Consider the following 57,671-nt stretch of genomic DNA (forward strand, 5'->3'; position numbering starts at 1 on the left):
ACGCCGCTGTCGAGTCACGGCAAGCGCTCCCCGCCATCCGTTCTTACCTCGAATCCACCGGCCGTTACACCTTCCACGCCGGAACGGAAGCCCGCGAGATCACGACGACCACCTCCGGCGCACACATCCGCGACGACCACGGTCGCAGCTTCGACGCCGATCTCGTGATCGTCTGCCCCGGAGCAACACTCGGCGGATTGGCTCGCGATCTCGCCGGCGATCTCCCGTTGCGCCGTGTGCGCCTGCAGATGATGCAGAGCGCCCCACTCGGCGAAAAGCTCACCACCGCAATCGCTGACGGTGACAGCTTCCGCTACTACCCGGGTTTCGCCGGATCTGCCCTCGATCACCTCCGTACAGTACAGCCGCAGGAACCGACTGCCGAGGAGCACCGCATGCAACTCCTGTGCGTGCAGCGCTTGCACGGCGGTCTGACCATCGGCGACACCCACGAATACGAGGAGCCCTTCGACTTCGACGTCGACGAGGCGCCCTATCGCCATCTGTCCGGAGTCGTGGAAACACTTCTGGGACGCGATCTTCCGCCAATCGTCAAGCGTTGGGCGGGCGTCTACAGCCAGTGCATCGACCCCTCACAACTTGTTCACCGCGCACAAGCCGCCGACAACGTCTGGGTGGTTGCCGGCCCCGGTGGCCGCGGTATGACGCTCGGCCCGGCACTGGCGGAACAAACCGCCGACCAGCTCGGTCTCTGAATCTCTCCGACAAGAAAGACTTCTCATGTCTCCGATCACCCTCGCCGTTCTCGACATGGCCGGCACCACCGTCGCCGACGACGGACTGGTTCTTCGCGCCTTCGCTGCCGCCGCTGAAGCCGGCGGACTGCCCGCCGAAGGCCCGGAAGCCGACGCCGCTCGCCAGTACGTCCTCGACACGATGGGCCAGTCGAAGATCGTCGTGTTCCGGGCGATTTTCGGTGACGAAGACCGCGCCCAGGCCGCGAACGCCGCCTTCGAAACCACGTACGACTCCCTCATCGACCAGGGCCTGGCCGAGCCGATCCCCCGCGCCGAGAAAGCCATCACCACTTTGCGCGAGGCCGGCATCAAAGTTGCCTTGACCACCGGGTTCAGCCGATCGACGCAGGACAAACTCCTCGTCGCGCTCGGCTGGGAAACCCTCGCCGATCTCACCCTCTCCCCCGCCGAAGCCGGTCGCGGTCGACCGTACCCGGACCTGATTCTGACTGCCCTGCTCAAACTTTCGATCGACGACGTCCACCAGATCGCCGTACTCGGCGACACGTCCAACGACGTGCTCAGCGGCATTCGTTCCGGCGCATCCATCGTCGCCGGAACTCTGACCGGCGCACACGACGAGCAACAGCTTCGCGACGCCGGAGCCACCCACATCGTCCCGTCCGTGACGGAGTTCGCCGAACTCCTCACCCACTCCTGATCTCACCTCCGAAAAAGGAATCGTCATGCGTCTACGCCCGAGCATCGCTGCGGCCGCTCTCGCCGTGTCCGTCCTTTCGTTCACCACTGCCTGCGGTGGCACCGGCACTGCTGCCGGATCAGACACCGAGACCGTCACCGTATACAGCGCCGACGGCCTGTCCGGTTGGTACAAGGGAAGATTCGACGCCTTCACCGCGCAGACCGGTATCGCCGTCAACCTCGTGGAAGCCGGATCCGGCGAGGTCGTCTCCCGCGTCGAAAAGGAGCAGTCCAACCCACAGGCAGACGTGATCATCACGCTGCCCCCGTTCATCCAGAAGGCCGACGCCCAAGGTCTGCTCGAGCCCAGCGGAATCGACACCTCCGCCGTTCCTACCGACGAGAAGGACGACGCCGGCAAGTACGTACCCGTCGTCGAGAATTACCTCTCGTTCATCGCCAATCCGACTGCATCACCCGCCCCACAATCTTGGGACGATCTGCTCACTGACCAGTTCAAGGGCAAGTTGCAGTACTCCACGCCCGGCCAGGCCGGCGACGGTACCGCGGTGCTCTTGCTGCTCCAGCACCTGATGGGTAAGGAAGGAGCACTCGACTACCTCGGAAAGCTCCAGGCCAACAACGTCGGACCCTCGTCTTCCACCGGAAAGCTCCAGCCCAAGGTCAGTAACGGAGAGCTGCTGGTCGCCAACGGTGACGTCCAGATGAACCTCGCCTCCATCGCCGACGACGGATCGAAGTTCGACATCTTCTTCCCCACTGGAGCCGACGGCACTCGCACCACCATTGCACTGCCCTACGTGATGGGCCTCGCCAAGAGCGCACCGAGCAGCGAACAAGCCAAGAAGTTGATGGAGTTCCTGCTCTCCGCAGAATCCCAGAAGACCGTCGCCACCGATGCACTCGGCGTATCGGTCCGCGAGGACGTCCGAAGCGCTGCCGGTGAATCCACCGACAAGAACACGCCTTCCGGAGTTCTGCAGGGCGTCAACGTGTGGACCCCGAACTGGAACGACGTCCTCAGCTCGCTCGACGCCGACATCGCCGCTTACCAGAAAGCCACCGGGAGCTGATCATGGCAAGAACCAGACTGGGGCGGACGCTCCCCGAGACCGTCGGTGTTCACGGAGCGATCGAACATTCTGCTCCGGCCATCACCTTCGATCGCGTCAACGTCGCCTACGGCCGCGGGAAGACCGCAACCCATGCACTCGTCGATTTCAATCTGCGAGTGGCGCCGGGTGAAACTGTGGCACTGCTGGGGCCCAGTGGATCCGGCAAGTCGACCGCCCTGAAGGCCCTCGCGGGATTTGTCCGCCCCACGTCCGGTTCCGTCAAGCTCGGCACCCGAGACATCACCAATCTGCCTCCCGCACAACGCGGTATCGGCGTCGTCGTCCAGTCGTACGCTCTCTTCCCGCACATGCGTGTATCCGAAAACGTAGCCTTCGGACTCCGAGCCCATCGCGTGCCGCGGTCGGAGATCGGCCCTCGCGTGGCCGAAGCCCTGGACATGGTCGGGATGTCGGCGTACGGAAAGCGGCTTCCCCGTGAACTTTCCGGCGGTCAACAGCAGCGAATCGCCATTGCCCGAGCGTTGGCAATTCGCCCTGGAGTACTCCTCCTCGACGAACCACTGGCCGCCCTGGATGCTCAACTTCGCGAGAGCATGCTCGGCGAACTGGCGAGACTGCGCGCAGCACTACCTGACACAGCCATGCTCTACGTGACGCACGATCAGAGTGAAGCCCTGGCGCTCGCAGACCGAATCGCAGTGATGCGCAACGCCAGACTCGCGGACATCGACACCGCTGAGACCTTGTGGAAACGTCCGCCGTCCAGCTTCACCGCGGCGTTCCTCGGGGGTGCCAACCTGCTGCCCTGCACCGTCACACGCGTTATCGGCACCTCCGCGCTGGTCTCGATCGGTGGCACGCCGTTCACTGCTCACGCCCCGCAGCCCGAGATCGGGCACATCGAATGGGAGTCCGACATGGACGCCTACCTGTGTGTTCGTCCACACGCGGTAGCCGTAACCGGCCTCGGCGCACGAGGATCATTCCCGGCGCGCATCGTCTCGAGCGTCTGGCGCGGTTCCACGACGCGTCTGACGCTGGCTGTACGTGGCCTCGACGATGTCCGCGTCGACGCGGATGTTCCAGGGCACGACGAACGACCGGTCGACACCGAAGTGGGCGTCGTCCTGCCCACGGACGGCAGTGTCCTGGTTCCGGCGGATCGCCACCCATGACCACAACCTTGGAACGCCCCGAAACCGCTGCGCCCCAGCACAAAGAGCCGATCCCGTGGCGCCGGATCGGCTGGACGCTGCCACCACTGCTTCTTGTCCTCGTGTTTGCTGTCTATCCCACCGCACGTGTCCTCACGGAATCTCTGAGCACCGCAGATGGCACCGGGTTGTCCACGTGGTCTTCGGTGCTCGGTTCGGAACTGTTCAGAACCGCGCTCTGGCGGACCATCCAAATCGCCGTGGCGTCGACCCTGGGTTGCCTGATCCTGGGAACCTTCCTCGCCTTGGTGCTTGCCTTCGTTCCGTTCGCCGGATCCAAGGTGGTGGGGCGATTGATCGACACGGTGCTCGCCCTGCCGTCTTTCCTGATCACGCTGGCGTTCACGTTCCTGTACGGGACAGCCGGCGCCGTCAACGCCTTGATCGTCCGCATCACCGGCGATGCGAGCGGCCCACTGAATTTCCTCAACACTCCGTTCGGTGTGATCGCGGCCGAAATCACTTTCTTCACACCCTTTGTCGTGCGTCCGCTATTGGCAGCGTTCACCCAGATTCCGCGTGAACAACTCGACGTGGCAGCCAGTCTCGGCGCGTCACCCGTCCGAGTTCTGCGACAGGTGGTGATGCCGGAAGCGTGGCCGGCCCTCCTGGCCGGTGGATCGCTCGTGCTTCTGATGACGCTGAATGAATTCGGCATCGTGCTCTTCACCGGGGCTAAAGACGTCGTAACTCTGCCGGTCCTCATCTACACCCGCGGCATTGTCACCTTCGACTTGCCCGGCGCGGCAGTGATCGCGACGGTCCAGGTCGCACTCTCACTCGGCCTGTACTGCCTCTACCGATTCACCTTCAACAGATTGATGGGAGGCAGCCGTGCTGCTGTGGACACGAAGCTCTAGGGCCCTCGTACTCGGATTCTTCACCCTGGTCGTCGCGGCGGTTTTTGTCGCGCCCATCGCCACCGTCGTCGCGGCTGCCTTGGCCGGATCGTGGACCGGTCCACTTCCGTCGAATCTCGGCGGCAAGAACTTCTCCACGGCGCTGTCCGACGAGAACTTCGCCAGCCTGATCGTCAGTTTGCAGACTGCATTCATCGCGGGGGCATTGGCATTGATCGTCGGAACGTGGGCCGCGCTGGCCTCGCGTGAGGCACCGATGTGGCTGCGGCGCATCACCGATGCCGTATTCCATTTACCGATTGCGGTTCCGTCGGTCGCGATCGGCTTGGGTCTGCTCATCACTTTCAACGAGCGCCCGCTACTGCTCGGAGGCACCAAGTGGATCGTGATTCTCGCTCACACGGTTTTGGTGCTTGCCTTTGCCTTCAGTTCCGTATCGGCCGCGCTCGAACGGCTCGATCCCGCCTACCGTCAAGCTGCCGAATCACTCGGCGCCGGCCCGGTGCGGGTGCTGACACGGGTAACGCTACCGCTGCTGCTCCCAGCGTTGGGTGCGGCCGCCGGGCTTTCCATCGCACTGTCGATGGGTGAGCTGGGCGCAACGGTCATGGTCTACCCGGCGACATGGAAGACCTTGCCGGTCAGCATCTTCGGACTCACCGACCGTGGCCAGGTATTTCTTGCCGCAGCAAATACGACACTGCTGCTTGCAGTCACCCTGGTCGCCCTCATGGTGGTCGGCAGAATTCGTCGGCGCTGACCTTGCTGTGCGCCTTTATTAACCGCCGGGGGTTAATAAAGGCGCACAGCAGGGGCTTATCCCTTCCTCAGGATGTACCGCTGAACCTTGCCACTCGGGGTCTTGGGCAGGTTCGGAACAAAGTGCACTGTGCGCGGGTATGCGTGCGCTGCAAACTTCTTCTTCACCAGGGTTTGCAGTTCCTTCTCGAGTTCGTCGTCACCGTCGACACCTTCGCGAAGAACGACGAACGCCTCGAGAACCTCACCACGCAACTCGTCGGGCATGCCCACCACGGCGGCCTCGATGACGTGCTCGTGCATGACCAGCACGCTCTCGACGTCGAAGGGACCGATGCGGTAGCCCGCCATGATGATGACGTCGTCGTCGCGCGAGGAGAAGAAGAAGAATCCGTCCTCGTCCGTCATTCCCGCATCACCGGTGATGTACCAGCGGCCGTCTTCGCTGAATCGCTGCTTCGTCTTCTCCGGCGCATCGACGTACCCGGTGAACCACATCAACGGGCTGTTGTGAGTATCGATCGCCACGCGGCCCTGAGTGCGGGCCGGTGCAATGTCATCCGAATTGTCTTCCAGCACAGCGGCAGACCAACCCGGCAACGGACGGCCCATGGATCCGGGACGGACATCGTCGCGAAGTCCGTCGGCCCAGGCGTTGACGATGAACATGCCGTGCTCGGTCTGGCCGTAGTGATCACGGACCTCGACGCCCAACGAGTTCTTCGACCACGCAACAACATCCGGAGTCAAGGGCTCACCGGCCGAGGAAGCGCGGCGCAGCGAGATGCCTTCCGGAACGGGAGCCTTGTCGGCACGCAGACTGCGGTAGACGGTCGGAGCGGCGGCAAAATTGGTGACACCGAACTTCTCGATGATCTGCCACGTCAGCGGCGCGGAGAATCCGGCGTGCAGCAGAAGGCTTCGCGTGCCGGCGGCAAGCGGGCCGAGCAACGCGTAGTACAGCCCGTACGCCCAGCCCGGGTCTGCGGCGTTCCAGAACACGTCGTCCTCTCGGACGTCGAGGCCGAACTCCTGGTAGGCGTGGAACGAGGCGAGCGCGCGCACCGGAACCGGCACGCCCTTGGGTGTTCCCGTGGTGCCACTGGTGAACAACTGCACCATCGGTGCGTTGCCGCCGACTGCCTGAGCAGCGCCCTTCGGGTCTTCGGCATCCTGAGCTGCGACAAGTGCGTCGAAGTCCAACTCGTCACCGGCCGCGCCGCCCGCGACGATGACCTGCCACGCTGCGTCGGCGGGGATGTCCTCTCCCGGCGCGAGCTTCTCGAGCTGATTGGCGTCGGAAATGACCACCTTCGCGCCGCTGGCCGTCAAGCGGAAAGCGATGGCCGGCGAAGCGAACGCCGTGAACAAGGGCACGTGGACCGCTCCGCGGCGCCAGATTCCGAGGAGCGCGACCACCAGGTCCGCAGACTTACCCATCAAGGTCGCGACGTTGTCACCCGGCTCGACTCCGAGGTCGGCCAGAGCTGCCGCGAAACGCGCCGACTGCTCACGTAGATGACCGTAAGTGAGGTCCACCGAGCTAAGGTCTGCCTCGACGACGGTGAATGCAACGCCATCCGCGGGATGCCGATCGCAGAGCAATTCTGCGGCGCTGGCATGCGGGGTGTCGTACTGGTCCAGCAGCTCGCGCACCCGTGCGGTGGGATCGGTGCTCATCAACTTGCTCCTTATCGATCGTCGTATGGTTGGCCCGACCGGTTACGTTGGCGGCTCGTCATACGTACTGTTCACCCCCTATGATCTAGCTCACAAGAGAACTTCACTACCCCCAGAAAGGGGTACCTGCGTGAACCGACATGCTTCGTCACTTCTGCGCCCCCGCGACGGGGACGCAATGCGAGGTGAACTCCGAACAATCGCAGCTCAGGGCGTTGTTCCCGTGCTGTTCGGAGGCGAGGTCCAGGACGGAACCCTGCACCTGAGCGAATTCGTCGGCACCCGCACCAACAACCTCAAGGGCTTGGCCATCCCGCCGCGCTCGGGCATGGGCGGACGCGTCGTAGCCCAGGGTTCACCGATCACCGTCAACGATTACGGCAATTCGCAGTCCATCACTCATCACTTCGACCGTCCTGTTCTCAGCGAGGGCCTGCATTCGATCATCGCCGTTCCGGTCATGGTTTCGGGAAAATCGCGCGCTGTGCTCTACGCCGCGATCCGCGATTCCGCTCCGTTGGGTGACCGCACAGCAGACGTCATGGTCGGCGCATCCCGGCGTCTCGGGATGGAGTTCGCCATCCGCGACGAAGTCGATCGTCGCCTGCAACTACTGCAGGCCGCCGCCGCGACTACCGCCGACGGTATGTCTTCGGAAGAGATCCGCGGAGTCCACGCCGAACTACGCAGTGTCGCCCAGACCGTCACCGACACCGACTTGCAGACCAAACTCCGCGGACTCTCCCAGCGTTTGGCCAACCTGCTGCGTCCTACCGCCGACGCCGAATCCGACGTCACGCTCACCCCGCGTGAAGTGGACGTTCTCTCTCAGGTCGCACTCGGCTGCACCAACATCGAAGCCGGCCAACGGCTTTCCCTTCGCCCGGAAACAGTCAAGAGCTATCTGCGAAGCGCGATGGGAAAGCTGGACGCGAGCTCACGCCACGAAGCCGTGGTGACCGCCCGGAGGTTGGGACTGCTCCCCTGACGGGTCAGTAGCCTTCAGGCAGGGCGGTGAGCATGTCGCGGGTGACTGCGACGGCGTTGTCCGAACTTCCGCCCCGCACAACCAGAGTCGCGAAGGCCAGGTTCCCGCGATAGCCGACGAACCACGCGTGCGATCCCCCTTCGACCTCGGCTTCACCGGTCTTACCGTACACCTCACCCTGATCTTCGACGCGTTCTGCAGTACCGCTGGTGACCACGAGTCGCATCATGCCGCGCAGGCCGTCGACCATGGCGGGCGAGATCGCCGGGCGCTCACCGTCGATGGTGGTTTCGCGCCCTGAAATCAGTTGCGGCACCGGAGTCGAACCGTTCGCGACCGTCGCCGCTGCCATCGCCATTCCGAACGGACTGACCACGACCTTTCCCTGACCGAACCCGTCTTCGGTCCGCTGCACCAGATCCGACGCCGGCGGCACCGAACCGGAATCGATCGGCAATCCCACCACGTTGTAGTCCTGGCCGATGCCGAACTGCGCTGCGGCAGTGGTCAACGTGTCTGGTTGCATCTCGCTGGCCAGCTTGGCGAAGGACGTGTTGCACGAACGCGCGAAGGCCGTTGCCATCGGCACCGTGCCGAGTGAGAACTCGTTGTAGTTGGGGACGCTGCGCTCACCGATCTCGATCCGGCCCGGGCATGGCACCATCGTGTCGGGGGTCGCCTGACCGGTCGAAATTGCGGCGCCTGCCGTGATGATCTTGAACGTCGAACCGGGCGGGTACTGACCCATCGTCGCGACCGGTCCGTCGCGGTCTGCTGCCTTGTTCTGTGCGACAGCCAGGATCGCCCCACTCGACGGTTCGATGACCACCATCATCGCCTGATCCTTGTTCACGTTCACGGCACGCTGAGCAGCGATCTGAATGTTGCGATCCAAACTGATACTGAACGACGGAACAGGTTGCGGCGCAGTCTCGGTCAGCACATCGGTGTCGACGCCGTTCTGGTTGACCGTGACGACACTCCAGCCGGCTTTGCCGTCGACCTCGTCGATGATCGTCTTCTTGATCTGCCCGAGAAGGTCGGGCGCGAACTCCGGGTCCGTCGAGACGAGATCCGATTCGTCCGAGACAGATACTCCCGAAATGGCTCCCAGTTGCGCCGATACCTGGTCGTAGTCGTCACTGCGCAGGCGGGTCACCAGATAGTCGCCCTTGACGGCCGTCGAGGATTCGGCGATCGATTGACCCGTCAGCGAAGAATCGAAGCGACCGAGAACACTTGCGAGATTGTTTGCGGAACCGATGATGTCGTTGCTCTTGGAGCGATCGAACTTCACTCGGTAGACAATTCCCGGCACCAGGACATCCGTGCCCGAATGCTCGTTGACCCGCGCTCGCGGCGCCGCGGTTGCCCGCAACGACATCGTCTGCTTGTCACCGAGGCGCGGGTGAACGTCCGTCGAACTCCACCGGACGGACCAGTCGCCGTCCTTGCGTCCCATCTGCAGCTCGCCGTCGTACGTCCACACACGGTCTTTCGGAAGGTGCCACTCGTAGGTGTAGCCGACCGTCGCAGTGTCACCGTTCATCTTCACCGACGTGGTCTCGGCAGTCATCGACTCGGCCTGGAGCGCATCCCAGGTGTCACTCAATACAGGACCCGCGGAATCAGGCCGGTCCGTCAGTTTTGCTGCCTCGTCGATATCCCTGTCACCGAACGCACTCAGGAACTGCTGCGCGACGGGCTCGGGGCCGGCGGGTTTCGGAGTACACGAACTGATCCCCACCGCCAAGAAAATCACGGTGCAGGAGGCCAACAGTTGGGCCGAGCGACTACGAGAGAAATGCCGAGTGTTCATCGAGCCCCATAGTAGGGCGACAAATGCTCCACCCAGCGTAGGCGCGACCATTGCACGCAGCTTGTACGGTCAGTCGAGCAGCACCGTCGAGAAGGTCGCGACCTGTCGGAACCCCACCCGCGAATAGGTCGACCGCGCAATCGTATTGAAGCTGTTGACGTACAGGCTCGCAATGCGACCGGTCGCCATGATCGACTCCGCTACAGCCGCTGTACCGGTCACGCCGAAGCCCTGCCCACGAAATTCCGGGTTGACCCACACACCCTGGATCTGGCCACAGCGAGCAGACATCGAACCGACCTCCGCCTTGAAAACGACCTGGCCGTCCTCGATGTGCGCCCACGCTCGACCAGCGGCGATCAGGCTAGCGACACGGTGCCGGTATCCGCGCCCACCGTCGTTGGCACGCGGGTCGACTCCGACCTCTTCGATGAACATCGCGATCGCGGCAGGCAGATAGATCTCGAGTTCGTCCGAGCGAACCTGCCGGACCAGCGGATCCGACGAACATGCCAACGGCTCGGAAACCGCGAGCAACGGCTGTTCGGGGCGAACCTCCCGCGCAGTTCCCCAATCGAGCTCGAGCATCTCCCACAGCGGCAACGCCAATTCGGCGCGGCCGACCACCGACGAGCACATGCGCGGAATCCGACAGGCACGGTCGGCGAATGCCCGAATGTCATCCGGATCGCCTCGAAGCGGAACCAGATTCGCCCCGGCAAAGCACAGTGAGGACAACGGCCCGCCTCGACTCCACAGCTCGCCGTGAATCATTCGTGGGTCGACGCCGCATTCTTCGACGCGCGCGGCAATCATGCAGGCCGCCACCGGATCGGCGTCGAGTACCCGTCGGACGTCTTCGAGATCTCGACTTCCGACCTGCTTGGCTCCGAGGAGTTTGAGCATCCGTCAACCCCCTCGACTCGACTGCGCGTCCACGAATATCACTACCCGATCATGATGCACTCAGATTGCCACGAACCTGACACCGACGGGGAAGATTCATCCGGCAATCACTCAACTCACGGTGACGACCGGCGCACCCTCCGAGGCGTCACCCTCCATGCTTTCGGCAATTTTCATCGCCTCTTCGATCAACGTCTCGACGATCTGCGCCTCGGGCACCGTCTTGATGACCTTGCCCTTGACGAAGATCTGGCCCTTGCCGTTGCCGGACGCCACACCGAGGTCGGCCTCACGCGCTTCACCCGGTCCGTTCACGACGCAACCCATGACTGCCACGCGCAGCGGGATCTCCATGCCTTCGAGGCCGGCGGAGACCTCGTCGGCAAGTGTGTAGACGTCGACCTGTGCACGGCCACACGAGGGGCAAGAGACGATCTCGAGCTTGCGGGGACGCAGGTTCAGAGACTGCAGAATCTGGTTACCGACCTTGATTTCCTCGGCCGGCGGGGCCGAGAGCGAAACCCGGATCGTGTCGCCGATACCCTCCGCGAGCAGCGCACCGAAGGCGACCGCGGACTTGATCGTGCCCTGAAACGCCGGCCCTGCCTCCGTGACGCCGAGGTGCAACGGGTAATCGCATTTGGCGGCGAGTTGGCGGTAAGCCTCGACCATGATCACCGGATCGTTGTGCTTGACGGAGATCTTGATGTCACCGAAGCCGTGCTCTTCGAACAACCCGGCCTCCCACAGCGCGGACTCGACCAACGCTTCGGGCGTCGCCTTGCCGTACTTCTCCATCAACCGAGGATCGAGCGATCCCGCGTTGACACCGATACGGATCGGAATGCCTGCGTCACCGGCAGCCTTGGCCACCTCTTTGACACGGCCGTCGAATTCCTTGATGTTGCCCGGATTGACGCGCACCGCAGCGCATCCCGCGTCGATTGCCGCGAAGATGTAGCGCGGCTGGAAGTGGATGTCGGCGATAACCGGGATCTGGCTCTTCTTCGCAATGATCGACAACGCGTCCGCGTCTTCCTGACGCGGGCAGGCGACACGAACGATGTCGCAACCGGACGCGGTCAGTTCCGCGATCTGCTGCAGCGTTGCATTGACGTCGTGCGTCTTCGTGGTGCACATGGACTGCACCGAGATGGGGAAATCGCTGCCCACACCTACCGTGCCGACCTGCAGCTGCCGTGTCTTGCGTCGAGGAGCAAGAATCGCTGCGGGTGCCGAGGGCATTCCCAGTCCGATAGGGATGGTCACGTCTGTGCCTTCTTTCATAGCTTCACTGCAAGTTTAGCCGGGCGATCGCCGCACTACCGCGCGGCAACCGTCACCCTTCTCACACGGTCAGAAGATCTTGATCGGATTGACGATGTCAGCCGTGAGTGTCAGCAACATGAACGCGCCACCGATCACGATGAATACGTAAGTAATCGGAAGGAGTCGCGTGTAGTCGACCGGGCCGCCGGGAATCAAGCCTCGGCGGGCGCGGAACCAATCACGGATCTTCTCGTAGAAGACCACCGCGATGTGACCGCCGTCGAGCGGCAACAGCGGCAGGATGTTGAAAACACCGAGGAAGAAGTTGATCGATGCGAGCAGTCCGACGAACATCGGCCACTCGGCTCGATCTGCGGCCTCGCCACCGATCACGCTGGCACCGACCACGCTGATCGGTGTGTCCTGGGCGCGTTCGCCGCCCGTGATCGACTCCCACAGTGCCCCCACCTTCGACGGAATGTCAGCCAATGCCTTCACCGAGTCGACCATGATCTGGCCGGTGTAGTCGAAGGCCGCCGGAACAGCAGTGAGCGCGTTGTACTCGATCAGATTGCTGACACCCTCAATTCCGACAGCGCCTACCTTTGCCAGTTCCGGCGTTGTGCTGCCGTCTTTGGCTACGTAACGCTCAACCGGCGATACGTCGACCGGAACTTGAACAGTCTCGTCGCCGCGCTCGACTGTGAGCGTGACTGTCCCGGACTTGTCGCGGATCGCCGCGGAAACCTTGGCGAAAGTGTCCGTCGGTTGACCGTCCACCGCGACGATCCGATCGCCGGCAGCAATTCCGGCTGCCTCCGCCGGGCCGGTACCGGTGCAATCCGCGAGTTTCCACCCCTGATCCTGTCCGAGCTGCGTCGGAGCAACACACGTCACGCCCTTGACAACAGGCGGTGCCGGCTCCGTACTGGTTCGACCCCAACCGAGGAGCAATGCGTAGATCAGGAGGAACCCGAGAATGAAGTTCATCGCGATACCGCCGGACATGACGACGACGCGCTTCCACGCCGCCTTCTTGTACATCGCGTGCGGCTCTTCTTCAGGCGTCATCTCGTCGAGGGCCGTCATGCCCGCGATGTCGCAGAATCCGCCCAGCGGCAGCGCCTTGAGGCCGTACTCGGTCTCACCTCGACGGAACGAGAAGATCTTCGGTCCGAAGCCGATGTAGTAGCGGCGAACCTTCATTCCCAAAGCCTTGGCCGTCCACATGTGACCGGCTTCGTGCAGGGCGATGGACACGCCGATGCCGAGGGCAAACAGCACTACGCCCAGTGCAAAAACCATGAAAGCTCTAGCCCTCCTGCTTCACGAGCTGACGCGCTCGTGTGCGTGCCCAGCCGTCTGCGGCCAGAACGTCGTCCACGGTAACCGGTTCTGCGGACCATTGACCTGCATCGTCGAGAACAGCAGCCACCGTGCGGACGATCGCCGGGAAGGAAATGACACCGTCGAGGAATGCCTGAGCCGCCACTTCGTTGGCCGCGTTGTAGATCGCGGTGAAGCAACCTCCGGATTTTCCTGCGCTTCGCGCCAGATCGACGGCTGGGAACACCGACGAATCGAGCGGCTCGAATTCCCAGGTGGAGTCGGTGGTGAAGTCGCATGCCGACGCCGCACCTTCGATGCGGTCCGGCCAGCCGAGAGCGAGAGCGATCGGGAGCTTCATGTCCGGTGGACTCGCCTGTGCCAGCGTCGATCCGTCGAAGAAGGTCACCATGGAGTGCACGATCGATTGCGGATGCACGGTGACGTCGATGCGGTCGTAGTCGATCCCGAACAGCAGGTTCGTCTCGATCAACTCGAGGCCCTTGTTGACCAGAGTTGCCGAGTTGAGGGTGTTCATGGGGCCCATCGACCAGGTGGGGTGCGCTTTTGCCTGAGCCGGATTCACACTTTCGAGCTCCTCGGCGCTCCAGCCACGGAACGGCCCACCCGAAGCGGTGAGAACCAACCGGGCCACTTCGTCGCCTGTTCCACCACGTAGGCACTGGGCAAGCGCCGAATGCTCCGAGTCGACCGGCACGATCTGACCGGGGGCGGCGGCTTTCGTCACCAGCGCTCCGCCGGCGACAAGCGATTCCTTGTTCGCCAGCGCCAGGCGCGCTCCCGAGTTCAAAGCCGCCAGTGTCGGTTCGAGTCCCAAAGAACCGACGAGCGCATTGAGGACAACATCGGCACCGCTGTCCCGAACCAGTTCCGTCACGGCGCTCGGTCCCGAACGGGCGGTTACCGATTCCAGCGCCGATGCCGCTGCAGGATCGGCGACGGCGACGTCCGTGACGCCGGTTGCACGAATCTGTTCGGCCAACAACTCGACGTTGTTGCCGCCCGCTGCAAGACCGACTACTTCGAAACGGTCGGGGTTGGCAGCGATGACCTCCAGCGCTTGGGTACCGATCGAACCGGTACTGCCGAGGAGGAGGACGCGGGTACGTGTGGTTTCCTGCACTCGCCCATTGTTCCTGATAACACCTGAGAACAACCTTATCGACGCCCAACTACGTACGACAGGCAGTCGTATGTCACCATATTGGGCAGTAGTGCAACCGAATGAGCAGGAGGATCGACCGTGGCCGATACCCAGTTGGACGTCAAGTCCAGCGCCCCCGTCGTGGTCTCGCACGTCGATGAGGCCGAGGTTCCCTCTGCCGCATGGGGGTGGAGTGGTGAAGGACTCAAGTTTTTCCGTTTCCTCGGATGGTTCTTCGCAATATTCCTGCTTCTGATGATGATCGGAAACCATCACGGCAAGGTCGAGGATCTGTGGCTCATCGGCACCGCCGGATTGATGATCTTCATTCTGGTCCGCGACATCGTCATCCGTCGCCGCCCGCGCTAGAAACCTGACAAAGAGAAGGCCTCCACGAACGAAAGTTCGTGGAGGCCTTCTCTTTACGTGTTTCAGGCCTGGAACGTTTCAGTTCTCGGCTGCCAGCTGGCCACAGGCTGCGGCGATTTCCTGACCGCGCGTATCGCGCACCGTGCACGAGACGCCCTGGGCGATGACCCGACGCACGAACTCACGCTCGACGTCCTTGGGGCTCGCGTCCCACTCGCTGCCCGGAGTCGGGTTGAGCGGAATCAGGTTGACGTGCACCAACCCGCCGAGTGCTTTCCTCAGCTTCTTGCCCAGCATGTCCGCGCGCCACGGCTGATCGTTGACGTTCTTGATCATCGCGTACTCGATGGACACACGGCGACCGGTCTTGTCTGCGTAGTACCGTGCAGCCTGAAGTACCTCCGACACTGACCAGCGATTGTTGACCGGGACAAGAGTGTCGCGCAGTTCGTCGTCCGGTGTGTGCAGCGATACCGCCAGCGTGACGCTCAGGCCTTCGTCAGCGAGCTTGCGGATAGCGGGAGCTAGGCCGACGGTCGAGACCGTGACGGACCGCTGAGACAGGCCGAGGCCGTCGGGTGCAGGCGAGGTGATCCGTCGTACCGCTGCCACCACGCGCTTGTAGTTCGCCAAAGGCTCGCCCATACCCATGAACACGACGTTCGAGAGGCGTCCGGGGCCGCCGGCAACTTCACCGTCGCGCATGGCAGCCGCTGCCTCGCGAACCTGATCGACGATCTCGGCGGTCGAGAGGTTGCGGTCGAGGCCGCCCTGACCCGTCGCACAGAACGGGCAGGCCATTCCGCAGCCTGCCTGACTCGAGATGCAAAGTGTTGCCCGGTCGGGATAGCGCATCAAGACGCTTTCGAGCAGCGTTCCGTCATGTGCCTTCCACAGGGTCTTGCGAGTGTCGCCCGAATCGCACGCGAGGTGCTTGATCGGGGTCAACAAGGTCGGGAACAGCGACTCCCCAACCTTCTCGCGCACCGATGCGGGGAGATCGGTCATCTTCTCCGGATCGGCTTCCAGCCGCGCGTAGTACTGACGCGCCAGCTGATCGGCCCGGAAAGCCGGAAGGCCGAGCTCTTTCACCGCTTCTTTGCGCTCGGCGGAATCGAGATCGGCGAGGTGCCGTGGAGGCATTCCGCGCTTGGGTGCAGTGAAAACGAGGGGAAGAGAGGCAGCCATAGTTACACCATTGTCCCATTGTTTTGGGGTGCTACCCCACTGCCACCCGATTGTGGCCGGATTACCCGTGCAACTTCGCGCAGGTTGAGTGATGATCATGTCATGTCAACCACACCAGAGGATCCGTCGAATTCCCCCGTGTACGGCCCAGCCGACGGTTTCGGCCCCGATCCGGAACTTCCGAAGGTGGACGAGAACAAGGCAGTGGAAAAACACGATCCGGAACCGACACCGACGCCTGAACCGGTGCCGACCGGAACGTCGGTCACCGACCGAACCAGGGCTGCGACGACCTGGGTTGGCCTGGTCATAGGTGCAATCGTGTTGATCTTACTGCTGGTGTTCATCCTGCAGAACCTCGAGAGCGTCTCCGTCAAGATCCTCGCCTGGCAGATCGACTTTCCGCTCGGAATCACGATCCTGCTTTCCGCCATCGCGGGCGCATTGATCATGGCGTTGGCAGGCGGCGTTCGCATCATTCAGATCCGGCGCGCAGCGAAGCGGCAGATGTGACTGAAATCTAGTTACGCAATTGGGTCGATCGATGGGCCAGCAGGCATCATTGATGTCGTGGAAATCACCGGAAAGGCCCTGATGTGACTACTCACATGGAGAGACCTGTGACCTCGCGAATTGCCCCGCAGCAGGCAAGATCCTGGCTCCTCGTCCCCGCGTCCAAACCGGACACCTTCGACGCCGCACTCGCGAGTGCGGCCGACGCCGTCATTCTCGACCTCGAGGATGCCGTCACCGCACCCAACAAACCAGCTGCCCGCCGCGATGTCGCCGCATTCCTGAGCGAACACAATCACGCCTGGGTTCGGATCAACGACGCCACGACACCGTTCTGGGAAGAGGATCTGGCCGTACTCGCGGGCCTCCCCGGACTCGAGGGTGTCATGCTCGCAAAGACCGAAAGCGGTCAGCAGGCCGACGCCACGGCCGAGCGACTTCCCGACGGCACCAAGATTCTTGCTCTCGTCGAATCCGCGGTGGGACTCGAGGCTGCGCCCGAGATCGCACGCACTGACGGCATCTTCCGTCTCGCATTCGGCAGCGGCGACTTCCGGCGCGACACTGGGATGGACGACTCCCCCACGTCGATGTCGTACCCGCGTTCGCGGCTCACCATCGCCAGCCGCGCGGCACGCATCGCTCCGCCGATCGACGGTCCCACGCTCGGCCCCGATCTGGATCTGCTCGCCCGAGACTGTGCGATCACCTTGTCACTCGGCATGGCCGGCAAACTCTGCATGACCACCGCGCAGACTGCCCCCGTCAACGCGGGACTGAGTCCCTCCGTGGCCGACGCGATCTGGGCTCAGAATGTCATCGACGATCTCGGCGAAGACGGCTCACGCGTGCGCGACGGCAGCGACCTGCCCAAGCTTGCCAAGGCCAAGAAGATTCACAAGCTGGCCACCCTGTTCCACATCCCCACCGATCACTGATTTTTTTACTACTGAATCGGTGCAGAAAACGTCAGGCGCTCAAGTCGGAGCGCCTGACGTTCGTCTTTTGGGCCCGCCCTCACGCAAGTTCGAGCGATCGTGGTTTGGATCGAACATGGATCCGGTATCGCACCGAGAAGGCAAGCCCTGTTACTTGCGAGAACGCACGCTCGGCAGTCTTCTCGGTGAATTCGATTCCGAGCACCCGCCGCATATCGTCTCGATTCTCGAACTCCCACCGGGTGTCGACGCGCGTGAGCGAGAATCCTTGAGCCTCGAAGAACGCTTCGACCGCCGCGGGATCGTATTTGGGCAGATCCGCCCTCATCCACTCCCCGTACGGGCCGGCGCTCACATCGAGATCCACGATCAGCAGGGCTCCCCCGGGCCTCAGGATGCGCATTGCTTCACGAATTCCGGGGCCGCAGCCTTTTCCGAAGAAGTACGCCGTACGGGCATGGACGAGATCGACTGAAGCATCCACCAGACCCGTGGACTCTGCTGAACCCTGGACTACGTCGATCGACGCCGAATCGCGGGTTCGTTCCCGCGCGGCCTTCACCAGCGGTGCGTGCGGCTCCACTCCGACAACACGACGGGCGGTACGAGCGAACTCCGGTAGATGGAACCCCGCCCCACAGCCGACATCGACGACATCGCGTCCAGTCCAGTCGACCCGGGCTCGCATCGCCGCCCAGAGGGAACCGTCGACGTCCTGCGCGCGGTTCTCGATTTCGTACACGTCCGGCCAATGCCAGATGTTCGGACTGGGAATGGGCTTGGATCGGCCGGAGAAGAAATCACGCACGAGAAATCAGACGAGTGCGTACAGAATCAGCCAGGTGACAAATGCCGACGGCAGGAGTGAATCCAGGCGGTCCATGATTCCGCCGTGGCCGGGAAGCAAGGTTCCCATGTCCTTGATGCCGAGTTCACGCTTGATCTGCGATTCGATCAGGTCGCCGACCGTCGCGACTACCACCAGGACGACACCGAGCAGGACGCCGATCATCGAATTCGCGTCGAGTATCAACGTCACCGAAAGCAAACTGCCGATGACGCAGAAAATGAGGGAGCCGACGAATCCCTCCCAGGACTTCTTCGGGCTCACAGCGGGCACCATCGGATGCTTCCCGAACAGCACTCCAGCCGCGTAGCCGCCGATGTCGGAGCACACGACACCGATCATCAGGACGAAGACGCGACCGGCGCCGTCGTCTTCGAGCACCATCAACGCACCGAATGACGCCAACAGCGGGATCCACGCCAGAACGAACACCGTGATGGAGGTGTCTCTCAGGAAGTTCTTCGGGGTCGCCTTGAGGCCGTGGTCGAACAACCGCCACACCATGCATACCAGGACGGTCGCGGTGAATCCGCTGAGCACCCCGACCGGTCCCCACGGCCAGCCGAGCCAGATCGTGGCTTGCCCGCCGACGAGAAGCGGAATTCGCGGCACCTCGATGTCGGCTTCACGAAGCCGCGTGGTGACCTCCCACGTCGCGATGAACATCGCGATCGCAACGACGGCGATCCATCCGGGGGGCAGGAAGATCAAAGTGCCGATGACCAAGGCGCCGAGGCCAGCTCCGACGCCGATGGCGGCAGGTAGGTTCCTGCCCGCCTTCGACTTCGGCGGTTGCGCGCCCTCAGCGCCGCCCGTAGGCCCGTCCGTGACGGGACCACCGGCGGTTCCCTCTTGTGCGTGCACCCAAACTCCCTGATCTACTCCCGACGACAAACACTGCAAATGAGGAGGCTATACCTCCATCAACTCTGCTTCCTTGTGCTTGACGAGTTCCTCGACCGTGTGCACGTACTTCGCCGTGGTCTTGTCGAGTTCTTTCTCTGCGCGACCGACCTCGTCCTCGCCGGCTTCACCGTCCTTCTGGATCCGGCCGAGTTCGTCCATCGCCTTGCGGCGGATGTTGCGCAGCGTGACCTTGGAATCCTCGCCCTTGGACTTGGCCTGCTTCACCAGTTCACGTCGACGCTCTTCCGTGAGCTGCGGAACCGAAATGCGGATGATGCTGCCGTCGTTGGACGGGTTCACCCCGAGATCCGAGTTGCGGATCGCCGTCTCGATCGCGTTGAGCTGCGAAGCCTCGTACGGCTTGACGATGACCATGCGGGCCTCGGGGACGTTGATGCTCGCGAGCTGCGTGATCGGCGTGATCGAACCGTAGTAGTCGATCACGATGCGCGAGAACATACCGGGGTTCGCGCGTCCGGTGCGAACCGAGCCGAGATCGTCCTTGGCTACCGTGACAGCCTTTTCCATCTTCTCTTCTGCCTCGAAGAGCGCTTCATCGATCACGGCTGTTCCTCCATGTTGTTCTGCATCATTTTTTGGGTGTCACTCACGACTTGATCAGGGTGCCGATCTTCTCACCGGACACCGCGCGAGCGATGTTTCCTTCGGTGAGGAGGTTGAACACCATCATCGGCATCGAGTTGTCCATGCACAGGCTGAATGCCGTCGCGTCCGCGACCTTGAGCTCACGTTCGATGACCTCACGGTGCGTGATCTGTTCGTACATCGTCGCGTCCGGATCGAGACGCGGGTCGGCCGAGTAGACGCCGTCGACAGCCTTGGCCATCAGCACTACCTCGGCACCGATCTCCAGCGCGCGCTGCGCAGCAGTGGTGTCAGTCGAGAAGTAGGGCATACCCATCCCGGCACCGAAGATGACTACGCGCCCCTTCTCGAGGTGCCTGCGTGCGCGAAGGGGGAGGTACGGCTCGGCGACCTGGCCCATGGTGATGGCCGTCTGCACGCGAGAATCGACGCCCGCCTTCTCCAGGAAATCCTGCAGAGCGAGGCAGTTCATGACGGTGCCTAGCATGCCCATGTAGTCGGAGCGCGCGCGATCGAGGCCACGCTGCTGCAGTTCCGCCCCGCGGAAGAAGTTTCCGCCGCCGATGACCACTGCAACCTGTACGCCCGATCGAACGACCTCTGCGATCTGCTCAGCCACCTTGGTGACCACGTCGGGATCGAGACCGACTTTGCCGCCTCCGAACATTTCGCCGCCGAGTTTGAGCAGGACCCGCTTGAATCCTGGACGTTCGTTGGCTGGTTCGGACATTGTTCTCCTCAGTTCGATACAAGACCTTGTAGGTCCTTCATTCTTCTTCTGCCGCCGAATCGGACACCGCGGCATAGGAAAGCCCCCGGGACTCGTCCCGAGGCACTCTCATCCTGCCTCATCGGAGGCCCCAGGTACACGTAGACCCCGCCGGTAGAGCAAATGCTCTTCAGGCGGGGTCCATGTGTGCGGGCTCCGAATTAAGCGGAGGCGCCGACCTCGAAACGCACGAAGCGCTTGATGGTCACGCCTGCCTCGTCGAGGATCGCCTTGACGGTCTTCTTGGAGTCCGTGACCGAAGACTGCTCGGTCAGAACGACGTCCTTGAAGTAACCGTTGACGCGGCCTTCGATGATCTTCGGCAGTGCCTGCTCGGGCTTGCCTTCTGCGCGGGCGGTCTCTTCGGCGATGTGACGCTCGGAAGCGACGATCTCCTCGGGAACCTCGTCACGCGTGACGTACTTCGCCTTGAGTGCTGCGACCTGCATTGCAGCGCCGCGAGCGGCCTCAGCAGCAGCATCGCCTTCACCGGTGTACTCGACGAGAACGCCGACAGCGGGCGGCAAGTCGGAGCTGCGCTTGTGCAGGTAAACGGCAACGGGGCCGTCGAAGGAAGCGACGCGGCTCAGTTCGAGCTTCTCACCGATCTTCGCGGACTGCTCCGCAATGACGGTGTCGATGGTCTTGCCGTCGAGCTCGAGCGCCTTGAGAGCGTCGAGGTCAGCAGGCTTACCAGCAGCAGCGACGGTCACGATCTCGTCGGCCAGCTTGATGAACTCGTCGTTCTTGGCGACGAAGTCGGTCTCGCAGTTGATCTCGATCATGACGCCGTCCTTGGCGACGACGAGACCCTCAGCGGTGGTGCGCTCTGCGCGCTTTCCGACATCCTTCGCGCCCTTGATGCGCAGCTGCTCGACGGCCTTGTCGAAATCGCCGTCTGCATCTGCGAGTGCGTTCTTACATGCCATCATTCCGGAGCCGGTGAGCTCACGGAGCCGCTTGACGTCAGCGGCGGTGTAGTTCGCCATGATTAGCGAGCCTCCTCATGTGTCTGTTTCGGACCTAGGACTAACGGTGAAGCACGGCCTAACGGTGAAGCACGGCCTGACGGTGGTGCTCGGGCCTAACGGTGAAACGGCCCTGACCAAAAGAACTCTTGGTCAGGGCCGGTTTTCAACGAATCAGGCCTCGGTGGCCGGTGCCTCTGCGGCGGGGGCTGCCTCAGCCTCTGCAGCCGGAGCTGCCTCAGCCTCTGCGGCCGGAGCTGCCTGCGAGAGCAGTTCCTGCTCCCACTCGGCGAGGGGCTCGCCTGCGCCGGCTTCGGGCTTCGCGTCCTTGTCGGCGCTCAGTCCTGCACGTGCCTGCACACCTTCGGCAACCGCGGAAGCGACAACCTTGGTCAGCAGTGCTGCGGAACGGATGGCGTCGTCGTTGCCCGGGATCGGGTAGTCGACGAGGTCGGGGTCGCAGTTGGTGTCCAGGATCGCGATGACCGGGATGTTCAGCTTGCGAGCCTCGGCAACTGCCAGGTGCTCCTTGTTGGTGTCGACGATCCACACCGCGGAAGGAACCTTGGCCATGTCGCGGATACCACCAAGGGTGCGATCCAGCTTGGTCATCTCACGCGTGAGCATGAGGATTTCCTTCTTGGTGCGACCTTCGAATCCACCGGTCTGCTCCATTGCCTCGAGCTCCTTGAGGCGAAGCAGACGCTTGTGAACGGTGGTGAAGTTGGTGAGCATGCCGCCGAGCCAACGCTGGTTGACGTAGGGCATTCCGACGCGAGTCGCTTCGGAAGCGATGGACTCCTGCGCCTGCTTCTTGGTACCGACGAAGAGAACGGTGCCGCCGTGGGCAACGGTCTCCTTGACGAACTCGTACGCCTTGTCGATGTACGTCAGCGTCTGCTGGAGGTCGATGATGTAGATGCCGTTGCGGTCGGTCAAGATGAATCGCTTCATCTTCGGGTTCCAGCGACGGGTCTGATGTCCGAAGTGGGTTCCACTATCGAGCATCTGCTTCATGGTTACGACAGCCATGGCTGTGTACCTCAAACTTTCAATCCGGTTGATGCAGGCGATCGGGTGATCCCTGCCCTGGCACCCGCACGGCCGTCGGACCTGTTTCGTGAGAACCAGGACCAGCCGAGGCCGGAAAACGTGCGCGGGCGCGCGAAGTCGGACTGTGCGAGCACAGACCGCTCGACAAGTGTACGTCCTCGTCCCCCGATGCCATAACCACCCCGGTAGCAACAGACCGAACCGGCGGTTGTGGATCGGCGGCTACCTTGTGGATTACCCGTCTGATCTGCATTGAAGCGTGCGCTACTCCACGCAAGATCAAGGAATGACGATGTTGCGCGGAGCTCGACGAGGCGTGGTCTTTGCCGTGATCTCCTGCTGTGTCGCCGTAGGCACGGCGTCAGCAGACACGCGATTCGACTGGCCGCTCGCTCCTCGGCCGCACGTGGAACGCGCTTTCGACAAACCGGCCGAGAACTGGCTGCCGGGTCATCGCGGGGTCGATCTCGGCGGCAGCGCCGGCCAATCCGTCCTCGCGGCCGGCGACGGCATCGTGGTGTTCGCGGGAGTGGTCGCCGGAAAGCCGACGGTGTCGATCGATCATTCCGGCGGCCTACGCACGACCTACGAACCCGTCACCGCAGTCGTTCGCACAGGTGAACGCGTCGCAGCCAGGTCAGTGATCGGAACCCTCGAAACCGGGCACGAAGGGTGCGCTGTCGAAGCATGTTTGCACTGGGGCTTGCGCAGAGGACGCGAGTATCTCGATCCACTCGGACTGGTTCGGTCGCAACCGCTCAGGCTCAAGCCATTGAAAGGAGGCTGATCGGTCGCAGAAATCGGTCGCAGAATCAGTGCCACTCGGAGACGGCGTGCCGACCCACAGCGTCCGCGAAGTCGTCGGCCACCATCGCTGCCAGTTCCATGAACGCTCGTCTGGTGGCCGGTCGCATCAATTCGAGGTCCATCACCGACCCCTCCGCGAGATGCTCGTCGAAAGGAATGACCTCGACGGCGCGGCATCGACGCATGAAATAGTCCACCAACGCGTCCATGTCGATGACGCTCGACCCTGGTCTGGCGGCGCTGATGACGACGACGGTCCGCTCGACCAGATGGCCGTATCCGTGCAACTGAAGCCAATCGAGCGTTGCCGCCGCACTGCGCGCTCCGTCGATTGCCGGCGAACTGACCAGAACCAACGAATTGGCAAGATCCAGAACGCCGTTCATCGCCGAGTGCATGATCCCGGTACCGCAATCAGTGAGGATGATGTTGTAGTAGACCTGCAAGATGTCGATGACCTGGCGATAGTCGGCCTCGCTGAATGCCTCCGAAATCGCCGGATCCTGCTCACTCGCCAGCACCTCGAGACGACTCGACGACTGGGATGTGTGCACTCGAACGTCCGAATAGCTCTTTATGTCCGGTCTAGCAGCAATCAGATCGCGCACTGTCGAATTGGTCTGCAGCGGAACACGTTGTGCCAAAGTCCCGAAATCGGGATTGGCGTCAACCGCCACGACGCAGTCACCACGCAGCGAAGCAAACGTCGCACCGAGTCCGACCGTGACCGTCGTCTTGCCCACGCCCCCTTTGAGCGAGAGCAGAGCGACTCGGTAGTCGTTGCGGATCGGCTGCTCGATTCGGGCGGCCAGTGCACGGTTGCGCTGTTCGTTGGTCGAATCCCCCAGATTGACCACACCTCCGGTCGCACGATGCAATCCCCTACGCCAGCCGCCACGCGGTGTCCGTTTCGGGCGTTTCAGTAAAGCTTCGGCAACCAGATCCTGGTTTGTCACCTGCTGTTGGCTCGACGGTGGCGGTGGCGTGGACCAGACCTCTTGCAGTCGCGCCACAGGCTCCGGCGTCGGCGCCGGCTCGGGAGCCGGTTGCGGCGATTCGGACAGCCAGGCTGGTTGGCCGCTGTTCGGCAGGTGCTTCACATCTTGGCGGTTCACGAATCCCCCGGATATCGCATGTAATCGAGTGTCTCGATACGACGATCGAACTTTGCCGATTGTTCACTCTTCTGAGCTGCGACGCTACCAAATACCAGCCGAGAACTCGCGTCGCTCCACAAATCAGGCGCGCGGATGGGCCTGATCGTGGACGGATCGAAGCCGTTCGACCGACACGTGCGTGTACAGCTGAGTGGTCGCCAAACTCGCATGACCGAGGAGTTCTTGGACCACACGAAGGTCCGCACCACCCTCCAGCAAATGTGTCGCAGCCGAGTGCCGAAGCCCGTGCGGACCCATGTCGGGAGCCCCTGGAATTGCAGCCATGGTTTCGTGGACCACCGAACGCGCCTGACGCTGATCGAGCCGGCCGCCTCGAACTCCGAGGAGCAACGCTCGCCCGGACCGATCCGAACACAGCGCGGGTCGTCCGTGCTCCAGCCAGCCGTTCAGTGCCGATTCTGCGGGCAGGCCGTATGGCACCGACCGCTCCTTGTTCCCCTTGCCGAGAACACGAAGCAATCGTCGATCGGCATCGACCGACTCGACGTCCAGTCCACACAACTCGCCGACGCGAATTCCGGTGGAGTACAACAATTCCACGATGAGTCGGTCTCGCAGGGCGAGCGGCTCTTGTTGCTGCGCACCGCTTTCCGCCGCATCCATTGCGTCGAGGGCCTGGCTCTGACGCAGCACCGTCGGCAGCGTCCGGCGAGCTGGTGGAGCCGCCAGACGTGTGCCCGGGTCGACGGAAATGCGTCCGGTCTGCGCGAGCCACGCAGTGAACCCACGCGCCGAAGAAGCCCGTCGAGCTACCGTCGTACGGGCTGTTCCTACGGCATTCTGGGCGGCCAACCACGAACGCATGACACTTAGGTCGAGGCGGTCGAGATCTGCATTCTCCGAACCCGCGGAGAAATGGGTCAGCAATGCCCGCGCGTCACCGACGTAGGCGCGGATCGTGTGTTCCGACCGGCCTCGGCTCAGTCGGAGGTGCTCGGCATACGCATCGAGGTGAACGCTCAAGCTCGCCGGCAATGCGTCAGTCATGAACACACGCTCGCTCGCCGCGATTGAAACTGCAAGCTCCCTCGCCGATAGGGTCGATCGGTGAATCGAGCAATTCCTCTGAAGATGTTGTGCGTACTGGCACTGATTTCCGCAATCGCTCCACTGTCCATCGACATGTACCTGCCCGGCCTACCGTTGATGGCGGATGCACTCGACACTACTGCGGCCAGCGTTCAGCTCACGCTGACCACCTTCATGGCAGGCCTCGGAATCGGCCAGCTGATCATCGGTCCGATCTCCGACGGACTTGGCAGGCGACGAATACTGCTGGCCGCGACAATCATCACGGCACTGAGCGGCGCGGCATGCGCGGTGGCGCCGAACATCGAGTTTCTCATCGGTGCACGACTCGTCCAGGGCTTGAGTGGAGGCGCTGCCATCGTTCTTGCCCGCGCTTGTATTGCCGACCGAGCGCGCGGCGACGACGCAGCGAAGCTCTTCAGCATCATGATGATCATCGGCGGTATCGCTCCCGTCGTCGCGCCACTGATCGGCGGCGCACTTCTCGGCCCCGTCGGATGGCGCGGAATCTTCTGGGTCCTGGCTGTCGCGGGCGCCGTGATGGTGGCTGGTGTCGTTTTGCTCGTTCCCGAGACACTTCCGCCCGAGCGACGCCACGGCGGCGGATTGAAGGCCCTGATCTCGAATCTGCGATACGTGGTCCGCAATCGGCACTACCTCGGATATGCGCTCGCATTCGTCTTCGGATTCGGCGCCTTGTTCGCGTACATCTCCGCGTCACCGTTCGTCGTTCAGAACGTTCTCGGACTGAGTCCGTCACAATTCTCGATCGTGTTCGCAGTGAACGCCACCGGAATGGTCACGGCAGCGATGATCACCACTCGCCTGCTCGGTCGCGTCGGAGCACGCACGCTGCTGCGTTTCGGCGTGTGCCTACTCCTCATGGGCGGCGCCGTATTGTTCTGCACCAGCGTGGTTTTCAGTTCCACGAATACCTGGTTGATCTTGGTCCCACTGTTGGTGGCAATTTCGAGCATCGGGTTCATCATGGGCAATGCGACCGCTCTCGCCCAAGGAGAGGTCACCAACGCGGCCGGGACCGGTTCAGCGCTGATGGGAGCGGGCCAGTTCGGCTTGGCGGCGCTGGTTTCGCCGTTGGTGGGAATTGCGGGAGAAGACACGGCAGTTCCGATGGCAATCGCAATTCCCACCTTCGGAGTTCTCGCGGCCGTTGCGCTCGTGTTGCTGACTCGCGGCACGGCCGCCGCGAGTTAGTTTTCGGCCGCAGCGAGTTCGGACTTCCAGACCCGGAAGCCCTCTTCGGTGCGACCACGACGCCAATAGCCGGAAATAGAAGCGGCCGACGCCGGGACATTTCGTTCCTTGCGAATGTACGGCCGGAGGTTGTGCATGACGGCTTGCGCTTCACCGTGAATGAACACGTGCGGTTCGCCCGGCAACCACTCGAGCGCCTTGACCGCGGCGACAACCGGAGCGTTGTCGCCCGCCAATTCTTCGCCGACCGCGTCGGACGATGCCCCGCGATGCAGCCAGGTCACGGCAATACCTTCTGGGGCATCGAGCGCGATTTCGTCTTCCGGTCCCCCGACCTCGACGACGGCGTAGCCGACCGCATTCGGCGCCAATCGCGCTATCGACGCGGAAATAGCGGGTATTGCGGTCTCGTCTCCGACGAAGAGATACCAATCAGCGGTTGGTGACGGCAAAAACGCGCCACCGGGTCCCCGCAGAGTAATCTCAGCGCCCGGCTGAACTGACGCGGCCCAAGGACCTGCGACACCCATGTCGCCGTGGACGACAAAATCGATTGCAATCTCTTTGGCATCAAGATCGTACGAACGAATCGTGTAGGTGCGCAGTGTCGGCTGATCAGGAGTGCCGAATTCGATCTTTACATAGGAATCGCTGTATTCGCTGGGAGTGAACGACTCGAAGCCTGGTCCCCCGAGAAACACTCGTACCATATGGGGGGTCAATTGTTCGGTCCGCAGAACCGTCAATGCAGTTGTCGGCTTGGCCACAGAAAGATCCTTCCCAAAGTTAGTGTTACCTAACTAATGTACACGACAATTGCAGCACGAGGGCGAAATACCTCGCCGGCGACTCCACATAGCGCTCTGTCGACCTTTGTGCAGAGCGAAAGAAACCGACCAATCTGCTGGGTAAATTCGGTGCTGTTTAGACGAATTATCTGATCAGCTTCACACGGACGACCTGTCGGACAAAGCTGTCCGAGAACTCGGCAAAGCAACAGTAAAATACACCTCTGGCTCCCGGCGAGTTCGCCGAGAGCCAGAGGTGTATTTAATTCGATCTAGTGTGCAGCGTCGAAAGCGTCGATGATTTCCGCTTTGATACGCCCACGCGGAGCAACTTCGTAACCGTTCTTACCTGCCCAGTCACGGATGGCCTGGAGCGTCTCCTTGGAGCGTCCGGAACCTGATGTGGCCTGCGGAGATGCAGCCTGAGCCTTCTTGCCGCGCTTCCCGCTCACCTTCGCAGCAGCCTCCACGAACGGCTTCACCGCAGCGTCGAACTTCTCTGCATTGGTGGCGCGCAGATCGATCACGTAATCCGTTCCCTGGTAAGAGAACTCAATTCGATCACCGAATCCATCGTCAATCGGCTTACCATCAAGGTCGTCGATGAGTTGCCGAATCAGCTTCTCAGCCATTGCACTCCTCTTTCAATGATCGATTCAATTCTCCTTCACAATACACAGATAGAGCGTTGATGAACAAAAGAAGTTCGAAAGCCTTCACCGTTTCCGAACAGACTCAATGGTCCGAATTAGCAGCGGGTTAGCGGCATTGCCTCGACCGAACACGACCCTGAAAATTCTGCACATTCATCCCTCGGATGCCGGGTGTCAATCAATGCCCGCCGTCATCGTGATCCAGACTAATCGGACTTCCATGCACATTGACCTGAGGCTTTCCTGAGACCCGTCGAACTTGCAGGTCGGGTCGGCGAAACGCATCGAGAATTACATTGCACACAGTCGAGCAAATTCGTGAAAAATAGCCCTGACGTGCCATTTCCGATGCGCTGCGGGTATTGACGATTCACGGTCTTCGCAAACGATTAGTGAGCATCGCCACGCATGGTCTGACGGGCGCAGAAGTAGTTCACGTACTACCGCGTCCGAAACCAACCACTGGAATCAGAACTTGCAAATCCCTCCAGTTCGAGCAGAGGAAGAGTGGCACGAACCTGAGCTATGAGCAATCCTGATTCCTCGGACAACTCACGCGTACTGCGAGACCCCGTTCCCGGCAATGCTTCGTATACCAATCGAGAATTGCCTCGCAATGCGTCGATGTCACGCGTCGCGGCCGCATCCTCCGCGGAATCCCCGACACCAAATGGGCCTGACGCTTCGACTACATCCACGGCATTGGAAACGAGTTGCGCTTCACCTTCGCGGATCATCCGGTGGCATCCGGTCGACGATGCCGAGGTAACCGGTCCGGGCACCGCCATCACGGGACGGCCTAACTTCCGAGCCCAATTGGCGGTATTGCGTGCACCACTGCCAACCCGCCTCGACCACCACTACTCCGTCCGACAACGCAGCTACCAGTCGATTCCTTGCCAGAAACCGGAACTTTGCAGGTGTTGTGCCCGGCGGATATTCACTTATCACTGCACCCGAACTCGCTATCTGTTTGAGTAGTCGCGCATGCCCTGACGGATACGCTCGATCCACGCCACAGGCCAAGACAGCCAGTGTGTTTCCACCTACGCCCAATGCAGCGCGGTGCGCGGCCCCGTCGATACCGAAGGCCGCCCCGGAAATCACGGTCCATCCGTCGACAGCGAGGTCACCGGCAATCTCTGCCGTCACGTGTTCGCCGTACGCAGTAGATGCCCGCGTGCCCACAATTCCAACCGATCTCTCGGTCAGATCAACCAAATCCCCGGACCCCAACACCCACAACACAAATGGCGCCGTCTCACCCCCGGAGGGATCGAGTCCGTCAAAGGAAAGCATTCGCCACGCCGGCCAATCGGCGCAGTTCGGTGTTACGAGTCTGCCACCCATCGCCTCCATCAGGTCGAGGTCTCGTTGGGCTGTGTCGATGTGAGCGCGGGCTCGCGTCTTCTCCTCGATCGCGGGTGGCAGATCGCCGTTGCGAACCGCCCTCGCAGTTTCTTCGACCCCGAGCTCGCCGATCAACATGGACATATATGTGCTAGGGCCCTGCACGACGCGGGACAGATATGCCCAAGCGAGTAGTCGTGGATCGTGTGCAGTCATTGGAATCCCCTGTCTCGAAAGTCGAGTGCGGTGACAACTTGGTCTGGTCCGGGCATCGCTTCACCTGCCAGATCGGCGACACTCCAGGCAACCCGCAACGCGCGGTCCGCCCCACGAGCAGTGATGACACCTTTACGCAGCGCCCGTTCCACCGGCGCCAGCGCTGCACGCGAGAGTCTGAACTTCTGTCTCAACGCCGGCCCTGGTACCTCCGCGTTGGTCCGCCACCCGTACTCACTCCACCGCTGGGCTGCAGTGTCTCGAGCCGCCGCCACGCGCGCACGAACATCGCTGGTGCTTTCCCCCACTTCGTCGATCAGCGCTCCGGTTGCTACCGCCTGCATCCGGACTCTAATGTCGACCCGGTCCAACAACGGGCCGGACAATTTACCCAGGTATCGGCGACGTGCCGCGGGCGCACAGACGCAATCCGCGTCTCGGGGCGGCGCGCACGGGCACGGATTCGCGGCCAGGATCAGCTGGAACCGCGCCGGGTACCGAGCAACTCCGTCCCGCCGGGCGATTCGCACTTCCCCGTCTTCGAGTGGTGTGCGTAGCGCTTCGAGCACCTTCACCCCGATCTCGGCACATTCGTCGAGAAACAGCACGCCGCGATGGGCGCGGCTGACCGCACCAGGACGAGCCATCCCACTACCACCACCCACCAGCGAACTGACCGACGAACTGTGATGCGGCGCAATGAAAGGCGGCATATCGATCAACGGCCGATCCTCCGGCAACACCCCCGCCACCGAATGAATCGCCGTCACCTCCAACGACTCCCCCTCCGTCAACGGCGGAAGAATCCCCGGAAGCCTCTGCGCCAACATCGTTTTCCCGATCCCCGGCGGACCCGTCAACATCAAATGATGCGCACCCGCCGCAGCAACCTCGATCGCCCACCGAGCATCCGTCTGCCCGACAACCTCACTCAAATCCCGCACCGCCACCACACCAGCACGCTCGAAAACATCAGGAACAGCAAGCGCCAACTCCCCACGCAACCACCCGATCACCGCGGACAGATCGTCAGCGCCCAGCACCTCGATCCCCTTCACCAAGCCCGCCTCAGCCAACGCCCGAGCCGGAACCACCACAGTCCCCCACCCCGCCCGCTTCGCCGCAAGCACCGCAGGCAACACACCACGCACCGTCCGCAAACGACCGTCGAGCGCCAACTCCCCCAAAAACACAGTCTCCCGCAACAACTTCCGCGGCAACTTCTTCGCCGCATCGAGAACTGACAACGACAAAGCCAAATCGTAAACACTGCCCACCTTCGGCAACGTCGCCGGCGACAACGCCAAAATCACCTTGCTGTCCGGCCACTCCTCACCAGAACTGGTCACCGCCGCTCGAATCCGATCACGCGACTCGTGCAACGCCGTATCAGGCAGCCCCACCAAATGCACCGCAGGCAACCCGCGCCCGATATCCGCCTCGATCTCCACTATCTGCCCGTCCACACCACTGACCGCAACAGAATGCGCCCGCCCCAACGCCATCAGAACGCATCCACAAAATGCTCGACCGAAGGCACGCCGTCCCGGCCGATCAACACCGCCACCACATCGAAACGGACCCTCGACCACGACCGGCCCGAATCAGTGAGCCAGTGCATCGCCAACACCCGAATCCGACGCTGCTTCGCGAACGTCACCGACTCCGCCGGACTCCCGTACCCGGCACCCGAGCGAGTCTTCACCTCCACGAACACAATTCGATCACCGGACGTCGCAACAACATCCAACTCGCCGTACCGACAACGCCAATTGCGTTCGACAATCTCCAAACCCGCATCAATCAGGAACTCGACAGCCACATCCTCGCCCCGAGCCCCCAACGCCATATTCCTCGCCATCGCAGCCCCCACCACTCACACCCCGCGCCCGCCCATACGAAACGCGTCCCAACCACCACCCTCAACCCACCACCACAAAACCAAGCCATCCGAAAACAACCTGTTCACAACTCGGAACCTGTGGAATTCGGCAGCGCGACACACCAACGGCGACCCGAAACCTGACAATTTTCTGAAATCAGCCACATCTTGGACGAAAGTCCAGTAGAACTAGTTACAGTTTTGCTCAAACCGTCACGCACCCCGCTGAATGGAGTTCTACATGGCCCGCCGCTCACTTCGCCACGCAGTAGCAACCACTACATCCCTCGTTCTCATCGCCGCCGGCGTCACTGTTGGACTTGGAGCCTCGGTGGCGCAAGCAGCACCGGCATGCGCGCTCAACCAGTCGGTCACCGACAGTTGGGCCGGTTCCCTCGGGACGCCGTACACCGTCAGCAAGGAGGTTGTCGGCGACGGCAAGGTCGCCCCGGGACAGACGGTCACCTACCTGACAAAGGTTTCCGGTTCGGGAGCACTCGTCAATCAGATCCGCGATTTCCACCCGGCAGGATTCCAGCTGGTCAAGGCTCGCCTGAACGTCAAATGGCTTATCGGCGACCAGAAGTGGGACGACGTCACCAAGACCGTCGTCGTCGGCAACAACTCCGTGGTGGCAAAGGGCGGCGGATGGACCACTGCTGGTGGCGGCATCATCGCATTGGAGACCACCTACAAGGTTCCCGATAACGCAGTTGTCGGCTCTCAGCTCGACAGCGGCGCCGGGACCAACATTGTGCTGGCGGCGGGCGACTGGGACATCAATCCGATGGGCGTGTGCGTCACCATCCGGCAGCCGAACCCCGTCGAGGCCGGCGCCGGAAGCCTCGAAGACATGGGCTTCGGCTCACTCAACTCCGGATCGGGCCAGGTATTCGGCTCCCTGACCGACCCGCAGGGGTCGATGACCAATGTCATCAGCGGCGTCCTGGGCAATGTGCTCGGCAACATGAGCTGACTCAGTTCAGATTAGTAAATGGGCCGAGCCACCAGCATATGCTGGCAGCTCGGCCCATTTCAATGTTCTGGAAGTATCTTCGCCGTTGAAACCATCAATCACTTCCGGCGTTCCGACAACGAAGGTAGAAGCTTAGACATCGAACTGCGGTCTGGATCGCTCGAAGAGACAAGGCCATGACTTCACAGATTGGTACTAATCTCCAAAATCGAACTACCTACTGGTTTATCCCCGAGGAAGGCACACCCATTTTTATTCTATGCGTACCGTCCAGGCGGTCAACGTCGTAGAGCCACTGCTCCGCCCGCCAGCTCGATTTACAATTCGTTTCGAGGTAGACGGACAACCTATTGGCGAGCATGTCTGACTTTGAAGCGACAGTCGACCTGCACGAATTTTCCTATGCCGACAACTTAAGAACTCCGCGAAACTTTCACTTGTATAGTTTGTCTGACAGATTGCAGTTGCAATACAACTCACCCACAAACTGCGCAGCTCCCACAGCAGAAAGTTGGTTCTCAAGTGACGCAGCCACCCAACTCTCCATCTGACCAACCGAACCAAGAGCCCCGACCACCGGAATACTGGCTCGCTCAGCACCAAGCACCGTCGCCAGAATCGGATCAACCTTACGAACCCCATCCCGAGCACGAGACAGATTGGCGATTCGCTGGTGTACCGCCAGTTGGATTCGTACAGGCCGACTCTCCCCTCCCTTCCAACTACATGCCAAATATCGTGGCAGCTCTACTTGCATGTTTCGGGATAATCGTCGGAAGCCTCGGTCCATGGGTGACATTTCTCAACTTCTCAAAGTCTGGTGTCGACGGAGACGGCGTCCTAACACTCGTTCTCGGCGCGGTAGCAGCAATCGCACTGTTCACTATTCTATCTAGAGGAGGAAAGGCCAAATTTGGAGACCGGTGGGTCGCGCCAGCGGTAGGCGCAATCGCGGTCGTGATCGGAATAATCGACGCCATGAACGTTTCAGATGCAGAAGCGACGGTTTTTCGCACCACCGTTCCTCCATCGATCGGGTGGGGGCTTTGGGTTGTCCTCCTTTCTGGCGCAGCATTGTGTGTTACGTCTTCTACGGTTACGCAGATCGTCGGAAAGCGCTCACGATGAGGACATTTCTGATTTTTGTCTAATCGCCATCAAAATGCTGCCGTAACCGATTGACCGATCGTCGAGACGCAGCCCTGAACGAAGAATCCGATGCCAATGCCGACTCTCAGCCTCCGCAAAGCCAGCCTGGGTGTACTGAAGACTGCCACCCTCAGCATTTAGCCTGTCGACGCGAGCACGATCTATCAACTATCGTCTCCGAGTGTGCGACGTGGGTTTCCAACTCAGCGACTCACTGCATCAGCTTTCCCACCGTACTTGGCGGGCGTCGTACCGAAGGTTTCCCGAAATGCGGCGATGAACCCACTACTGGTCCGGTAACCCACTTGCGGGGCAACGTCGTTGACACCCTCACCCCGCGCGAGCATCTCGAGCGACGCATACATTCGGGCGCGAGTCCTCCACTGTCCGAAGGTAATCCCAGTATCGGCGACAAAGGCACGCATCAAGGTCTTGGAACTGACCCCGAGTTCGCCCGCCCACTCCCCTAATGTTCGCGAGTCCGCCGGATCGGCGAGGATCCGTGCAGAAACCGAACTCGCCGCAGCATTACGAGGAACCGCGAGGACGTCGTGCCGTTCGGGCGCGGCAGCAAGAATGTCGTAGAGCAACTCCTGACTCATCAACCGCCGAGCATCGTCGATGGTCCGATCTGCGAGATGGCGCAGCAATTGAGCGGACAAAGCATCGACTTCGAGAACCAGTGGCTGAGTCCACCTGGGCCCGCCAGGGCGTAGATCCGGACGCGCATAGGCCGCGATCATGCATCCCGCCGACAGAAGCGTCATGTCGTGGAGAACGGTGCCCGGCAACCAGACCAAGTGCTCGCTGTGCAGGTGCCACACGTTGCCCCCGGCAGCAATCTGCATCGTCCCTTCACTCATCCAGGCGATCTGATGCTCCGGGTGGCGGTGAGCCCCGTACGCGGTCACGCCCTCGACGACGTTGGTGTAGACCTGAAAATCTTTGAATGTCCGTCCGCGACTATCGGGCAGCGCTAGCAAGGACTTTGGGCGAGTCGAGTACTCGATAGTGGACATTTTGCGTCTTTCTGGGCGTATCCGAGTCCATCCTGAAGGATGGACCGACGATCCTGCAAAGGTTAGCCTCACTTTATTGCTGACGCGACCAGCTCAGCACTTCACGCGGACCTCAGATCACTTCGCCCACCACTTCGAAGGAGCATGCACGTGCCCTCACATAGCACCCGAATCCTCGCCGCCTTATTCACGACGGCCGCGATCATCGGGTTCTCGACCGCCTGTGGAACCTCGCAAGGCGTCGACACCGCATCAGCGACCCAGAGCAACGACGCATTCCCCGTGACGATCGAGCACGCACAGGGTTCGACGACAATCGATGCCGAACCGCAGCGGGTAGTGACACTCGGATACACCGATCACGAACCACTGCTCGCCTTGGGAGTCGAACCCGTAGGCATGGCCGAATGGTGGGGGTCCGGCATGGATGAAAGCTGGCCGTGGACGAAGAATTACTGGAAGGGGAAAACTCCGACCTACATCAACAGCGGCGGAGACTTCAACTTCGAGCAAATCGCCTCCCTCGCACCAGATCTGATCCTCGCGCTGTACGCCGACATCGACACGGAAACCTACAAGAAGCTGACCTCGATTGCGCCGACTGTCGCGCAGAGCAAGGACTACGACGCGTACACAACGCCGTGGACCGACATGACGCTCACCGCCGGGCGCGCCCTCGGCAAAGGACCACAAGCTCAGCAACTGATCACGGATACCGAAAACGCGTTTGCCGCCGCCCGCGCTGCACACCCGGAGTTTGCCGGGCAAACCGCAACGATCGTCAACCTCGACACTCCCGAGGGCTACGTGTTCTCGTCGCACGACCCACGCGGCATTTTCCTCTCGTCACTCGGGTTCACCCTCCCCGCGACCGTCGACGCATTCGTCGGCGACCAGTTCGGCGACTGGATGCCGAACGAGCGATACGACATCCTCGAACCCGTTGATCGTTTGATCGTGATGGCCGACCCGGAGGGAGAGAAGGCCCTCGCCGGCAACACGCTCTACCAGCGACTACCCGCCGTGAAGAGCGGAAATGCGATGGTCGTGCGGTACACCGCAGATCCACCCGTCGGCGCGGCGATGTCCGGCAATACCGTCCTGAGCATTCCGTATGCCATCGACCAACTGACAGCCACGTTGTCGAAGTAAACTACAGGGCAGGTATCGAAAATATGTTCGAAGAGTGTTAGCCTCGGGGTCAGGAAGCACTCACGGACATCGAGGATCACCATGGACGAGGTACCGGACACCGCGTTAGATCTGGCTCGACTGGTCGACGAGCTGACGGTTCTCGACCAGCGACGCGTCGACATCGGCGAGAGTTTGGTTCATCTCGAGTACCTCTACTCCCAGATGGGCGCACGGCAACAAGCAGATGCTGCCCGAAAAGCCTTCCAGGAGAAGTACGTCGGACGAATCTACGAACTCGCAGACGGCCTGCGAACCTGAAAAGGGGTTGCACACAACCACTGACCGAGCGCATGGTCATTCCTGCACGACACACCGGACCGATCGGTTCGGCTGTGAACTATGTGGGAGAAATCTGATGGAGAAGATCACCAAGAGGCTGTGGAACTGGGCATCGATACTCGACGAGAACACTCGCGAGCAAGCGCTGCGTACGTCCCAGATGCCTTTTGTCCGTCCACATCTGGCGCTTATGCCGGATGCGCACCTCGGTGCGGGAGCGACGGTGGGTTCGGTCATTCCGACGGAAGGCGCAATCATGCCCGCCGCCGTCGGAGTCGATATCGGCTGCGGAATGATCGCGGTCAAAACCCAGTTCAGCGCACGCGACCTTCAAGGCCGCGACCTGACCGTACTTCGCCACAGCATCGAACGCTCCGTCCCGCTCTCGGCAGGTGTCTACAACAAGACGCTGAGCGACACGGCGAAAATCCGCATCGCAGAACTCGAGGCGATGGCGGGCGATCGCCTGTCCTTCTACGACAAGTTCAAGAACAACTGGAGGTTTCAGCTCGGAACGCTGGGCTCTGGTAACCACTTCATCGAGGTGACGCTCGACGAGAGCGACGGCGTCTGGCTGTTCCTGCACTCGGGAAGCCGCGGTATCGGAAACAAGCTCGCGCAGCATCACATCAAGATCGCCAAGGACTTGTGCGAGCGGTGGTACATCAACCTTCCCGATCCGGATCTTGCCTACCTGGTCGAGAAGACGCCCGAATTCGACTCGTACATCACCGATCTCAACTGGGCTCAGCACTTCGCTCTGCTCAACCGCGAAGAGATGATGGACCGCGTCGTGAAGGACTTCGCGCACTTCATGGGAGACGGCAAACCCGCGATCATCGACGAAGTCGAGCGGATCAACTGCCACCACAACTTCACCCAGAAGGAGTTCCACATGGGCAGGGGTGTGTGGCTGAGCCGTAAGGGTGCGATCAAGGCAGACGAGGGCACGCCCGGGCTCATCCCCGGTTCGATGGGGACGGCGAGTTACGTCGTCGTCGGGAAGGGAAACGTACCGTCGTTCAAGTCCAGCCCCCACGGCGCGGGTCGGGTGTACGGACGTAACCAGGCACGCAAGACCTTCACCATCGAAGATCTCGACAAGGCAATGGTCGGCATCGAATACAAGCGTTCCGCGGCGTTCCTCGACGAGATCCCGGGTGCGTACAAGGACATCGACGTCGTGATGGACGACGCGAAGGACTTGGTCGAGATTCGACACACGCTGCGTCAGATTGTGAACGTCAAGGGCAACTGACCCCGCACAACTCCGCGAAATACGAAGTGCCCCGCCGATATCGGCGGGGCACTTCGTTGTCGAGATCAGTCCGGCAAGCGCAGATCAGTCAGGAAGGCGCAGATCCGGCTTGTCCAGCTCTTCGATGTTGACGTCCTTGAAGGTCACGACGCGTACGTATTTCACGAATCGCGCCGGGCGGTACATGTCCCACACCCAGGCGTCGGACATCCGCAGCTCGAAGTAGATCTCCCCGTCTGAATTGTGGGGCAGCAACTCGACCGTGTTGGCCAGGTAGAAACGTCGTTCGGTCTCCACGACGTAGGAGAACTGTCCGACGATGTCCCGGTATTCACGGTAGAGCGACAGCTCCATCTCGGTTTCGTACTTCTCGAGATCCTCGGCACTCATCGGTTTAGCCAGTCCTCCCAGTTCGTCTGAACGTCCATCATCCCGTACGGCCCGCGCGTTGTTCCAACCGGACTCCCGCAGCCACCACGTTGGCATAGGTCATGCGGTGCTCAGGGCACGGCCCCAGCTCGTCGAGTGCGTCCATGTGCAGTGGCGTGCTGTATCCCTTGTGAATCGCGAAGCCGTATCCCGGATGAGTGTCGTCCATCTCGGTCATCACACGATCTCGGGTCACCTTCGCGAGAACGCTCGCCGCGGCGATGCATGCAGCGGCGCCGTCACCGCCGATGACCGGTAGCGACGGAGCCGTCAGACCCGGAACCCGGAATCCGTCGGTGAGAACGTAGCCCGGTTCGAGGTCGAGGCCCGCAACTGCTCGTCGCATCCCCTCGATGTTGGCGACGTGGATGCCGATCTGATCGACTTCCGCAGCGGGAACAGAGATGACACTCCACGCCAACGCCAAGCGCTTGATCGCCGGGAAAAGCTCCTCGCGCGCACGTTCGGTCAGCTTCTTCGAATCGTCGAGCCGCGCGAGGGCTGCTTGCGGTTTCGGCGCCAGGACACACGCTGCAATGACAAGTGGACCAGCGCACGCTCCGCGCCCGGCCTCGTCGACGCCGGCCACCGGACCGAGTCCGGTTCGCGCCAACGCAGACTCCATCGTCCGCAGACCTGCCGATCTGCGAATGACAACGCGAGGGGGCCAACTACTCACTGTCTCTGCCTACTCGGAACTACGCGAATCCATGTGTGCGGTCCGACAACTCAGTTGCCCTGAATATCAGGCGCATCGATGCCGCCCATTCGCGACGGGGGAAGAACGATGAAACGAGCTTGACCGATGATGTTGTCGATCGGGACGGTTCCCTGGAACTCGTCGTCGACGTGGTAGCGCGAGTCGGCGGAATTGCTGCGGTTGTCACCCATGACCCACACGTGGCCCTCGGGAACGGTGATCGGTCCGAAGCAGCGGCCCGACTTCAATTCGGTGTCACACGTTTGCGTTCCCGGAGTGAACGGGAAATCCATCTTGATGTACGGCTCGTCGAGCGGCTTGCCGTCGACCAGGACTCGGCCCTGCTCGTCGCAGCATTCGACGGTCTGGCCGCCGGTAGCGATCACTCGCTTGACCAAGTCGTTCTCGTCCGGCGGAACGAGGCCGACCCACGAACCGACCTCTTGAATGCCGCGGACGACAACGTTGTCGGACCGATTGGACACATATTTCGTGTTCCACGAATCGGGTCCCTTGAAGACGACGACGTCGCCGGGTTCCGGATCGCCGAAGCGGTATCCGATCTTCTCCACCACGATGCGGTCACCGGTACATCCCGCACAGCCGTGCAGTGTCGGTTCCATCGACTCGGATGGGATGAGAAAAACTCTGAAGACAAATGCCTGAAGGACGATGCTGAGTACCAGCGCTACGCCGATCAGAACAGGGAGTTCTCGCAGAAACGATCGCTGTTTCTTCTGCGGCCGATGTGAGGTCGGTTCCGCGGAACCGCTTGATCCCTCGTGATTCTCGGGTCCGGACGACAATGCCTGCTCCTTCGAAGAATCTGCCACAGAAACCAGATTAGCCCGACACCGCGCGTACGCGGTGCCGGGCTCATCGGAAAGATCAGCGCTTTTCCTTGATCTTCGCCTTCTTGCCACGAAGCTCACGGAGGTAGTACAGCTTGGCGCGACGGACGTCACCGCGGGTCAGAACCTCGATGGAGGCCAGCGTGGGGCTGTGAACCGGGAAGGTGCGCTCGACGCCGACGCCGAAGGAGACCTTACGGACGGTGAAGGTCTCGCGAACGCCGCCGCCCTGGCGACGAATAACGACGCCCTTGAAGACCTGCACGCGCTCCTTGGAGCCTTCGATAACCTTGACGTTCACGTTGAGCGTGTCGCCGGGACGGAACTCGGGGATGTCGTCGCGGAGCGACTTTTTGTCCAGGAAGTCCAGGGTGTTCATATGTCATCCTTGTATTTCGCAGGAGCAGAGGAACCGAGCGGCACGCGTTTCGGTCTCCCGAAACGGCGCTCGTCTGGTTCGTGCCCAGATCAAGTGCTGCTGCCTGGTCCAGGCAACCCGTCCATTGTGCCAGACGCGGATACCAGCGGGGAAATCGGTGGCGGCGGAGCTGCGTGGATGGTGTGGTCCAGTTCCTGCTCGGCCGCGGTCATCGCATGTTCGACGCTCGGCGATCCGGCTATCAGATCCTGGACGTAGATCTTGGCCCGGATGACGGGCCGACGCCATTTCCGTTCGCGTTCGAGCGCGCGGTTCATCCGTTTCGGCTTGCGCGTGTACCGCCAGCGAGCCCACGGTGCACCCGGCCGGCTCAGGCGGACCGCTCCGATTACCAGCAACGGGAAAACGAACAGGCCGACGAGCCCCGTCCAGATCTTCCCTTTGAGAATCACGATGGCTGCCAAGGCGAAGTTGATCAACGCGACGAAAACGAAGACCAATTTGATCCACGGATCGCGTTCTTCACGGAATCCGGCGACGTCGAGAAGTTCGAGCGGGCGGAAACCCAGCAGCACCAGACCGGTCACGGCGATCGCGACGAAGACCGCATCCACCGAGGTCCGACCTTGTTCGGACCAGTACACATCCTTCAGATAGAAGATCAGTGCGAACTCGTCGAGCACCAACGCCGCACCCATACCGAAGATCGCCGCCAGGACGGCACCGGTGGTCTGCGAACCATCGACGTAGACCGCGATCAACGCACCACCGGAGATCATCATGGCGATCACACCGAACACGACGTGATGCACATGCTGGCCTCCGGGCGCGATGTTGCCCGGCCACCATTTCACTTGCGCGCGAATCATACGGACGCTGAGGCGGATGAAAAGGAAGGCGGACAGGAACCCGAGCAGGAAGAACAGCAACGGCAATCGGCCATGGGCGATGATCTCGCGCTCGAGCCACTCCCGCATCACTGTCCTCCCTTCACCGAATTCATGATCCGACCCTGATCGGATTCATACCGCCAACCGACTCGATTGTGACGATACGGACTTCGAAAACCCGGCGGACGGATTTACTTGCCGAAGCCCGCCTTGCGCAGAGCGTCGGCCATCGACCCGGCAGCAGGCGCGCGGTTGTCCGGTCGCTGCTCGCGTCCGCCCTGGCGTCCGCCATTTCCTCGTTGCTGACCCTGCCCCTGACGCTGGCCCTGCGGCTGGCCCTGCCGCTGAGGTTGCCCACCTCGCTGGCCTTCGGACTTGCGGGGCGCTCCCACCTCGTCGTCGAGACGAAGCGTCAGCCCGATGCGTTGGCGTGCCTCGTCCACTTCGAGGACCTTCACCTTGACGACGTCACCTGACTTGACGACCTCGCGTGGGTCCTTGACGAAGTTGTGCGACATCGCCGAGACGTGAACCAGACCGTCCTGATGAACTCCGATGTCGACGAAGGCACCGAAGGCTGCGACGTTGGTGACCACGCCTTCGAGGGTCATGCCGGGCTTGAGATGCGCGACCTTCTCGATACCTGCGGCAAAAGTCGCGGTCTTGAATTCGGGTCGTGGATCTCGTCCCGGCTTCTCCAACTCGGAGATGATGTCGGTGACGGTCGGTAGACCAAATCGCTCGTCGACGTAGTCGGACGCCTTGACCGATCGAAGTGCCTGCGAGTTTCCGATCACGGTGCGCACGTCCCCGCCTGCACTCGCGACGATCTTGCGAACCACCGGATATGCCTCCGGGTGGACGCTCGACGCGTCGAGAGGGTCGTCGCCGTCGGTGATCCGCAGGAAGCCTGCGCACTGCTCGAATGCCTTGGGTCCCAGTCGGGAGACATCCTTGAGACCCTTGCGGGATTTGAACGGACCGTTCTGGTCCCGATGCGCGACGATGCTCTCTGCAAGGGATCCTGCAATTCCGGACACCCGAGCAAGCAGCGGCACGGACGCGGTGTTGACGTCGACGCCGACCGAGTTGACGGCATCCTCGACGACGGCGTCGAGGGAACGCGAGAGCAGCGATTCGGTGATGTCGTGCTGGTACTGACCGACGCCGATGGACTTGGGATCGATCTTGACCAACTCCGCCAACGGATCCTGCAAGCGACGCGCAATGGACACCGCACCGCGAATCGAGACGTCGAGGTCGGGAAGTTCCTGCGACGCGTAGGCCGAAGCCGAGTACACCGATGCGCCTGCCTCGGAGACGACGATCTTGGTCAGGTTGGGCGCGCCGGTCTTCTTGATCAGTTCGGTAGCGAGCGTGTCGGTCTCGCGTGAGGCCGTGCCGTTGCCGATGGCGATCAGTTCGACGCCGTGTTCGGCGACCAGTCCGGCAAGCGTCGCGAGAGCCGCGTCCCACTTGTTCTGCGGCTGGTGCGGGTAAATCGTCTCGTAGGCAACAACTTTGCCGGTTCCGTCGACGACGGCAACCTTCGTTCCGGTGCGGAATCCGGGGTCGAGTCCCATGGTGGGTCGGGCGCCGGCGGGAGCTGCGAGGAGTAGATCCTTGAGGTTGGTGGCGAAGACGTCGACGGCGTCCTTTTCGGCCGACTGCCGCAGACGCATCCGAGTGTCGATACCGAGCGTGACGGCGAACTTCGTCTTCCACGCCCACTTGACGGTGTCGAGAAGCCACCCGTCGGCGGCCCGACCACGGTCGGCGATCTCGAACCGCGACGCGATGCGGCCTTCGTAGACCGTGCGCTCCCCCGGCGCGAGTTCTTCGGTGTCTGCCGCCATGTTGAGCGACAGCACTTCTTCCTTCTCGCCGCGCAGGACGGCGAGGATGCGGTGCGAGGGCAATTTGGAGAACGGTTCCGAGAACTCGAAGTAGTCAGCAAACTTCGAGCCATCGGTTTCCTTGCCCTTGCGGACCGAGGAGACGACCTGGCCGCGATTCCACATCAGCTCACGCAATTCACCGACCAGATCGGCGTCCTCGGCGAAGCGCTCGACGAGGATCGACCGGGCACCGTCGAGCTGCTCGTCCGAATACTTCGCGGGATCGGTGGTGGGATCTCCGATGAGAGCATCGGCGACGGGCTCGTGGCCGGCCTCGCGGGCGATCTGCGCCTTGGTGCGCCGCTTCGGCTTGAAGGGGAGGTAGATGTCCTCCAGCCGCGCTTTCGTCTCGGCCAGCATGATCTGACCGCGCAGTTGATCGTCGAGCTTGCCCTGAGAGTCGATCTCCGTGAGCACGGCGTCACGACGGTCGTCGAGCTCGCGGAGATACCGCAGCCGCTCGTCCAGGAGTCGCAGCTGGGCGTCGTCGAGCGTGCCGGTGACTTCCTTGCGGTACCGGGCGATGAAGGGCACCGTGGCTCCGCCGTCGAGAAGGTCGACTGCTGCTGCAACCTGGCCTTCGCGGACGTCGAGTTCCTCGGCAATGCGCTGGTTCACGGTCTTGAGAATCACGAGATCCGACCCTACCGCTATCCTGAGACAAGAAGATCGGCAACAGTGCCGTGTCAGGGCTACCGGGGGAAACAAATGAGTACGCGGTACGTCCGGATTGCCGCAATGGTGGCCGCAGTTACTTTTGCGGCTTCGTGCAGCGGTGGACAGAACCCGGATGATCCGATGCAGACCCCCGCCTTTCCCGACACCAATGTTCCGGTAGCCGAGACCCTCGACGGCCGTCTGGGACAGGCTCAGGTGGCTGCGCTCGGGCGTGGTGCGGACGTCTCCATCGCCATCCTCGACCGCTCCTCGGACAAGTACCTCGACGTCGCCGGTGACCAGCAGATCGAAACAGCCTCGGTGGCAAAACTTTTCATCGCCGAGGATCTACTTCATCAGGATGCGCGCGGTGAGCGACCCATCACGGACGACGATCGCACCCTCATGGCGGCGATGCTCGAATCCTCCGACGACACCGCAGCCAACCTCCTGTGGGACGAGGTCGGCGGCCAAGAGGTGATCACCCGCGTCGCCGAGCGTTACGCACTGACCGCGACGACGCCGCCCTGGGACGGAATGTGGTGGAACACCGAGACCACGACACGTGACCTGGTCACCTTCTACAGCGGTGTCCTCGACGACTCCGATCAACTCGGACCTGAACGGGTCGAGCAGTTCGTCGAGTACCTGCGGCAATCCACTCCCGAAGGAACCGACGGTTACGACCAGAGATTCGGCCTGCCCGAGGCCTTGTTCGGCGAGCCCGTCATAGGAGTCAAACAGGGCTGGATGTGCTGTGTCGAGGACAAGTGGATCCATCTGTCCACCGGCATCGTCGGTGACGACAACCGATACATCATCGCGATCGGTTCGCGAGAAGACGTCCAGTACACGGATGAGGACAGCTTCTATCCCGACACCTCGTTCACCGATGCCGTCGACGACGAAAGTGCACTGCACGCACGCGACACGGTCACCGGCGTCACGCAGATTCTCTTCCCGAGCGGAAGCATCGACGACTGGGCAGCGGCATCCACGACCGCGGATTCGGCGATGCCCGAAGCTTCCGGGCCCTGATTCGATCCACGCGGTCGTGTTCGTCCTCAAGCCTGCTTGTACTCGAGCACCGAACCGATGACACGGTCCTGTTGTTCGAACGTGAGCATGGGCCACAGCGGCAGTCGAAGGATCGACGCGGAGAACTCGGCACTACGCACGCACGGCTGCGGTGTTCGTCCGTAGCGCACACCGGCCGCACTCGTATCGAGCGGAACGTAGTGGAACGGCGCCACGATTCCGTCACCGGCAAGGTGCCGAATCAAGCCGTCACGGCTCTCTTCGGTCGGCATCTTGAGATAGAACAGGTGCGCAGTGTGCTCGCGATCATCGGGCACCGCCATGGGCACGACACCGTTCGCGGCCGCCCACTCGCCCAGACTCACGCTGTAGGCATCCCAGACGCGATGCCTGGCCGCCTGAATCGCGTCGAACTCGGAGAGTTGTGCGTCGAGGACGGCGGCATTGAGTTCACTGGGCAGATAACTCGACCCGATGTCCTGCCACGAATACTTGTCGACCTGCCCGCGCAGGAAACGCGCACGGTCGGTCCCCTTCTCACGGATGATTTCGGCGCGAGTCATCAACTGATCGTCGGAGAGCAACAGCGCGCCGCCCTCACCGCAGTGAACGTTCTTGGTGTCGTGAAAACTCTGCGTTCCGATAGTTCCGATGGTGCCGAGCGAGCGCCCGCGCCACTTTCCGCCGAGTCCGTGAGCGTTGTCTTCGATCAACGCAACGCCGTGGAGTTCCGCGAGGTCGAGGAGAGGTTCCATGTCCGCGGCGACTCCGCCGTAATGCATGACCAGTACAGCTTTGGTGCGTTCGGTGATCGCCGCCGCGACGCACGCCGGGTCGATGTTGCCGGTACTCGGATCGATGTCGACGAAAACAACAGTGGCCCCGCGCAACGCGACGGCGGTCGCCGCCGAACTGAACGCGAAGCTCGGAACTATTACCTCGTCGCCCGGGCCCAATTCGAGCAGCAGCGCACCCAATTCGAGTGCATGCGTGCACGAGGTGGTCAGCAGAGCATGCGTGGATCCGGTGATCGCCTTGAGCGCTGCAGTCGCGGACTTGGTGAAACGTCCGTCACCGTGAATGTGGTCGGACTCCAGAACCGTTGCCAGATTCGACAATTCGTTCGATGCCCGATAGGGGCGGGAGAAGATGATGCGATCAGTGCTCACGACTACGCCGATCGATCGAGGTTCCGGGCCGCGGGGAGTCGACAGTCAGATACAGCGGCTTTCCGACAAGGACGTGCAGTGCCACACCGAGATATTCGGCAATGAGCCCGAGCGAGAACAGAATCGCACCCGAACAGACCAGCAGCGCCATGATGATCGACGCCCATCCTTCGGGATCATTGTTGTCGCCGGTCATGGCCCCGATGAAGATCACCGCGGCCATGATCACGCCGGCCGACGCCAGGGTGACTCCGAGCAGGCTGACCAGCCGCAGACCGCGTGTTCCGCTACACAACACCATCTTCCAGAACAACGAGAACAAACGGCGGTAGTTGTACCCGGATTCTTCGCGGCCTTCGGCTCGAAGTGTCACCGGCGCCGTGGCCGTGTTACCGACAACCCACGTCAGCGCAACGTCCAGATACACGCCGTTGGCCGCGACGCCGGCCAACTGTCGGCCGATGTCACCGCGGATCAGGCGATAACTTTCGAATCTCGTCGAATCAGGGAACGCGAATACCGTCGCCAAGACGATCTTTGCGCCGCGCGAGGTCAGGTTCCGCAAGAATCCGTGCGGGCGTGTGTTCGTGGGTTTGGAATACACGAGATCGGATCGCTCCGTCAGCGCGGTGTCGAGGAAAGCCCCGATGTGCACCGGGTCGTGCTGGCCGTCCTCGTCCATCGTCACGATCCACTGTCCAGTTGCAGCGGCCATGCCGGCGATGGTCGCCGCGTCCTGGCCGTAGTTGCGGCTGAGCCACACGACACGCACCTGCTCGAAACGGCGCTCCAATTCGAGTAACACGACGTCGGAGCGATCCGGCCCGTTGTCGTGAACCAGCACGATCTCGTCGACGGAGAACTGCGCACCACCGGGCGTCGCACTCGGTGTGCCCAGGCCGTCCAACTCCTCGACGAGCGCCGTGATCGTCTTTTCGCCCTGATAAACGGGCACTACGACGGAAATCGAGTGCACTCGCTTCCACTCCCTTCAGGGGGCTCGACTGGCGCCGAGAGACAGGCACGATCGGGCCCACACCGTCGCGAACTTTAACACGCAGAGATGTCTTGACTTCGGATGCCGGCGGCGCGTGACGCGCTCGCGTCTCCGTACGCCCCACCTGCCCTGTTAAGGTCTGGAACTCGTGGTGGAAACTCGCACTCTCGCCCGGGCAGACGTGTACAAGTGGGGCGCCGTCACGGCGATCGGTGTCATCGCCGGTTATCTGGCCGTGGTGCTCGCGAATGCTCGTCACTTCTACACCGACGACACCGAGTCCCAATACGCGCCGCTGTGGGTCATGCTCGGCCGCAGTCTGCGAGAAGGACACCTCCCGGTGCTCGTCCCCGAGAACTGGATGGCGGGCAACTACGCGATCGAGGAAGCAGGCCTTCTCAATCCACCGCAACTCCTGATCGACCTGATCGCACCGTCCTTCGACAACCTGGCGTTGTACGCGACGATCGTGAAGTTGATCTTCGCGATCATCCTTGCACTCGGCGTCTATCGGATCTGCCTCGAGTACGGCTCGAAGCCCACGTGGGCTGCCGTCGCCGGCGTCTCGATTCCGTTCACCGGTTTCCTGCTGTTCTTCGACTCGGCCAGTTGGATGACTGCCTTCACCGGCACTGCCTGGATGGTTCAGGCGTGGGCGTCGGCAATCCGCTACGCCCGAGGTAAGAGCGGTCCGATCCCGACCTTCGTGTTCTTGTATCTCGCGATGTCGGTCCAATATGTTTTCCCCGCAGTCGAATCCGGCTTGATGATCGGCGCGGTCGCAATCGGCGAAGTTGTCTATCAGCGGCGTTGGCTGCCGTCACTGCGGCTTCTGGCGGTGTCCGCGTGTGCCGCTCTGGCCGGTCTCGCGACGTATCTGCCGAGCCTGCTCACCGCGGACGTCACCTGGCGCGGTGCATCCGAAGTCAAGAACGACGCATTCCTCGCCGTCCCGTGGTCGGAATCGCTGAACGCGAGCCTGCCGAGCACGATGCCCGCGTTCACCTCGTGGTGGGGATACATCCAGACCATGCCCATGGTCTACATCGCCTGGTTCCTCATACCCGCCCTGGCATTCATCGACTGGGGCAAGGCACGCGCCGCGGCACGCGAATTGACCGCCGTCGGGATCTTCACGGTCGCAGTCCTCATGTGGACTGCCGGGCCGAGCACGATCGGCCCACTGCGGTGGCCCGCGCGCGTACTTCCGATGGTGGCCATCGGACTCCTGCTTCTGGTGTGCATCCTGCTCGGGCGTTACGCCACGACCGACAAGTTGCGCGGGCGCTGCGTTGCAGCGGGAATCCTCGTGGGCCTGCTTCTGATTCGGTCAGCCTCGGCAGCTCCCGGGCTCGCGAAATGGCATGTGATCTCAGCCCTGCTCGTTGCCGCACTCGGCGCCGCGATGATCTGGCTCGGCCGTACCAAAGGCACCGCTTTCGCATGCCTCATAGCGATCGTCGCGGTCTCCCCCATCGCGTACGCCCAGGTTCGGGCCGCGCAACCAACCCCGATGAGCTGGAACCTGCCCGAATCCCGCTCGGAGATGAAAGAGGCCTTCCCCGACTTCGAAGGCACGACACTGCAACTGGGCGACCGTGCACTCATCGCCCCCGGGGACAAAACCCTCGACGGAGCGTACGGTTCCCTGGCTTTCGGCAACTACCCCAAAGACCTCGAACTGACCTACACCAGCGGCTACACCCCCAACGGGCACTTCTACTTCGGTGACCTGCTCTGCATGCGCTGGGACATGAGTGTCTGCCCCGACGCCTTCCGACGCGCATTCACCGTCGAACCCACCACCGGCCGCACCATCGTCGACCTGATGAACGTGGACCGCGTCGTACTGCAGAACGCTCTCTACCCCGATGCACGCAAGAACCCGGCTCCCGACGGATGGAAATGGGTCGACTACCCCGGACACGAGAACTACATCTCGGTACTCGAACGCGTCGACGGCCCCGTCTCGACACGCAACGGACGCATCGCCGACGCCCACGGCGTCGAGGCTACGTCGATCGCGGAATCGAACATGTCGAGCACCCTTCGTGTCAGTTCGGAGACCGGCGGCAAGGTTGTGTTCGCACGGCTCGGCTGGCCCGGATATCGGGCGAGCATCGACGGTCAGCCTGTCCCGATCGACGTCGTCGCGAAGTCCTTTGTCACCGTGGACATTCCCGCCGGGACGAAGGACGCAGAGCTTGTCCTGACGTGGCGTCCCCCGGGATGGAAGGTCGGCGGCGCTTCGATGGTCGCCGGAGTCCTCGGACTCGGCGTGCTCGAGTGGATGTATCTGCGGACCCGACGCAAGGACGGGATCAACACCGTGAAAACCGAGTCTTCATGACCGAAGACATCGCATCACCCGAGAATCCCGGCCCACTGCTTCGGGTGGTCAAGCATCAACCCATCGCATTTGCCATTGTCGGAGTGGCTAATACGGCGATCGGATACGTGCTCTTCGTGATCTGGACACTGATCCTCGACAACAAGGATCTGTATCAAGTGGCTGTGATCGGCGCGTACTCCATCAGCGTGCTCATCGCTTTCGTTCTGCATCGGACTCTCGTTTTCCGCGTCCGCGGACATGTGGCACGCGACCTGGGAGCGTTCATCGTCGTCAATTCCGGTGGCCTCGTGCTGAATCTGATACTCGGAACAATCGCGGTGTCAATTCTGCATGCCCCGCCGCTTCCCGCCCAGGCGGTTGTCATGTTGATCGTTGCCGGGGTGAGTTTCTTCGGTCATCGATACTTCTCGTTCCGCCGCAAACCTGCCGAGCGGCACTGACCTTCTACGATTCGCGGGGTAGCGCTCGATCCACCGCGGCCTCGACGATCGTACGAATATCTTCCTCCCCGAACAGGTTCGGCAATGTCAGTCGATCCAGTACGAGCCAGTTCAGCGACAAATAGAGCAGGCGAACGGTCATCGCATCACCCGGCACGCCCGACGCCAGATGATTGGCTACGTTCAGATCGAAGTCTTCTCGGATGCGGACGGTCAGCACCGCTCGCAGGTCCGGTCGACGCGTCGCCTCCAGTCGCAACTCCATGAGCGCGAGGAAACCTGTTCCGAACGAGGTGACGCGCTCGACCACGTCGAGCATGAGCGTCACCAGGCGCTCACGATCGGTGCCGTTGACGGGATCGATCATCCCTTCGAGGTCCTCCGGAATCAGTCGCTCGTAGATCCGGCCACCCGCTTGAGTGAGCAGGTCGTCGCGATTGGAGAAGTAGTTCGACGCTGTCCCGTTCGGCACTGCTGCCTGGGCGTCGACGGCTCGAAACGTCAAGCCTCGAGCACCCTCTCGGGCCAACACCTCGATTGCCGCGTCGATCAGGGCAAGCCGGCGTTCCGGGTTCTTTCGCACTTGACATCACTCCTGACACGGCCCTAGGTTAAACCACTACAAACATAGTACTACGAACGGAGCGCTATATGCGAAAGCTTGTGTACTACGTGGGAGCGTCCCTCGACGGATACATCGCGGGGCCTGGTGGCGAATTCGATTTCCTCCCGGTCTCCGAACAGATCACGGCCTGGATATGCGATCGATATCCTGAAACCGTGCCAACGCATGTGCGGCCCGCTCTCGGAATCGAGGACGCGCCCAACAGGACCTTCGACACGGTCGTCATGGGCCGCGGCTCCTACGAGCCCGGGCTGGCCGCCGGAGTGAAAAGCCCCTTCGCGCACCTGCGTCAGTTCGTCGTCTCCACAACCATCCCTGACGCCGAGGATCCCCCCGTCACCATCGTTCGCGCCGATCCGCTTGGGGTAGTCAGATCTCTCAAAGAGGAAGAAGGACAAGATATCTGGCTGTGTGGCGGCGGAACTCTCGCCGGCGAACTACTACCGGAGATCGACGAGTTGATCATCAAGAGGTATCCGGTAGTCGCCGGCGCAGGCATACCGATGATCAGAGGTAACTTCGAGCCGACACTGTTCACACCGACTGCAACCGAATCGCTCGACGACGGCGCAAGCATCACCTGGTTGAAGCGAAATACCTAAGGAAGAAGATCCGGTCGACGCTCGGCCGTGCGCTGCAGCGACTGCTCATGGCGCCACGCTTTGATCTTCGCGTGATCACCGGAGAGAAGCACCGGCGGAACTTCGAGGTCGCGCCACACACCCGGGCGAGTGTAGCTAGGCCCTTCGAGAAGGCCGTCGGAGAACGAATCCTCTTGGTGTGACAGCTGATTGCCGAGAACGCCGGGCATCAGTCGCACGACAGCCTCGACCATCACCAGCACCGCTGCTTCGCCGCCGATCAGGACATAATCGCCGATGCTGACTTCTTCGACTCTGACCCGCTTGGCGGCGTCGTCGAAAACCCGTTGATCGATACCTTCGTATCGGCCGCAGGCGAAGACGAGGTGCTTGGCGTTGGACCAGCGGTGCGCGGTCTCCTGGGTGAACGGAACGCCGGCGGGAGTGGGCACCACCAGAATGGTCTCGGCATCATCGGGGCCGGAAGAATCGGAGCGCCCGATCACGTCGTCCAGTGCCGGGCCCCAGACGGTTGGTTTCATGACCATGCCGGGTCCGCCGCCGTACGGGGAATCGTCGACGGCTTTGTGTACGTCATGGGTCCACGACCGCAGATCGTGGACGTCGACCGAGATCAAGCCACGTTCGATTGCCTTGCCCAGCAAGGCAGCACGAAGCGGTTCGAGATACTCGGGAAAGATGGTGACTACATCGAGACGCATGACAAGCGATCAGTCGCTGTCGGCGTTCGAATTGTCGCTGTTCGACTTGTCACCGAAGTCCGGGTCGAGCAGTCCCTCGGGGGGCTCGATCACCACGACGCCGTCGGCGATCGACACCGAGGTGACGATGGCTGCGACAAACGGGATCAGCAATTCACCGGACGTCTCACCGGCGCGGCGAATCGATAGCAATTCACCTGCGGCGGAATGCAATACCTCGATGACCGAACCGATCTCGGTGCCGTCCGTGAGGACGACCTTCAGTCCTTCGAGTTCGTGATCGTAGAACTCGTCCGGATCATCCGAAGGCTCGAGTTCGGAACTGTCGATGACAAACAGTGTGCCGCGCAACGCATCTGCGTCGCCACGGTCACTGACGCCTTCGAGGCGCAGCAGAAGCCGCCCGGAATGATCCCGGGCGGCTTCCACTGTGTACGACTTCAGTGTGGACTCGCGCGGCTTGCGCCCACGCAGCACGGAACCTACGGCAAAACGATCTTCGGGCTCGTCTGTACGAACCTCGACTACCAATTCACCTTTGATGCCATGCGACTTCGCGACACGACCGACTACGAGTTCCACCTGTTTACTGCCGTCTACTGATCGGTGTCGACGACATCAACACGGATACCGCGGCCACCGATGCCGGAGACCAAGGTCCGCAGAGCGGTCGCAGTGCGACCACCCCGACCGATGACCTTGCCGAGATCGTCTGGGTGCACGTGCACCTCGACGGTCCGTCCCCGACGTCCGGTGATCAGCTCGACGCGCACATCGTCGGGATTGGCGACGATGCCACGCACGAGATGCTCTACCGCATCAGCGACGACGGCACTCACTTGTCAGCAGCCTCGGCGTCTGCAGCGGGAGCCTCGGCGTCAGTCGCGGTGTCTTCTGCCTTGGCCTCGTCAGCCTTTGCAGCCTTCTTCTTCTTGGGGGTGATTGCTTCTGCAACCGGCTCGTTCTCGGCCTGCGCGAGCGCAGCCTGGAAGAGCTCGAGCTTGGTGGGCTTGGCTTCCTTGACGCGCAGGGTGCCTTCGGTGCCCGGCAGGCCCTTGAACTTCTGCCAGTCACCGGTGATCTTGAGGAGTGCCTCGACGGGCTCGGTGGGCTGTGCGCCCACGGACAGCCAGTACTGAGCGCGCTCGGAATCGATGTCGATCAGCGAGGGCTCTTCCTTGGGGTGGTACTTACCGATGGTCTCGATCGCACGGCCGTCACGACGGGTGCGCGAGTCGGCGATGACAACGCGGTACTGAGCGTTGCGGATCTTACCGAGGCGGGTGAGCTTGATTTTGACAGCCACAGCTGCAGTTCTCCTTCAGCGCGCACAACAGTGCTGCGCATGTCACGTGCAATTCAGCGACCCACACGATTTGTGAGCCCGGTTTTGCCTCTATCCTGTGACCGTCGCAGCGGTACGTAACCGGTTGCGACGAACAATGGTCCATTGTGCCAGATGGGTGGGCTCGTTCGGAAACCACCCTGTGCGCGCTTCGAGAGTGCGTGGACTCCCTAACCACTCACGTGGGTTCCGCGGAGGATCACACGCATCGGCTTCGCGAGCACATCGGGGTTTCCGCGCGGATCTTCGGAATAAACCACCAGGTCGGCGGGCGCTCCTTCTTCGATCCCCTGCGCACCCAGCCAACTCCGCGCGTCCCAGCAGGCTGCGCCCAGCGCCTGATGCGCCGTCAAACCGGCAACTTCGAGTTCGGCGATCTCGTCGGCGATCCGCCCGTGCCTGATCGATCCGCCGGCATCCGTTCCGGCATAGATCGGAATCCCGGCCTCGTGAGCGGCACCGATCGTCCGATGTCGACGAGCGTGCAGATCCCGCATGTGCGCCGCGTAGATCGGATACCGCGTGGCGGAGTCCGCGATCTCGGGGAAAGTTGCGATGTTGATCAGCGTCGGAACCAAGGCCGTGCCGTGAGCGACCATCAACTCGATGGTCGCGTCCGTCAATCCGGTGCCGTGCTCGATGCAGTCGATGCCGGCGTTGATCAGGCCGGGCAGAGCATCCTCGGCAAAGACGTGAGCGGTGACCCTTGCGCCTTCGGCATGGGCGGCAGCGATGGCCTCGACCAGAATCTCGTCGCTCCACAACGGGGCGAGGTCGCCGATGGAACGATCGATCCAGTCCCCGACGAGCTTGACCCAACCGTCACCGGCGCGTGCCTGCCGCACCACCTCGGCCGGCAACTGAGATTCGTCGTCCAGGTCGACCGGCAGGCCCGGGATGTACCGCTTCGGTGCTGCGATGTGCTGACCTGCGCGAATGATCCGCGGCAGATCGAGGCGCTCGTCGATGAACCTGGTGTCGACCGGCGATCCGGCGTCACGAAGCAACAGCACGCCCGCGTCACGTTCGGTCTTCGCCTGCCCCAGCAAGCCGTCGACGGTTTCGCCGCCGCCACCGCCGTAGCGGATACCGACGTGACAGTGCGCATCCACGAGACCCGGTGTGATCCAACCCGATTCGACGATCGTCTCCGCACCCGACACCGGCTCGAAGGAAATCAGCCCGTCGACGATCCACAATTCGATCGGCTCGGCATCGGGCAGACCGATACCCCGCAGATGAAGCGCAGCCACCGACTACTTCTTGGGCAGCTTGAGCTGGGAGAGATCGATGCCTTCCAGTCCGGGCGGCAACTGATCGAGACCCTTGGGCATGTTCGACAGGTCGGGCATACCGGCCGGCATTCCGCCGGGCATACCCGGGAATCCGCCCATGCCGGGGAATCCTCCGCGCATCTTGGGCTGCGTCGGGCCCTTGCCGCCCTTCTTGCCCTTCTTGCCCTTCTTGCTGCGAACCTGCTTACGCGCGCCGGGCATACCCATACGGCCGGCCATGGCAGCCATCATCTTGCGGGCTTCGAAGAAACGGTCCACCAACTGGTTGACGTCGGAAACCTTGACGCCCGAACCGTTCGCGATGCGCAGTCTGCGTGAGGCGTTGATGATCTTCGGATCGTCGCGCTCGGCCGGCGTCATACCGCGGATGATGGCCTGAATGCGATCGAGTTGCTTCTCGTCGACGTTGGCCAGCGCGTCCTTCATGCCGCCGGCACCCGGCAACATACCGAGGAGGTTGCCGATCGGGCCCATCTTGCGGACGGCCATCATCTGATCGAGGAAGTCTTCGAGGGTGAGCTGACCGGAACCGATCTTCGCTGCGGTCGCTTCGGCCTGATCGGCGTCGAAAACCTGCTCGGCCTGCTCGATGAGGCTCAGGACATCGCCCATGCCGAGGATCCGGCTGGCCATGCGATCGGGATGGAAGACGTCGAAGTCTTCGAGCTTCTCGCCGGTGGAGGCGAAGAGGATCGGCTGGCCGGTGACCTCGCGGACGCTCAGCGCGGCGCCACCGCGGGCGTCGCCGTCGAGCTTGGTGAGGACGACACCGGTGATGCCGACTCCCTCACGGAAAGCGTCGGCCGTGCTGACCGCGTCCTGACCGATCATGGCGTCGAGGACGAAGATGGTCTCGTCCGGGTTGACGGCGTCACGGATACCGGCGGCCTGCGCCATCAGCTCCGAGTCGATACCGAGGCGACCGGCGGTGTCGACGATCACGACGTCGTAATGCTTGTTGCGTGCTTCTTCGACGCCGGCGCGGGCGACCTCGACGGGGTCGGCTGCGGACACGCCCAGTGCGTTCTCGCCGCCGCCGATGGAGGTACCGGGATGCGGCGCGAAGACTGCGGCGCCTGCACGCTCACCGACGATCTGAAGCTGAGTGACGGCGCCGGGACGCTGAAGGTCACAGGCGACGAGGAGGGGCGTGTGCCCCTGATCCTTGAGCCACTTGGCCAACTTTCCGGCCAGCGTGGTCTTACCGGAACCCTGCAGACCGGCCAACATGATGACCGTCGGCGGAGTCTTGGCGAACTGCAGTCGACGAGTTTCGCCGCCGAGAACCTCGACCAGTTCTTCGTTGACGATCTTGACGACCTGCTGAGCCGGGTTCAGTGCACCCGAGACCTCGGCGCCCTTGGCACGTTCCTTGATCTTGGCGATGAAGCTACGCACTACGGGAAGCGCTACGTCGGCCTCGAGCAGGGCAAGGCGGATCTCGCGGGCCGTAGCGTCGATGTCGGCGCCGGACAGACGACCCTTGCCACGCAGATCCTTGAGAGATCCGGTCAATCTGTCGGAAAGGGATTCGAACACCGAGTGCGCTCCTGAAGGTCGTGCGAGTTAGCCGTGGATATTCTCGGGCACCAGCCTAGCCGCTACGCCCGCACCGATCCCAGCCGATGCGGGCGTAACTGCCGAAACCGGTCCGTCAATCCTCTTTCTTCTTGGGTTGTGGCACCGGAACCACCGCCAGCACCGCCTCCTCGACGCGCTCTCGCGCCGCGCGGGTATCGGCCTCACCGAAGTCGAGGCAGAACGCGTCGACCACCGAGGAACCCAAGGTGGCGACCTTCGCCCACCGGATGTCGGCTCCACTGTGTTCGAGTGCTGCGGCCAGTCGGCAGAGCAGGCCGACGCGGTCCTCGGTACGCAATTCGAGGATCGCCTGACCGTCACCGGGCGCGTCGAACCAGATGACCCGCGGCGGCGCCTGCGCATACAGCACCGGAACCGCGGAATCCTTGTTGGTCTGGATCGGGTCGTCCCACTGCTCTGCCCGTGCCTCCTCGTCCTTCGCGTCGAGAAGTTCGAGCAAATTCAGTTCACCGGCCGAAGCCCGGATCAATTCCTGCCGGAGCAACACCGCCTGCGGGGGTGTGCCGAACCTCGGCGTCACGACAAACGAGTTGACCGCCGAACCTGCATGCGACCCCAGCGATGCGGAATGCACCCGCAACGACTGCAGCGCCAGAACTCCGGCAGCCCGAGACAGCAGCCCGGGAGCGTCGGGCGCGATGACGGTCACGACGTAGGTGTGCGCATTCTCGGCCGGAACGAGCGAGACGTGAACCCCGCCCTCCTCGGCGATGGCCAATTGCTCGGGAGCGAGTGGATCGGGTTGCGGGAGCTCCTCCCCTGCCATCAGCAAACGACAACGACGCACCAGCTCGCCGATCAACGACGACTTCCAGTCGCCCCAGACACCAGGCCCGGTGGCCAGCGAATCCGCTTCCGCCAACGAATGCAGGAGATCGAGAAGGGTCCCGTCTCCCTCGAGTGCGTCGACCACTCGCTGCACCGTTGCCGGATCGTCGAGGTCGCGACGGGTGGCGGTTTCCGGCAACAGCAAGTGGTAGCGCACCATCGCCGTCAACGTCGCGACGTCGGAAGGCCAGAGTCCCAAGCGATTTCCGATCGCGGTGGCCAATTCGGCACCGACGACGCTATGGTCTCCCCCTCGCCCCTTCCCGATGTCGTGGATCAACGCACCGAGCATGAGCAGATCCGGCCGGGCGACGCGAGTGGTGAATCCGCTTGCATACGCGGCGGTTTCAACCAGGTGGCGATCCACCGTCCACGTATGGACGGCGTCGCGCGGCGGAAGATCGCGAATGGTCCCCCACTCCGGCAGGAGTCGACCCCAGAGCCCGGTCCGGTCCATCGCCTCGATCACCGGAACCGCACGCGATCCCGAACCCAGCACGACCAAGAGATCGTTGACTGCATTTTTCGGCCACGGCTCACGCAGTTCCGGGGCATTGTCCGCCAGGCGATTGAGCGTCGACGCGGAGATCGGCATGCCGTTGGTGGCCGCCGCTGCCGCGACCCGCATCACCAGACCGGGATCCTTCTTCGGTCTCGCATCGCGCGCCAGAACTACTTCGCCGGCATGCTCGACGACGCCCTCGTCCAGTGGCCGCCGCACCGGCGCGCGACGCAGCCGCGACAAACCACGCCGGGGCAAGGAGTTTCCGGCGGTACGGATACCGACGTCGACCGAATAGCTGATGGTGCGCGCCGATTCGCTGAGAAGTCGCGCCAGATCGAAGCGATCACCGATCCGTAGCGCCGCACCGATCTCGTCGGCGTCCTGTGCTCGCAGTTGGTCGCGGGCGCGACCGGCAACGCGGTGAAGTTCGGTGCGCACGTCGAGCAACCGCCTGTGCGCAAGTGCCAGACCGCCGCCGGGCGAGTTGGGTCCCAGCCCCGGCATCCCGTCGGTCAATTGCGCGATGGACAGGGCGTTGAGCAGTTGCACGTCGCGCAGCCCGCCACGACCGCTCTTGAGATCCGGTTCGGCGCGATGGGCGATCTCGCCGCTGCGCTCCCACCTCGTACGGGTCTGGGTGATCAATTCGTCGAATCGGCTGCGGATGTCCATGCGCCACTGTCGTCGCACACCACTGATCAACAAGTTGCTCAGCTCCACGTCGCCCGCAATGT

The 57,671-nt window shown here is 62.2% G+C and carries 56 protein-coding genes and 1 pseudogene (2 of these 57 cut by a window edge); 20 read left to right on the top strand and 37 right to left on the bottom strand.

All coding sequences use genetic code 11. From position 1 onward, the window contains the following. The 6 genes in view from ABIE52_RS09590 to ABIE52_RS09615 are tightly spaced (at most 25 nt apart) and all read left to right on the top strand, a layout consistent with a single transcriptional unit that may run on beyond the window. On the top strand, positions 1 to 716 hold the 3' portion of the coding sequence (locus ABIE52_RS09590) for a TIGR03364 family FAD-dependent oxidoreductase (RefSeq protein ID WP_007734899.1). It extends 412 nt beyond the left edge of the window; the window shows 716 of its 1,128 coding nt (coding positions 413-1,128); its start codon lies beyond the left edge, outside the window; the stop codon is at positions 714 to 716. A 25-nt stretch (positions 717 to 741) separates the two neighbouring features. Then, positions 742 to 1,419, top strand: a complete 678-nt coding sequence (locus ABIE52_RS09595) for a phosphonatase-like hydrolase (RefSeq protein WP_050656492.1) — start codon at positions 742 to 744, stop codon at positions 1,417 to 1,419. Positions 1,420 to 1,444: 25 nt separating this feature from the next. After that, complete coding sequence (locus ABIE52_RS09600) at positions 1,445 to 2,494, top strand: 2-aminoethylphosphonate ABC transporter substrate-binding protein (RefSeq protein ID WP_192712508.1); 1,050 nt, start codon at positions 1,445 to 1,447, stop codon at positions 2,492 to 2,494. Positions 2,495 to 2,496: 2 nt separating this feature from the next. Beyond that, positions 2,497 to 3,672 carry an ABC transporter ATP-binding protein gene (locus tag ABIE52_RS09605; protein ID WP_116056856.1) on the top strand — a complete coding sequence of 392 codons (1,176 nt, stop codon included), beginning with the start codon at positions 2,497 to 2,499 and terminating at the stop codon, positions 3,670 to 3,672. Next, a complete protein-coding gene (locus tag ABIE52_RS09610; protein WP_192712509.1) occupies positions 3,669 to 4,571 on the top strand; it encodes a 2-aminoethylphosphonate ABC transporter permease subunit in 903 nt (300 codons plus the stop codon). The genes ABIE52_RS09605 and ABIE52_RS09610 overlap by 4 nt, the downstream gene beginning before the upstream one ends. Then, entirely contained in the window at positions 4,546 to 5,331 is a 786-nt protein-coding gene (locus ABIE52_RS09615; RefSeq protein WP_192712510.1) for an ABC transporter permease, read from the top strand. Before ABIE52_RS09610 ends, ABIE52_RS09615 begins: the two co-directional genes overlap by 26 nt. A gap of 56 nt (positions 5,332 to 5,387) precedes the next feature. Here the strand turns inward: ABIE52_RS09615 and ABIE52_RS09620 are convergent, their stop codons facing one another. After that, on the bottom strand, positions 5,388 to 7,010 hold the full coding sequence (locus ABIE52_RS09620) for an AMP-binding protein (protein WP_003942743.1): 1,623 nt from the start codon (positions 7,008 to 7,010) through the stop codon (positions 5,388 to 5,390). 178 nt (positions 7,011 to 7,188) lie between these two features. Here ABIE52_RS09620 and ABIE52_RS09625 point away from each other — a divergent pair, with 178 nt between their 5' ends. Continuing rightward, positions 7,189 to 7,998: a LuxR C-terminal-related transcriptional regulator gene (locus ABIE52_RS09625; RefSeq protein ID WP_042450799.1), complete on the top strand. Its 810-nt coding sequence runs from the start codon at positions 7,189 to 7,191 to the stop codon at positions 7,996 to 7,998. A gap of 4 nt (positions 7,999 to 8,002) precedes the next feature. On the opposite strand, the gene ABIE52_RS09630 is transcribed toward ABIE52_RS09625, so the two are convergent. From ABIE52_RS09630 to dxr, 5 genes are all read right to left on the bottom strand, one after another. Continuing rightward, positions 8,003 to 9,817: a penicillin-binding transpeptidase domain-containing protein gene (locus ABIE52_RS09630; RefSeq protein ID WP_042450801.1), complete on the bottom strand. Its 1,815-nt coding sequence runs from the start codon at positions 9,815 to 9,817 to the stop codon at positions 8,003 to 8,005. Positions 9,818 to 9,886: 69 nt separating this feature from the next. Further along, positions 9,887 to 10,723 carry a GNAT family N-acetyltransferase gene (locus tag ABIE52_RS09635; protein WP_042924416.1) on the bottom strand — a complete coding sequence of 279 codons (837 nt, stop codon included), beginning with the start codon at positions 10,721 to 10,723 and terminating at the stop codon, positions 9,887 to 9,889. A gap of 111 nt (positions 10,724 to 10,834) precedes the next feature. Next, positions 10,835 to 11,992 carry a flavodoxin-dependent (E)-4-hydroxy-3-methylbut-2-enyl-diphosphate synthase gene (gene ispG, locus ABIE52_RS09640; RefSeq protein WP_007734888.1) on the bottom strand — a complete coding sequence of 386 codons (1,158 nt, stop codon included), beginning with the start codon at positions 11,990 to 11,992 and terminating at the stop codon, positions 10,835 to 10,837. A gap of 87 nt (positions 11,993 to 12,079) precedes the next feature. Then, positions 12,080 to 13,297 carry a M50 family metallopeptidase gene (locus tag ABIE52_RS09645; protein WP_042924418.1) on the bottom strand — a complete coding sequence of 406 codons (1,218 nt, stop codon included), beginning with the start codon at positions 13,295 to 13,297 and terminating at the stop codon, positions 12,080 to 12,082. 7 nt (positions 13,298 to 13,304) lie between these two features. Then, on the bottom strand, positions 13,305 to 14,462 hold the full coding sequence (gene dxr / locus ABIE52_RS09650; protein WP_070160218.1) for a 1-deoxy-D-xylulose-5-phosphate reductoisomerase: 1,158 nt from the start codon (positions 14,460 to 14,462) through the stop codon (positions 13,305 to 13,307). 120 nt (positions 14,463 to 14,582) lie between these two features. Here dxr and ABIE52_RS09655 point away from each other — a divergent pair, with 120 nt between their 5' ends. Next, positions 14,583 to 14,852 (top strand): DUF2631 domain-containing protein, encoded by a 270-nt coding sequence (locus ABIE52_RS09655; RefSeq protein WP_003942762.1) that lies wholly within the window; start codon positions 14,583 to 14,585, stop codon positions 14,850 to 14,852. A gap of 78 nt (positions 14,853 to 14,930) precedes the next feature. On the opposite strand, the gene rlmN is transcribed toward ABIE52_RS09655, so the two are convergent. After that, positions 14,931 to 16,040, bottom strand: coding sequence for a dual-specificity RNA methyltransferase RlmN (gene rlmN, locus ABIE52_RS09660; protein ID WP_007734883.1), 1,110 nt, complete (start codon positions 16,038 to 16,040; stop codon positions 14,931 to 14,933). A gap of 102 nt (positions 16,041 to 16,142) precedes the next feature. Here rlmN and ABIE52_RS09665 point away from each other — a divergent pair, with 102 nt between their 5' ends. Together ABIE52_RS09665 and ABIE52_RS09670 are read left to right on the top strand one after the other, a co-directional pair. Next, positions 16,143 to 16,553: a LapA family protein gene (locus tag ABIE52_RS09665; protein WP_073512295.1), complete on the top strand. Its 411-nt coding sequence runs from the start codon at positions 16,143 to 16,145 to the stop codon at positions 16,551 to 16,553. 95 nt (positions 16,554 to 16,648) lie between these two features. Next, entirely contained in the window at positions 16,649 to 17,491 is an 843-nt protein-coding gene (locus ABIE52_RS09670) for an HpcH/HpaI aldolase/citrate lyase family protein (RefSeq protein WP_030535660.1), read from the top strand. Between the two features lie 79 nt (positions 17,492 to 17,570). On the opposite strand, the gene ABIE52_RS09675 is transcribed toward ABIE52_RS09670, so the two are convergent. The 6 genes from ABIE52_RS09675 to rpsB form a co-directional block, all read right to left on the bottom strand. Next, on the bottom strand, positions 17,571 to 18,299 hold the full coding sequence (locus ABIE52_RS09675; protein WP_030535661.1) for a class I SAM-dependent methyltransferase: 729 nt from the start codon (positions 18,297 to 18,299) through the stop codon (positions 17,571 to 17,573). A gap of 6 nt (positions 18,300 to 18,305) precedes the next feature. Continuing rightward, complete coding sequence (locus ABIE52_RS09680) at positions 18,306 to 19,202, bottom strand: phosphatidate cytidylyltransferase (protein WP_030535662.1); 897 nt, start codon at positions 19,200 to 19,202, stop codon at positions 18,306 to 18,308. A gap of 48 nt (positions 19,203 to 19,250) precedes the next feature. Beyond that, positions 19,251 to 19,808: a ribosome recycling factor gene (gene frr / locus ABIE52_RS09685; RefSeq protein ID WP_003942777.1), complete on the bottom strand. Its 558-nt coding sequence runs from the start codon at positions 19,806 to 19,808 to the stop codon at positions 19,251 to 19,253. Between the two features lie 43 nt (positions 19,809 to 19,851). Then, positions 19,852 to 20,580, bottom strand: coding sequence for a UMP kinase (pyrH, locus tag ABIE52_RS09690; RefSeq protein WP_003942722.1), 729 nt, complete (start codon positions 20,578 to 20,580; stop codon positions 19,852 to 19,854). Between the two features lie 200 nt (positions 20,581 to 20,780). Beyond that, positions 20,781 to 21,608, bottom strand: coding sequence for a translation elongation factor Ts (gene tsf / locus ABIE52_RS09695; protein ID WP_007734877.1), 828 nt, complete (start codon positions 21,606 to 21,608; stop codon positions 20,781 to 20,783). 153 nt (positions 21,609 to 21,761) lie between these two features. Then, positions 21,762 to 22,619, bottom strand: a complete 858-nt coding sequence (rpsB, locus tag ABIE52_RS09700) for a 30S ribosomal protein S2 (RefSeq protein WP_003942709.1) — start codon at positions 22,617 to 22,619, stop codon at positions 21,762 to 21,764. A gap of 313 nt (positions 22,620 to 22,932) precedes the next feature. On the opposite strand from rpsB, the gene ABIE52_RS09705 reads away from it, so the two are divergent. Beyond that, positions 22,933 to 23,427: a M23 family metallopeptidase gene (locus ABIE52_RS09705; protein ID WP_231915103.1), complete on the top strand. Its 495-nt coding sequence runs from the start codon at positions 22,933 to 22,935 to the stop codon at positions 23,425 to 23,427. 25 nt (positions 23,428 to 23,452) lie between these two features. Here ABIE52_RS09705 and ABIE52_RS09710 read toward each other — a convergent pair whose 3' ends face one another. Next, positions 23,453 to 24,562: a MinD/ParA family ATP-binding protein gene (locus ABIE52_RS09710; protein ID WP_003942711.1), complete on the bottom strand. Its 1,110-nt coding sequence runs from the start codon at positions 24,560 to 24,562 to the stop codon at positions 23,453 to 23,455. A 123-nt stretch (positions 24,563 to 24,685) separates the two neighbouring features. Continuing rightward, positions 24,686 to 25,612, bottom strand: coding sequence for a tyrosine recombinase XerC (locus ABIE52_RS09715; protein WP_003942767.1), 927 nt, complete (start codon positions 25,610 to 25,612; stop codon positions 24,686 to 24,688). Positions 25,613 to 25,696: 84 nt separating this feature from the next. Here ABIE52_RS09715 and ABIE52_RS09720 point away from each other — a divergent pair, with 84 nt between their 5' ends. After that, positions 25,697 to 26,869 carry a multidrug effflux MFS transporter gene (locus tag ABIE52_RS09720; protein WP_165638371.1) on the top strand — a complete coding sequence of 391 codons (1,173 nt, stop codon included), beginning with the start codon at positions 25,697 to 25,699 and terminating at the stop codon, positions 26,867 to 26,869. Here the strand turns inward: ABIE52_RS09720 and ABIE52_RS09725 are convergent. The 5 genes and pseudogenes from ABIE52_RS09725 to ABIE52_RS09745 all read right to left on the bottom strand — a co-directional run bounded on the left by ABIE52_RS09725 (position 26,866) and on the right by ABIE52_RS09745 (position 31,737). Beyond that, positions 26,866 to 27,636, bottom strand: coding sequence for a siderophore-interacting protein (locus ABIE52_RS09725; protein ID WP_030535667.1), 771 nt, complete (start codon positions 27,634 to 27,636; stop codon positions 26,866 to 26,868). The genes ABIE52_RS09720 and ABIE52_RS09725 overlap by 4 nt on opposite strands. A 293-nt stretch (positions 27,637 to 27,929) precedes the next feature. Further along, the gene (locus ABIE52_RS09730; protein WP_003942721.1) at positions 27,930 to 28,289 is read right to left on the bottom strand and encodes a histone-like nucleoid-structuring protein Lsr2; all 360 of its coding nucleotides are present in this window, start codon (positions 28,287 to 28,289) and stop codon (positions 27,930 to 27,932) included. Positions 28,290 to 28,750: 461 nt separating this feature from the next. After that, positions 28,751 to 29,876 (bottom strand): annotated as a pseudogene (dprA, locus tag ABIE52_RS09735) (DNA-processing protein DprA). Next, the gene (locus tag ABIE52_RS09740) at positions 29,873 to 31,381 is read right to left on the bottom strand and encodes a YifB family Mg chelatase-like AAA ATPase (protein ID WP_192712511.1); all 1,509 of its coding nucleotides are present in this window, start codon (positions 31,379 to 31,381) and stop codon (positions 29,873 to 29,875) included. Before ABIE52_RS09740 ends, dprA begins: the two are co-directional and overlap by 4 nt. After that, complete coding sequence (locus tag ABIE52_RS09745; RefSeq protein WP_039973464.1) at positions 31,381 to 31,737, bottom strand: YraN family protein; 357 nt, start codon at positions 31,735 to 31,737, stop codon at positions 31,381 to 31,383. The genes ABIE52_RS09740 and ABIE52_RS09745 overlap by 1 nt, the downstream gene beginning before the upstream one ends. A gap of 262 nt (positions 31,738 to 31,999) precedes the next feature. Between ABIE52_RS09745 and ABIE52_RS09750 the strand changes: the two genes are divergently transcribed. Next, complete coding sequence (locus ABIE52_RS09750) at positions 32,000 to 32,734, top strand: hypothetical protein (RefSeq protein WP_030535439.1); 735 nt, start codon at positions 32,000 to 32,002, stop codon at positions 32,732 to 32,734. 1,352 nt (positions 32,735 to 34,086) lie between these two features. Here the strand turns inward: ABIE52_RS09750 and ABIE52_RS09755 are convergent. Continuing rightward, the gene (locus ABIE52_RS09755; protein WP_192712512.1) at positions 34,087 to 34,902 is read right to left on the bottom strand and encodes a helix-turn-helix transcriptional regulator; all 816 of its coding nucleotides are present in this window, start codon (positions 34,900 to 34,902) and stop codon (positions 34,087 to 34,089) included. Positions 34,903 to 35,046: 144 nt separating this feature from the next. Here ABIE52_RS09755 and ABIE52_RS09760 point away from each other — a divergent pair, with 144 nt between their 5' ends. The 3 genes from ABIE52_RS09760 (at position 35,047) to ABIE52_RS09770 (ending at position 37,633) form a co-directional block, all read left to right on the top strand. Continuing rightward, entirely contained in the window at positions 35,047 to 36,054 is a 1,008-nt protein-coding gene (locus ABIE52_RS09760; RefSeq protein ID WP_030535438.1) for an iron-siderophore ABC transporter substrate-binding protein, read from the top strand. A gap of 81 nt (positions 36,055 to 36,135) precedes the next feature. Beyond that, positions 36,136 to 36,354, top strand: coding sequence for a hypothetical protein (locus tag ABIE52_RS09765; RefSeq protein ID WP_003942716.1), 219 nt, complete (start codon positions 36,136 to 36,138; stop codon positions 36,352 to 36,354). A 97-nt stretch (positions 36,355 to 36,451) separates the two neighbouring features. Next, entirely contained in the window at positions 36,452 to 37,633 is a 1,182-nt protein-coding gene (locus tag ABIE52_RS09770) for an RtcB family protein (RefSeq protein ID WP_065455567.1), read from the top strand. An 84-nt stretch (positions 37,634 to 37,717) separates the two neighbouring features. On the opposite strand, the gene ABIE52_RS09775 is transcribed toward ABIE52_RS09770, so the two are convergent. The 6 genes from ABIE52_RS09775 to ABIE52_RS09800 form a co-directional block, all read right to left on the bottom strand. Then, the gene (locus tag ABIE52_RS09775; RefSeq protein ID WP_003942715.1) at positions 37,718 to 38,023 is read right to left on the bottom strand and encodes a DUF2469 domain-containing protein; all 306 of its coding nucleotides are present in this window, start codon (positions 38,021 to 38,023) and stop codon (positions 37,718 to 37,720) included. A 37-nt stretch (positions 38,024 to 38,060) separates the two neighbouring features. Continuing rightward, a complete protein-coding gene (locus tag ABIE52_RS09780; RefSeq protein WP_024487346.1) occupies positions 38,061 to 38,741 on the bottom strand; it encodes a ribonuclease HII in 681 nt (226 codons plus the stop codon). 50 nt (positions 38,742 to 38,791) lie between these two features. Beyond that, entirely contained in the window at positions 38,792 to 39,595 is an 804-nt protein-coding gene (gene lepB, locus ABIE52_RS09785) for a signal peptidase I (protein WP_172403453.1), read from the bottom strand. A gap of 55 nt (positions 39,596 to 39,650) precedes the next feature. After that, positions 39,651 to 39,992 carry a 50S ribosomal protein L19 gene (gene rplS / locus ABIE52_RS09790; protein ID WP_003942791.1) on the bottom strand — a complete coding sequence of 114 codons (342 nt, stop codon included), beginning with the start codon at positions 39,990 to 39,992 and terminating at the stop codon, positions 39,651 to 39,653. A gap of 89 nt (positions 39,993 to 40,081) precedes the next feature. Beyond that, the gene (locus tag ABIE52_RS09795) at positions 40,082 to 40,969 is read right to left on the bottom strand and encodes a hypothetical protein (RefSeq protein WP_003942742.1); all 888 of its coding nucleotides are present in this window, start codon (positions 40,967 to 40,969) and stop codon (positions 40,082 to 40,084) included. A gap of 104 nt (positions 40,970 to 41,073) precedes the next feature. After that, positions 41,074 to 43,413 carry a Tex family protein gene (locus tag ABIE52_RS09800; protein ID WP_007729297.1) on the bottom strand — a complete coding sequence of 780 codons (2,340 nt, stop codon included), beginning with the start codon at positions 43,411 to 43,413 and terminating at the stop codon, positions 41,074 to 41,076. A 75-nt stretch (positions 43,414 to 43,488) separates the two neighbouring features. On the opposite strand from ABIE52_RS09800, the gene ABIE52_RS09805 reads away from it, so the two are divergent. Beyond that, positions 43,489 to 44,475 (top strand): serine hydrolase, encoded by a 987-nt coding sequence (locus ABIE52_RS09805; RefSeq protein WP_007729299.1) that lies wholly within the window; start codon positions 43,489 to 43,491, stop codon positions 44,473 to 44,475. A gap of 26 nt (positions 44,476 to 44,501) precedes the next feature. Here the strand turns inward: ABIE52_RS09805 and rffA are convergent, their stop codons facing one another. Both rffA and ABIE52_RS09815 read right to left on the bottom strand, forming a co-directional pair. Next, positions 44,502 to 45,644: a dTDP-4-amino-4,6-dideoxygalactose transaminase gene (gene rffA / locus ABIE52_RS09810; RefSeq protein WP_003942806.1), complete on the bottom strand. Its 1,143-nt coding sequence runs from the start codon at positions 45,642 to 45,644 to the stop codon at positions 44,502 to 44,504. Next, positions 45,634 to 46,620, bottom strand: a complete 987-nt coding sequence (locus ABIE52_RS09815; protein WP_003942691.1) for a glycosyltransferase — start codon at positions 46,618 to 46,620, stop codon at positions 45,634 to 45,636. The genes rffA and ABIE52_RS09815 overlap by 11 nt, the downstream gene beginning before the upstream one ends. A gap of 172 nt (positions 46,621 to 46,792) precedes the next feature. Here ABIE52_RS09815 and ABIE52_RS09820 point away from each other — a divergent pair, with 172 nt between their 5' ends. Both ABIE52_RS09820 and ABIE52_RS09825 read left to right on the top strand, forming a co-directional pair. Then, entirely contained in the window at positions 46,793 to 48,991 is a 2,199-nt protein-coding gene (locus ABIE52_RS09820; protein WP_192712513.1) for a hypothetical protein, read from the top strand. Further along, complete coding sequence (locus ABIE52_RS09825; protein ID WP_030535434.1) at positions 48,988 to 49,434, top strand: GtrA family protein; 447 nt, start codon at positions 48,988 to 48,990, stop codon at positions 49,432 to 49,434. The genes ABIE52_RS09820 and ABIE52_RS09825 overlap by 4 nt, the downstream gene beginning before the upstream one ends. A 4-nt stretch (positions 49,435 to 49,438) precedes the next feature. Here ABIE52_RS09825 and ABIE52_RS09830 read toward each other — a convergent pair whose 3' ends face one another. Continuing rightward, positions 49,439 to 50,017, bottom strand: coding sequence for a TetR/AcrR family transcriptional regulator (locus tag ABIE52_RS09830; protein ID WP_192712514.1), 579 nt, complete (start codon positions 50,015 to 50,017; stop codon positions 49,439 to 49,441). 68 nt (positions 50,018 to 50,085) lie between these two features. On the opposite strand from ABIE52_RS09830, the gene ABIE52_RS09835 reads away from it, so the two are divergent. After that, complete coding sequence (locus tag ABIE52_RS09835; RefSeq protein WP_070162251.1) at positions 50,086 to 50,661, top strand: dihydrofolate reductase family protein; 576 nt, start codon at positions 50,086 to 50,088, stop codon at positions 50,659 to 50,661. Here ABIE52_RS09835 and trmD read toward each other — a convergent pair. From trmD to ABIE52_RS09870, 7 genes are all read right to left on the bottom strand, one after another. Then, entirely contained in the window at positions 50,658 to 51,362 is a 705-nt protein-coding gene (gene trmD / locus ABIE52_RS09840) for a tRNA (guanosine(37)-N1)-methyltransferase TrmD (RefSeq protein ID WP_192712515.1), read from the bottom strand. The two genes, ABIE52_RS09835 and trmD, sit on opposite strands and share 4 nt — an antisense overlap. Before the next feature lie 9 nt (positions 51,363 to 51,371). After that, on the bottom strand, positions 51,372 to 51,944 hold the full coding sequence (gene rimM / locus ABIE52_RS09845) for a ribosome maturation factor RimM (protein WP_050656639.1): 573 nt from the start codon (positions 51,942 to 51,944) through the stop codon (positions 51,372 to 51,374). Positions 51,945 to 51,958: 14 nt separating this feature from the next. After that, positions 51,959 to 52,201 (bottom strand): RNA-binding protein, encoded by a 243-nt coding sequence (locus tag ABIE52_RS09850; RefSeq protein WP_003939023.1) that lies wholly within the window; start codon positions 52,199 to 52,201, stop codon positions 51,959 to 51,961. After that, positions 52,198 to 52,668 carry a 30S ribosomal protein S16 gene (gene rpsP / locus ABIE52_RS09855; protein WP_192712516.1) on the bottom strand — a complete coding sequence of 157 codons (471 nt, stop codon included), beginning with the start codon at positions 52,666 to 52,668 and terminating at the stop codon, positions 52,198 to 52,200. The genes ABIE52_RS09850 and rpsP overlap by 4 nt, the downstream gene beginning before the upstream one ends. A 209-nt stretch (positions 52,669 to 52,877) precedes the next feature. Beyond that, positions 52,878 to 53,960, bottom strand: a complete 1,083-nt coding sequence (locus tag ABIE52_RS09860; protein WP_161121262.1) for an amidohydrolase family protein — start codon at positions 53,958 to 53,960, stop codon at positions 52,878 to 52,880. A gap of 3 nt (positions 53,961 to 53,963) precedes the next feature. Then, the gene (gene ffh, locus ABIE52_RS09865; protein WP_003942713.1) at positions 53,964 to 55,541 is read right to left on the bottom strand and encodes a signal recognition particle protein; all 1,578 of its coding nucleotides are present in this window, start codon (positions 55,539 to 55,541) and stop codon (positions 53,964 to 53,966) included. A gap of 115 nt (positions 55,542 to 55,656) precedes the next feature. Beyond that, positions 55,657 to 57,671: the 3' portion of a [protein-PII] uridylyltransferase gene (locus ABIE52_RS09870; RefSeq protein WP_003942689.1), read on the bottom strand. Its footprint extends 493 nt past the window's final position; 2,015 of the gene's 2,508 nt are visible here — the last part of the coding sequence; the start codon falls outside the window, past its right edge; it ends in the stop codon at positions 55,657 to 55,659.

Origin of the sequence: Rhodococcus sp. OAS809 (genome assembly GCF_040546695.1) — a bacterium.
Lineage (GTDB): Bacteria > Actinomycetota > Actinomycetes > Mycobacteriales > Mycobacteriaceae > Rhodococcus_F > Rhodococcus_F qingshengii.

Coding starts and splice junctions, on each gene's coding strand:
- ABIE52_RS09595 (WP_050656492.1), top strand. CDS start 742: ATGTCTCCGATCACCCTCGCCGTTCTCGACATGGCCGGCACCACCGTC.
- ABIE52_RS09600 (WP_192712508.1), top strand. CDS start 1,445: ATGCGTCTACGCCCGAGCATCGCTGCGGCCGCTCTCGCCGTGTCCGTC.
- ABIE52_RS09605 (WP_116056856.1), top strand. CDS start 2,497: ATGGCAAGAACCAGACTGGGGCGGACGCTCCCCGAGACCGTCGGTGTT.
- ABIE52_RS09610 (WP_192712509.1), top strand. CDS start 3,669: ATGACCACAACCTTGGAACGCCCCGAAACCGCTGCGCCCCAGCACAAA.
- ABIE52_RS09620 (WP_003942743.1), bottom strand. CDS start 7,010: ATGAGCACCGATCCCACCGCACGGGTGCGCGAGCTGCTGGACCAGTAC.
- ABIE52_RS09625 (WP_042450799.1), top strand. CDS start 7,189: ATGCGAGGTGAACTCCGAACAATCGCAGCTCAGGGCGTTGTTCCCGTG.
- ABIE52_RS09630 (WP_042450801.1), bottom strand. CDS start 9,817: ATGAACACTCGGCATTTCTCTCGTAGTCGCTCGGCCCAACTGTTGGCC.
- ABIE52_RS09635 (WP_042924416.1), bottom strand. CDS start 10,723: ATGCTCAAACTCCTCGGAGCCAAGCAGGTCGGAAGTCGAGATCTCGAA.
- ABIE52_RS09645 (WP_042924418.1), bottom strand. CDS start 13,297: ATGGTTTTTGCACTGGGCGTAGTGCTGTTTGCCCTCGGCATCGGCGTG.
- rlmN (WP_007734883.1), bottom strand. CDS start 16,040: ATGGCTGCCTCTCTTCCCCTCGTTTTCACTGCACCCAAGCGCGGAATG.
- ABIE52_RS09665 (WP_073512295.1), top strand. CDS start 16,143: ATGTCAACCACACCAGAGGATCCGTCGAATTCCCCCGTGTACGGCCCA.
- ABIE52_RS09670 (WP_030535660.1), top strand. CDS start 16,649: ATGGAGAGACCTGTGACCTCGCGAATTGCCCCGCAGCAGGCAAGATCC.
- pyrH (WP_003942722.1), bottom strand. CDS start 20,580: ATGTCCGAACCAGCCAACGAACGTCCAGGATTCAAGCGGGTCCTGCTC.
- tsf (WP_007734877.1), bottom strand. CDS start 21,608: ATGGCGAACTACACCGCCGCTGACGTCAAGCGGCTCCGTGAGCTCACC.
- rpsB (WP_003942709.1), bottom strand. CDS start 22,619: ATGGCTGTCGTAACCATGAAGCAGATGCTCGATAGTGGAACCCACTTC.
- ABIE52_RS09705 (WP_231915103.1), top strand. CDS start 22,933: ATGTTGCGCGGAGCTCGACGAGGCGTGGTCTTTGCCGTGATCTCCTGC.
- ABIE52_RS09715 (WP_003942767.1), bottom strand. CDS start 25,612: ATGACTGACGCATTGCCGGCGAGCTTGAGCGTTCACCTCGATGCGTAT.
- ABIE52_RS09720 (WP_165638371.1), top strand. CDS start 25,697: ATGTTGTGCGTACTGGCACTGATTTCCGCAATCGCTCCACTGTCCATC.
- ABIE52_RS09730 (WP_003942721.1), bottom strand. CDS start 28,289: ATGGCTGAGAAGCTGATTCGGCAACTCATCGACGACCTTGATGGTAAG.
- ABIE52_RS09740 (WP_192712511.1), bottom strand. CDS start 31,381: ATGGCGTTGGGGCGGGCGCATTCTGTTGCGGTCAGTGGTGTGGACGGG.
- ABIE52_RS09745 (WP_039973464.1), bottom strand. CDS start 31,737: ATGGCGAGGAATATGGCGTTGGGGGCTCGGGGCGAGGATGTGGCTGTC.
- ABIE52_RS09750 (WP_030535439.1), top strand. CDS start 32,000: ATGGCCCGCCGCTCACTTCGCCACGCAGTAGCAACCACTACATCCCTC.
- ABIE52_RS09755 (WP_192712512.1), bottom strand. CDS start 34,902: ATGTCCACTATCGAGTACTCGACTCGCCCAAAGTCCTTGCTAGCGCTG.
- ABIE52_RS09760 (WP_030535438.1), top strand. CDS start 35,047: ATGCACGTGCCCTCACATAGCACCCGAATCCTCGCCGCCTTATTCACG.
- ABIE52_RS09765 (WP_003942716.1), top strand. CDS start 36,136: ATGGACGAGGTACCGGACACCGCGTTAGATCTGGCTCGACTGGTCGAC.
- ABIE52_RS09770 (WP_065455567.1), top strand. CDS start 36,452: ATGGAGAAGATCACCAAGAGGCTGTGGAACTGGGCATCGATACTCGAC.
- ABIE52_RS09775 (WP_003942715.1), bottom strand. CDS start 38,023: ATGAGTGCCGAGGATCTCGAGAAGTACGAAACCGAGATGGAGCTGTCG.
- rplS (WP_003942791.1), bottom strand. CDS start 39,992: ATGAACACCCTGGACTTCCTGGACAAAAAGTCGCTCCGCGACGACATC.
- ABIE52_RS09795 (WP_003942742.1), bottom strand. CDS start 40,969: ATGCGGGAGTGGCTCGAGCGCGAGATCATCGCCCATGGCCGATTGCCG.
- ABIE52_RS09805 (WP_007729299.1), top strand. CDS start 43,489: ATGAGTACGCGGTACGTCCGGATTGCCGCAATGGTGGCCGCAGTTACT.
- ABIE52_RS09825 (WP_030535434.1), top strand. CDS start 48,988: ATGACCGAAGACATCGCATCACCCGAGAATCCCGGCCCACTGCTTCGG.
- ABIE52_RS09835 (WP_070162251.1), top strand. CDS start 50,086: ATGCGAAAGCTTGTGTACTACGTGGGAGCGTCCCTCGACGGATACATC.
- trmD (WP_192712515.1), bottom strand. CDS start 51,362: ATGCGTCTCGATGTAGTCACCATCTTTCCCGAGTATCTCGAACCGCTT.